58 protein-coding genes and 2 pseudogenes (1 of these 60 only partly in view) are annotated in these 55,107 nt (G+C 69.4%); 24 read left to right on the top strand and 36 right to left on the bottom strand.

Translation table 11 applies throughout. From position 1 onward, the window contains the following. Both HC028_RS19690 and HC028_RS19685 read right to left on the bottom strand, forming a co-directional pair. A protein-coding gene (locus tag HC028_RS19690; protein ID WP_168078851.1) for an ABC transporter permease crosses the window boundary here: on the bottom strand, positions 1–254 show its beginning. 814 nt of this gene lie to the left of the window's left edge; the window shows 254 of its 1,068 coding nt (coding positions 1–254); it begins with the start codon at positions 252–254; the stop codon falls past the left edge of the window. After that, positions 251–1,153 (bottom strand): ABC transporter ATP-binding protein, encoded by a 903-nt coding sequence (locus HC028_RS19685; protein WP_168078850.1) that lies wholly within the window; start codon positions 1,151–1,153, stop codon positions 251–253. Before HC028_RS19685 ends, HC028_RS19690 begins: the two co-directional genes overlap by 4 nt. A 125-nt stretch (positions 1,154–1,278) precedes the next feature. Here HC028_RS19685 and glpK point away from each other — a divergent pair, with 125 nt between their 5' ends. Further along, positions 1,279–2,772, top strand: a complete 1,494-nt coding sequence (gene glpK, locus HC028_RS19680; protein ID WP_168078849.1) for a glycerol kinase GlpK — start codon at positions 1,279–1,281, stop codon at positions 2,770–2,772. Between the two features lie 86 nt (positions 2,773–2,858). Here glpK and HC028_RS19675 read toward each other — a convergent pair whose 3' ends face one another. The 5 genes from HC028_RS19675 to HC028_RS19655 form a co-directional block, all read right to left on the bottom strand. After that, complete coding sequence (locus HC028_RS19675; RefSeq protein ID WP_168078848.1) at positions 2,859–4,223, bottom strand: S1C family serine protease; 1,365 nt, start codon at positions 4,221–4,223, stop codon at positions 2,859–2,861. Next, positions 4,220–5,872, bottom strand: a complete 1,653-nt coding sequence (locus HC028_RS19670; RefSeq protein WP_168078847.1) for a sensor histidine kinase — start codon at positions 5,870–5,872, stop codon at positions 4,220–4,222. The genes HC028_RS19675 and HC028_RS19670 overlap by 4 nt, the downstream gene beginning before the upstream one ends. Beyond that, positions 5,872–6,612 (bottom strand): response regulator transcription factor, encoded by a 741-nt coding sequence (locus tag HC028_RS19665; RefSeq protein ID WP_168078846.1) that lies wholly within the window; start codon positions 6,610–6,612, stop codon positions 5,872–5,874. The genes HC028_RS19670 and HC028_RS19665 overlap by 1 nt, the downstream gene beginning before the upstream one ends. Before the next feature lie 96 nt (positions 6,613–6,708). Beyond that, positions 6,709–7,596: a lysophospholipid acyltransferase family protein gene (locus HC028_RS19660; protein WP_168078845.1), complete on the bottom strand. Its 888-nt coding sequence runs from the start codon at positions 7,594–7,596 to the stop codon at positions 6,709–6,711. A 2-nt stretch (positions 7,597–7,598) separates the two neighbouring features. Then, positions 7,599–8,324, bottom strand: coding sequence for a GNAT family N-acetyltransferase (locus tag HC028_RS19655; protein ID WP_168078844.1), 726 nt, complete (start codon positions 8,322–8,324; stop codon positions 7,599–7,601). Between the two features lie 139 nt (positions 8,325–8,463). Between HC028_RS19655 and HC028_RS19650 the strand changes: the two genes are divergently transcribed. From HC028_RS19650 to HC028_RS19635, 4 genes are all read left to right on the top strand, one after another. After that, entirely contained in the window at positions 8,464–9,165 is a 702-nt protein-coding gene (locus HC028_RS19650; RefSeq protein WP_168078843.1) for a hypothetical protein, read from the top strand. A gap of 291 nt (positions 9,166–9,456) precedes the next feature. After that, complete coding sequence (locus HC028_RS19645; RefSeq protein ID WP_168078842.1) at positions 9,457–13,140, top strand: multifunctional oxoglutarate decarboxylase/oxoglutarate dehydrogenase thiamine pyrophosphate-binding subunit/dihydrolipoyllysine-residue succinyltransferase subunit; 3,684 nt, start codon at positions 9,457–9,459, stop codon at positions 13,138–13,140. A gap of 77 nt (positions 13,141–13,217) precedes the next feature. Then, positions 13,218–13,397: a DUF6104 family protein gene (locus HC028_RS19640; RefSeq protein ID WP_168078841.1), complete on the top strand. Its 180-nt coding sequence runs from the start codon at positions 13,218–13,220 to the stop codon at positions 13,395–13,397. A 101-nt stretch (positions 13,398–13,498) separates the two neighbouring features. Further along, positions 13,499–14,491: an alpha/beta hydrolase family protein gene (locus HC028_RS19635; RefSeq protein ID WP_168078840.1), complete on the top strand. Its 993-nt coding sequence runs from the start codon at positions 13,499–13,501 to the stop codon at positions 14,489–14,491. A gap of 61 nt (positions 14,492–14,552) precedes the next feature. Here HC028_RS19635 and HC028_RS19630 read toward each other — a convergent pair whose 3' ends face one another. From HC028_RS19630 to HC028_RS19620, 3 genes are all read right to left on the bottom strand, one after another. Next, positions 14,553–15,494, bottom strand: a complete 942-nt coding sequence (locus tag HC028_RS19630) for a zinc-binding dehydrogenase (protein ID WP_168078839.1) — start codon at positions 15,492–15,494, stop codon at positions 14,553–14,555. A 142-nt stretch (positions 15,495–15,636) separates the two neighbouring features. Next, positions 15,637–16,806 carry an NAD(P)-dependent malic enzyme gene (locus HC028_RS19625; RefSeq protein WP_239075558.1) on the bottom strand — a complete coding sequence of 390 codons (1,170 nt, stop codon included), beginning with the start codon at positions 16,804–16,806 and terminating at the stop codon, positions 15,637–15,639. 290 nt (positions 16,807–17,096) lie between these two features. Then, positions 17,097–17,414: a S26 family signal peptidase gene (locus tag HC028_RS19620; RefSeq protein WP_168078837.1), complete on the bottom strand. Its 318-nt coding sequence runs from the start codon at positions 17,412–17,414 to the stop codon at positions 17,097–17,099. A gap of 74 nt (positions 17,415–17,488) precedes the next feature. On the opposite strand from HC028_RS19620, the gene sodN reads away from it, so the two are divergent. The 3 genes from sodN to HC028_RS19605 all read left to right on the top strand — a co-directional run bounded on the left by sodN (position 17,489) and on the right by HC028_RS19605 (position 18,977). Further along, positions 17,489–17,893, top strand: coding sequence for a superoxide dismutase, Ni (sodN, locus tag HC028_RS19615; RefSeq protein WP_168078836.1), 405 nt, complete (start codon positions 17,489–17,491; stop codon positions 17,891–17,893). A 140-nt stretch (positions 17,894–18,033) separates the two neighbouring features. After that, the gene (locus HC028_RS19610) at positions 18,034–18,564 is read left to right on the top strand and encodes a GNAT family N-acetyltransferase (protein ID WP_168078835.1); all 531 of its coding nucleotides are present in this window, start codon (positions 18,034–18,036) and stop codon (positions 18,562–18,564) included. Then, positions 18,561–18,977, top strand: coding sequence for an ATP-binding protein (locus HC028_RS19605; RefSeq protein WP_168078834.1), 417 nt, complete (start codon positions 18,561–18,563; stop codon positions 18,975–18,977). Before HC028_RS19610 ends, HC028_RS19605 begins: the two co-directional genes overlap by 4 nt. Before the next feature lie 58 nt (positions 18,978–19,035). Here HC028_RS19605 and HC028_RS19600 read toward each other — a convergent pair whose 3' ends face one another. Continuing rightward, positions 19,036–19,476, bottom strand: a complete 441-nt coding sequence (locus HC028_RS19600) for a hypothetical protein (protein ID WP_373313958.1) — start codon at positions 19,474–19,476, stop codon at positions 19,036–19,038. A 63-nt stretch (positions 19,477–19,539) separates the two neighbouring features. Here HC028_RS19600 and HC028_RS19595 point away from each other — a divergent pair, with 63 nt between their 5' ends. Both HC028_RS19595 and HC028_RS19590 read left to right on the top strand, forming a co-directional pair. Then, a complete protein-coding gene (locus tag HC028_RS19595) occupies positions 19,540–20,466 on the top strand; it encodes a diacylglycerol/lipid kinase family protein (protein ID WP_168078833.1) in 927 nt (308 codons plus the stop codon). Positions 20,467–20,828: 362 nt separating this feature from the next. Further along, positions 20,829–21,086, top strand: coding sequence for a WhiB family transcriptional regulator (locus HC028_RS19590; protein WP_168078832.1), 258 nt, complete (start codon positions 20,829–20,831; stop codon positions 21,084–21,086). A gap of 85 nt (positions 21,087–21,171) precedes the next feature. Here HC028_RS19590 and HC028_RS19585 read toward each other — a convergent pair whose 3' ends face one another. From HC028_RS19585 to HC028_RS19520, 14 genes and pseudogenes are all read right to left on the bottom strand, one after another. Continuing rightward, complete coding sequence (locus tag HC028_RS19585) at positions 21,172–21,465, bottom strand: TFIIB-type zinc ribbon-containing protein (RefSeq protein WP_168078831.1); 294 nt, start codon at positions 21,463–21,465, stop codon at positions 21,172–21,174. 82 nt (positions 21,466–21,547) lie between these two features. Beyond that, positions 21,548–23,596: pseudogene (locus HC028_RS19580) on the bottom strand (amylo-alpha-1,6-glucosidase); the annotation flags it as partial. After that, the gene (locus HC028_RS19575; RefSeq protein WP_168078829.1) at positions 23,593–23,976 is read right to left on the bottom strand and encodes an SCP2 sterol-binding domain-containing protein; all 384 of its coding nucleotides are present in this window, start codon (positions 23,974–23,976) and stop codon (positions 23,593–23,595) included. The gene HC028_RS19575 and the pseudogene HC028_RS19580, both read right to left, overlap by 4 nt. A gap of 288 nt (positions 23,977–24,264) precedes the next feature. Next, entirely contained in the window at positions 24,265–25,020 is a 756-nt protein-coding gene (locus HC028_RS19570) for a sirohydrochlorin chelatase (RefSeq protein WP_168078828.1), read from the bottom strand. After that, entirely contained in the window at positions 25,002–25,703 is a 702-nt protein-coding gene (locus tag HC028_RS19565; protein ID WP_168078827.1) for a phosphoadenylyl-sulfate reductase, read from the bottom strand. The genes HC028_RS19570 and HC028_RS19565 overlap by 19 nt, the downstream gene beginning before the upstream one ends. 157 nt (positions 25,704–25,860) lie before the next feature. Then, complete coding sequence (locus HC028_RS19560; protein WP_168078826.1) at positions 25,861–27,561, bottom strand: nitrite/sulfite reductase; 1,701 nt, start codon at positions 27,559–27,561, stop codon at positions 25,861–25,863. 371 nt (positions 27,562–27,932) lie between these two features. Further along, positions 27,933–29,411, bottom strand: coding sequence for a sensor histidine kinase (locus tag HC028_RS19555; protein WP_168078825.1), 1,479 nt, complete (start codon positions 29,409–29,411; stop codon positions 27,933–27,935). Between the two features lie 94 nt (positions 29,412–29,505). Further along, positions 29,506–30,537, bottom strand: coding sequence for an SIS domain-containing protein (locus HC028_RS19550; RefSeq protein WP_168078912.1), 1,032 nt, complete (start codon positions 30,535–30,537; stop codon positions 29,506–29,508). Positions 30,538–30,755: 218 nt separating this feature from the next. Next, entirely contained in the window at positions 30,756–30,971 is a 216-nt protein-coding gene (locus HC028_RS19545; RefSeq protein ID WP_168078824.1) for a biotin/lipoyl-binding carrier protein, read from the bottom strand. Positions 30,972–31,372: 401 nt separating this feature from the next. After that, positions 31,373–31,657 (bottom strand): mycothiol system anti-sigma-R factor, encoded by a 285-nt coding sequence (gene rsrA / locus HC028_RS19540; RefSeq protein WP_168078823.1) that lies wholly within the window; start codon positions 31,655–31,657, stop codon positions 31,373–31,375. After that, positions 31,654–32,490, bottom strand: coding sequence for a sigma-70 family RNA polymerase sigma factor (locus HC028_RS19535; RefSeq protein ID WP_168078822.1), 837 nt, complete (start codon positions 32,488–32,490; stop codon positions 31,654–31,656). The genes rsrA and HC028_RS19535 overlap by 4 nt, the downstream gene beginning before the upstream one ends. 129 nt (positions 32,491–32,619) lie before the next feature. Continuing rightward, positions 32,620–33,234, bottom strand: a complete 615-nt coding sequence (locus HC028_RS19530) for an alpha/beta hydrolase family protein (protein WP_168078821.1) — start codon at positions 33,232–33,234, stop codon at positions 32,620–32,622. A gap of 24 nt (positions 33,235–33,258) precedes the next feature. Beyond that, on the bottom strand, positions 33,259–33,657 hold the full coding sequence (locus HC028_RS19525; RefSeq protein WP_168078820.1) for a WhiB family transcriptional regulator: 399 nt from the start codon (positions 33,655–33,657) through the stop codon (positions 33,259–33,261). Positions 33,658–33,812: 155 nt separating this feature from the next. Then, entirely contained in the window at positions 33,813–34,535 is a 723-nt protein-coding gene (locus HC028_RS19520; RefSeq protein ID WP_168078819.1) for an SOS response-associated peptidase, read from the bottom strand. A gap of 123 nt (positions 34,536–34,658) precedes the next feature. Between HC028_RS19520 and aroA the strand changes: the two genes are divergently transcribed. The 4 genes from aroA to HC028_RS19500 all read left to right on the top strand — a co-directional run bounded on the left by aroA (position 34,659) and on the right by HC028_RS19500 (position 38,850). After that, on the top strand, positions 34,659–35,960 hold the full coding sequence (aroA, locus tag HC028_RS19515) for a 3-phosphoshikimate 1-carboxyvinyltransferase (protein WP_168078818.1): 1,302 nt from the start codon (positions 34,659–34,661) through the stop codon (positions 35,958–35,960). A gap of 71 nt (positions 35,961–36,031) precedes the next feature. After that, positions 36,032–36,967 (top strand): ribosome small subunit-dependent GTPase A, encoded by a 936-nt coding sequence (rsgA, locus tag HC028_RS19510; RefSeq protein ID WP_203981409.1) that lies wholly within the window; start codon positions 36,032–36,034, stop codon positions 36,965–36,967. A 147-nt stretch (positions 36,968–37,114) separates the two neighbouring features. Next, on the top strand, positions 37,115–37,930 hold the full coding sequence (gene hisN, locus HC028_RS19505) for a histidinol-phosphatase (protein ID WP_168078817.1): 816 nt from the start codon (positions 37,115–37,117) through the stop codon (positions 37,928–37,930). A gap of 68 nt (positions 37,931–37,998) precedes the next feature. Further along, positions 37,999–38,850, top strand: a complete 852-nt coding sequence (locus HC028_RS19500; RefSeq protein ID WP_203981408.1) for a hypothetical protein — start codon at positions 37,999–38,001, stop codon at positions 38,848–38,850. Between the two features lie 3 nt (positions 38,851–38,853). On the opposite strand, the gene HC028_RS19495 is transcribed toward HC028_RS19500, so the two are convergent. Both HC028_RS19495 and HC028_RS19490 read right to left on the bottom strand, forming a co-directional pair. Further along, positions 38,854–39,963 carry an FUSC family protein gene (locus tag HC028_RS19495; protein WP_168078815.1) on the bottom strand — a complete coding sequence of 370 codons (1,110 nt, stop codon included), beginning with the start codon at positions 39,961–39,963 and terminating at the stop codon, positions 38,854–38,856. Between the two features lie 89 nt (positions 39,964–40,052). Continuing rightward, positions 40,053–40,286, bottom strand: a complete 234-nt coding sequence (locus tag HC028_RS19490; RefSeq protein WP_168078814.1) for a hypothetical protein — start codon at positions 40,284–40,286, stop codon at positions 40,053–40,055. Positions 40,287–40,375: 89 nt separating this feature from the next. On the opposite strand from HC028_RS19490, the gene HC028_RS19485 reads away from it, so the two are divergent. Together HC028_RS19485 and HC028_RS19480 are read left to right on the top strand one after the other, a co-directional pair. After that, positions 40,376–41,953 carry a phospholipase D-like domain-containing protein gene (locus HC028_RS19485; protein WP_205861540.1) on the top strand — a complete coding sequence of 526 codons (1,578 nt, stop codon included), beginning with the start codon at positions 40,376–40,378 and terminating at the stop codon, positions 41,951–41,953. After that, positions 41,953–42,639, top strand: coding sequence for a phosphatase PAP2 family protein (locus HC028_RS19480; protein WP_168078813.1), 687 nt, complete (start codon positions 41,953–41,955; stop codon positions 42,637–42,639). Before HC028_RS19485 ends, HC028_RS19480 begins: the two co-directional genes overlap by 1 nt. Before the next feature lie 6 nt (positions 42,640–42,645). On the opposite strand, the gene HC028_RS19475 is transcribed toward HC028_RS19480, so the two are convergent. Both HC028_RS19475 and HC028_RS19470 read right to left on the bottom strand, forming a co-directional pair. Beyond that, positions 42,646–42,891: a hypothetical protein gene (locus HC028_RS19475; RefSeq protein ID WP_168078812.1), complete on the bottom strand. Its 246-nt coding sequence runs from the start codon at positions 42,889–42,891 to the stop codon at positions 42,646–42,648. A gap of 135 nt (positions 42,892–43,026) precedes the next feature. Then, complete coding sequence (locus HC028_RS19470) at positions 43,027–43,191, bottom strand: hypothetical protein (RefSeq protein WP_168078811.1); 165 nt, start codon at positions 43,189–43,191, stop codon at positions 43,027–43,029. A gap of 11 nt (positions 43,192–43,202) precedes the next feature. Here HC028_RS19470 and HC028_RS19465 point away from each other — a divergent pair, with 11 nt between their 5' ends. Both HC028_RS19465 and HC028_RS19460 read left to right on the top strand, forming a co-directional pair. After that, positions 43,203–43,529 (top strand): hypothetical protein, encoded by a 327-nt coding sequence (locus tag HC028_RS19465; RefSeq protein WP_168078810.1) that lies wholly within the window; start codon positions 43,203–43,205, stop codon positions 43,527–43,529. A 17-nt stretch (positions 43,530–43,546) separates the two neighbouring features. Continuing rightward, complete coding sequence (locus HC028_RS19460; protein ID WP_168078809.1) at positions 43,547–43,924, top strand: Rieske (2Fe-2S) protein; 378 nt, start codon at positions 43,547–43,549, stop codon at positions 43,922–43,924. 102 nt (positions 43,925–44,026) lie between these two features. On the opposite strand, the gene HC028_RS19455 is transcribed toward HC028_RS19460, so the two are convergent. After that, positions 44,027–44,311, bottom strand: a complete 285-nt coding sequence (locus HC028_RS19455) for a hypothetical protein (protein WP_168078808.1) — start codon at positions 44,309–44,311, stop codon at positions 44,027–44,029. 141 nt (positions 44,312–44,452) lie between these two features. Between HC028_RS19455 and HC028_RS27780 the strand changes: the two genes are divergently transcribed. The 3 genes and pseudogenes from HC028_RS27780 to HC028_RS28765 form a co-directional block, all read left to right on the top strand. Beyond that, entirely contained in the window at positions 44,453–44,869 is a 417-nt protein-coding gene (locus HC028_RS27780) for a protein-tyrosine phosphatase family protein (RefSeq protein WP_239075748.1), read from the top strand. 386 nt (positions 44,870–45,255) lie between these two features. Further along, positions 45,256–45,972 carry a TetR/AcrR family transcriptional regulator gene (locus tag HC028_RS19445; protein ID WP_168078806.1) on the top strand — a complete coding sequence of 239 codons (717 nt, stop codon included), beginning with the start codon at positions 45,256–45,258 and terminating at the stop codon, positions 45,970–45,972. Positions 45,973–46,144: 172 nt separating this feature from the next. Beyond that, positions 46,145–46,372 (top strand): annotated as a pseudogene (locus HC028_RS28765) (hypothetical protein); the annotation flags it as partial. Here HC028_RS28765 and HC028_RS19435 read toward each other — a convergent pair. From HC028_RS19435 to HC028_RS19410, 6 genes are all read right to left on the bottom strand, one after another. After that, positions 46,323–47,207, bottom strand: coding sequence for a polysaccharide deacetylase family protein (locus tag HC028_RS19435; RefSeq protein ID WP_168078805.1), 885 nt, complete (start codon positions 47,205–47,207; stop codon positions 46,323–46,325). The pseudogene HC028_RS28765 and the gene HC028_RS19435 overlap by 50 nt on opposite strands. Before the next feature lie 76 nt (positions 47,208–47,283). Continuing rightward, positions 47,284–48,276, bottom strand: a complete 993-nt coding sequence (locus HC028_RS19430) for an asparaginase (protein ID WP_168078804.1) — start codon at positions 48,274–48,276, stop codon at positions 47,284–47,286. Between the two features lie 139 nt (positions 48,277–48,415). Further along, positions 48,416–50,464 (bottom strand): PAS domain-containing sensor histidine kinase, encoded by a 2,049-nt coding sequence (locus tag HC028_RS19425; RefSeq protein ID WP_168078803.1) that lies wholly within the window; start codon positions 50,462–50,464, stop codon positions 48,416–48,418. 618 nt (positions 50,465–51,082) lie between these two features. Beyond that, positions 51,083–51,508, bottom strand: coding sequence for an ATP-binding protein (locus tag HC028_RS19420; RefSeq protein WP_168078802.1), 426 nt, complete (start codon positions 51,506–51,508; stop codon positions 51,083–51,085). A gap of 136 nt (positions 51,509–51,644) precedes the next feature. Continuing rightward, positions 51,645–52,742: a PP2C family protein-serine/threonine phosphatase gene (locus HC028_RS19415; RefSeq protein WP_239075749.1), complete on the bottom strand. Its 1,098-nt coding sequence runs from the start codon at positions 52,740–52,742 to the stop codon at positions 51,645–51,647. A gap of 237 nt (positions 52,743–52,979) precedes the next feature. After that, positions 52,980–53,309, bottom strand: a complete 330-nt coding sequence (locus HC028_RS19410; protein WP_168078800.1) for an STAS domain-containing protein — start codon at positions 53,307–53,309, stop codon at positions 52,980–52,982. 196 nt (positions 53,310–53,505) lie between these two features. Between HC028_RS19410 and HC028_RS28845 the strand changes: the two genes are divergently transcribed. The 3 genes from HC028_RS28845 to HC028_RS28760 form a co-directional block, all read left to right on the top strand. Beyond that, positions 53,506–54,198, top strand: a complete 693-nt coding sequence (locus HC028_RS28845; protein WP_203981646.1) for a hypothetical protein — start codon at positions 53,506–53,508, stop codon at positions 54,196–54,198. A 208-nt stretch (positions 54,199–54,406) separates the two neighbouring features. Further along, positions 54,407–54,817 (top strand): SRPBCC family protein, encoded by a 411-nt coding sequence (locus HC028_RS19400; RefSeq protein WP_168078799.1) that lies wholly within the window; start codon positions 54,407–54,409, stop codon positions 54,815–54,817. A 185-nt stretch (positions 54,818–55,002) separates the two neighbouring features. Next, the coding region (locus HC028_RS28760) for a helix-turn-helix domain-containing protein (protein ID WP_168078798.1) at positions 55,003–55,107 on the top strand (105 nt) is incomplete at its 3' end.

The raw sequence follows: 55,107 nt of genomic DNA, 5'->3' as shown, positions 1-55,107 counted from the left end.
ATCTGCCGGTCGGTCATCTTCGTGACCTCGAGGACCTTGTCCAGGTCGGCCTTTGCCTCGGCCGGCACCTGGTCGATGACGGCGACCGGGCCGACCTCGATCACCTTCGACCGGGACACGCCCTGGTTCTTCATCAGGCCGCCGAAGACGATCAGGAACATCAGCGGGAACAGGATCGTGAAGAACAGGGCGGCGCGGTCCCGGACGAACCCGAGGAGCATCGCCCGGGACAGACTGATGAAGCCACTGCTCATGCGCGGTACTCCCGGCCGGTGAGATTGAGGAAGACATCTTCGAGCGTGGCGCCGCGCACCGATAGCCCGCGCAGCGCGTTGCGCTCCGCGAGCGAGGCGAGCACCGGCGCCGGGGTACGGGTGACGAGGGTCAGCGAGACGCCGTCGTCGTCGACCTCGGCGCCCTGGAACAGCCGGCGCGCCTCGTCGACCGCGATCGCGCCCGTCTCGATGGTGATGCGGGTGGCCGAGTCGAGCCCGCGGACGAGCTCAGCCGGTGGCCCGGACTGCAGGATCCGTCCGTGATCCATGATCGCCACCCGGTCGCAGAGGATCTCCGCCTCGTCCATGTAGTGGGTGGTGAGAACGATCGTCCGGCCCTGCGTGTTGATCGCCCGCAGCAGATCCCACAGGTTACGGCGGGCCTGCGGGTCGAGCGCGGCCGTGGGCTCGTCGAGGAAGACCAGCTCGGGGTCGTGTACGAGCGCGCAGGCGATGGAGAGCCGCTGCATCTGGCCGCCCGACAGCTTCTCGGCCCGAACCTCAGCCTTGTCGGCGAGCCCGACCAGCTCGAGCATGTCGTCGGCCTTCTTCGACCCGACCCCGTACAGCGAGGCGAACGTGCGGATCTGCTCGCGCGCGGTCAACCGCTCGAAGAACGACGACGCCTGCTGCTGAACCCCGATACGGGGCAGCAGTGCCGCGTTGCGCGGCCATGGCGCCTGGCCGAGCAGCCGCACCTCGCCGGCGTCCGCCTTACGCAATCCCTCCACGATCTCCAGGGTCGTCGTCTTACCCGCCCCGTTCGGGCCGAGAATGCCGAAGAACTCTCCGGCCTCCACCTCGAACGAGACGCCGTCGACGGCCTTGACCTCTCCGTACGCTTTGTGTAGCCCTTGGACCACGATGGTCGATGCCATGGCTGGCAGGCTAGCGGGCCCGATCACCTGACCGTCGCACAACAAGCCGTACGTTCGTACTGCGTTACCGACTGTTCAGCTGGGGGCCCGCCATCGCCCTTGCGGGCACGCGCCACACTTGCGGGGTGAATTCTCGGTACATCGCCGCGATCGACCAGGGCACGACCTCCACCCGGTGCATCATCTTCGACTCCGACGCCGAGATCGTGTCGGTTGACCAGCGCGAGCACCGCCAGCTCTACCCGAAGCCGGGCTGGGTCGAGCACGACGCGGCGGAGATCTGGCACAACACCGAGGCCGTGGTGCGCGGCGCGCTCGACCACGCCGGCCTGAGCCGCGCCGACCTCGCGGCCGTCGGGATCACCAACCAGCGCGAGACGACGCTGCTGTGGGACGCGACAACCGGCGAACCGCTGCACAACGCGATCGTGTGGCAGGACACCCGCACCGACCGATTGATCGCCAAGCTGGGACAGGGCGACGTCGACCGGTTCCGTGAGAAGTCCGGCCTGCCGCTGGCCACGTACTTCTCGGCGCCCAAGATTCGCTGGCTGCTCGACACCGTGCCGGGCCTGCGCGAGCGCGCCGAACGCGGCGAGGTGCGGTTCGGCACGATGGACACCTGGCTGATCACCAAGCTCACCGGCCGGCACGCCACCGACGTGACCAACGCCAGCCGGACGATGCTGATGAACTTGTCCACACTGGACTGGGACGCCGAACTCCTGGAGGCGTTCGGCGTTCCGCGCGCGATCCTGCCCGAGATCCTGCCTTCGTCCTATGTGTACGGCGAAGCGGGCGGCTTCCTGAGCGGCGTACCCGTTGCCGGGGCGCTCGGCGACCAGCAGGCGGCGCTGTTCGGGCAGACCTGCTTCGCCACCGGTGAGGCCAAGTGCACGTACGGCACCGGATCCTTCCTGTTGCTGCACACCGGGGATCGCCCCGTGCTGAGCGAACGGGGGCTCGTCACCACCGTGGCGTACCAGATCGGCGACGCCGCGCCCGCGTACGCCCTGGAAGGATCGATCGCGGTGACCGGCGCCCTGGTGCAGTGGCTGCGCGACAACCTCGGCCTCATCTCGACCGCCGCCGAGATCAACGACCTCGCGGCCACCGTCGAGGACAACGGCGGCTGCTACATCGTGCCGGCGTTCTCCGGTCTGTTCGCTCCGCACTGGCGCTCGGACGCGCGCGGGGTGATCGCCGGCCTGACCGGGTACGTGACCAAGGGCCACCTGGCACGGGCGACGCTGGAGGCCACGGCCTGGCAGGTCAAGGAGGTCGTCGACGCGATGGCCGCGGAGTCCGGGGTCGAACTGACCGCGCTGAAGGTCGACGGCGGGATGACCGCGAGCGACTTGCTCATGCAGTTCCAGGCCGATGTGCTCGACGTACCCGTCGTCCGGCCCACCATCGCGGAGACCACGTGCCTCGGCGCGGCGTACGCGGCCGGCCTGGCCGTCGGCTACTGGCCCGACCTGGAGACCCTGCGCGCCAAGTGGCGGGCCGATCGCCGGTGGGAGCCGGCGATGGACGCTCGTGAGCGCGACCGGGGGTACCGGTTCTGGCGCAAGGCGGTCGACCGCACGATGGGCTGGACCGAAGACCTGTCGGCGTAACCGCGCACGTCCGATCGCGACGCAAGAGCGGCACAGCCCGGGCAGAGGATGCGCCGCTCCTGGTGGAGGGAAGTTCTTCGCGGGCGTCAGTTGCCGCCGATCGTCACCTGGATCTGCTGCTCGCTGCCGTTGCGGACGATGGTGAACGGGAGCCGGTCACCGACCTTGGCCGACTTGACAGCACTCGACAGCGCCTTGGCGTCGGGAATGCTCCTGTCCCCGATCTTCGTCACCAGATCACCCTTGCGCAGCCCGGCCTTGTCGGCCGGCCCGCCCGCGGTCACGTCCGCGATCAGGGCACCGCTCTCGCCCGACTGGATCTGTACGCCGATGAACGGATGGGCGACCGGCTTGCCGCTGAGCAACTGCTGAGCGGTGGACTTCACCTGGTTGCTCGGGATCGCGAAGCCCACCCCGATGTTGCCCGCACCCTGGCCGGACGTCGCGATGGCGGTGTTGATGCCGATGACCTCACCGGCGAGGTTGACCAGCGCGCCGCCCGAGTTACCGGGGTTGATCGCCGCATCGGTCTGCAGCGCGTCGCCGATCGAGTTCCCCCGGCCGTTACGGCTGTTGGCGCCCTCGTCGATGGTCCGGTGCAGCGCGCTGATGATGCCGGCAGTCACCGAGCCCTGGAGGCCGAGCGGGCTGCCGATCGCGAGCACGGTGTCGCCGACCTGCATCGCGTCGCTGTCGCCCAACGTCGCGAACGGCAGCCCGGACACGCCCGTCGCCTTGATCACCGCGAGGTCGCCCCCCGGATCGGTGCCGACAACCGTGGCCTTCGCGGTCTTGCCGTTGCTGAACGTCACGTCAAGCGGGGTCTGACCGACGCCCTCGACCACGTGGTTGTTCGTCACGATGTTGCCATCAGCGGAGATCACAACCCCGGACCCCTCACCGGTGGGGGTCGAGATGTCGACGACAACCGGCTGTACCTTCGCGGCGACGGCGGCGACCGACGTCCGGTCCACCGTCGGCGCGGCCGTGAGGGTCTTCGTCACGGTCGGCCCGGCGCCGAAGTACCGCCCGATGAAGCCACCCGTCAGACCCGAAACCAGAGCGAGCACGAGCGCGGCGACGGCGAGGATGACACCCCGCACGGCACGGTTGCCGGCGCCCGGCGCGGGAGCGGCCGGCTGCCAGGTCGGCGCTCCAGGGTAGGGCGTGCCCGGCTGTCCGGGACCGCCGGCGGCCGGCGGCTGGTATTGCCAGGCGGCAGTCTGGGGGTAGCCCGAGTGCGGCTGGTATCCCGGGTAGGAGCCGCCCTGATAGGACGCGGCCGGGAACGCGGTGGTCGGCGCCTCAGCAGCCGGGCTCCCCGCGGAGCCGGTCGGCTCGGGCTGTCCGACCAGCGTCGATTCCTGGCGCCCCTCCTGCTCCTGCGGCGCCTGCCCGGCCGGCCGGTCGCCGGAAGCCCCCGATGCCCACATGCTGTCGTGCTCGCTCATGCCTCAACAATGCCGGTAGATGCTTCACTTGAACTGTGATCCGGCTGAGAGATTTCTGGGAGTGCCGCACCGCGCGGACGCCCCTCGAACTCCCGCAGGAGGGGCAAACGTACCCGAAAGGTCGCGCCGTTGCCCACCACGCTGTCCACCTCGACACTCCCGTCGTGCGCCGCCACCAGGGCAGCGACGATCGCCAGGCCCAGCCCGGCCCCGCTGTGCCGACCGGCTTGAACCCCGCCAGCACCGCTGGCCGCCTGCCGGGTACGGGCCTTGTCGACCCGATAGAAACGTTGGAATACGCGATCGGCCTGCTCCGGAGCGATACCTGGACCATTGTCGATGACCTCCAGCACCGCGGTGGCGTCATCGACGGAGAGCCGTAGGGTGATCGGGCTGGCCGGCGGCGTGTGGGTGAGCGCGTTGGTCACGAGGTTGCCCAGGACCTGCCGGAGGCGCGGCTCGTCACCGAGCACCACGATCGGCTGGTCGCCGATTGGCGCGTCGAGCGTGATCGGCCGGTTCGGCGCGATGGCGTACGCGGCCTCGGCCGCGTCGCTCACCAGTACCCGCAGCTCGACCGGCGCGAGGATGAGCGGCCGCTCCTGATCCAGCCGCGCCAGCAGCAACAGGTCCTCGACCAGCAGGCCCATCCGGGCGGCCTCGTCCTCGATCCGGCGCAGCACATCGCCCGTCTGGTCCGGCGCGACCGCGCCCTGCCGGTACAGCTCGGCGAAGCCACGGATCGTCGTCAACGGGGTGCGCAGCTCGTGCGAGGCGTCCGCCACGAACTGCCGCATCCGCTCCTCCGACCGGCGGGCGCGGGCCTCGGAGAGCTGGGCCGCCGCGGCGGCATCCCGGGCGGCCGCCTCAGCGGTACGTGCGGCCTGCTCGGACGCGGCCCGGGCCGAGAACGCCCCCTCGATCTGCGCGAGCATGGTGTTGAGTACCCGCGACAGCCGGCCCACCTCGGTGGCCGGGTCGGACTCCGGCACGCGCCGGCCGAGCTGGCCGGCCGCGATCGCGGCGGCGGTCCGCTCGATCGCCACGAGCGGGCGCAGGCTGGCCCGGACGAGCGCGACACCGAGCGCGGCGAGCACCACGAGCACGACGCTGCCGACCACGACGTCGATCACGATGAGCCGGGCCATCGCCTCGTCGACGTCGGTCATGAGCTGACCGATGACGAGCACCTGCCCGTTCGGCCGCAGGGAGAAGAGGACCCGCCAGCGTTTGGCACCGGAGACCGCCTCGGCGGTGTACGGCGCCCCGGTCCGATTCTTGATCTCGTCCAGGGTCGCCGGGAGCTGCGGGAGGTCTCCTGGCTTGAGGGAGGACCGGTCATACACGACTCTGGGCAGGACGCCGGGAACAGCCGCGGCGACGAAGTAGTCGGTGGGCAGGATCGGATCACGGTTGGTGTACAGCAACTGCCCGACGTCGATCCGCTCCGCGGCATCCGTGAGCTGGCTGTCGATCCGGTCGACGAGGTAGCTGCGCAGGGCCAGCGCGCTTGCCGCGCCGGTGATCACGAGCGCCGCGGTGACCAGCGCCAGCACGGCGGTGACGAGCTTGACGCGCAGCGGCGTACGGGCCAGTAGACCCCGCCCCGGCCAGGTGCGGGCCGGCGGGGGCTGGCCGCCGGCCGCCATCAGGTGGGAAGGCGCAGCACGTACCCGACGCCGCGCAGCGTGTGGATCAGCCTGGGTTCGGCGATGTCGACCTTGCGTCGAAGGTAGGAGATGTACGACTCGACGATGCTGTCGTCACCGCGGAAGTCGTAGTTCCAGACGTGGTCGAGGATCTGCGCCTTGGACAGCACCCGGCCCGCGTTGAGCATGAGGTACCGCAGGAGCTTGAACTCCGTCGGCGACAGCGAGACGGTCGCGCCCGCCCGGCGCACCTCGTGCGTCTCCTCATCCAGTTCCAGGTCGGCGAAGACCATCTTGCTGGATTCCCGGTCGCCGCCGGTACGCCGCAGCACGGCCCTGATGCGCGCGGTCAACTCCTCGAGGCTGAACGGCTTGGTGACGTAGTCGTCGCCGCCGAGCGTCAGACCGCGGATCTTGTCCTCGGTGGCGTCCCGGGCGGTCAGAAAGACGACCGGGGTACGGCTTCCGCCGGCGCGCAGCTTGCGCACCACGTCGAACCCGTCCAGGTCGGGCAGCATCACGTCGAGGACGATCAGGTCGGGCCGCTGTTCGCCGGCCGCGGTCACCGCCTCCTCGCCGCTGCTGGCGGAGATGACCGCGAAACCGGCGAAGCGCAGGCTGGCCGAGAGTAGCTCCAGGATGTTTGGATCATCCTCGACCACGAGCAGTCTCGCCTCAGCCTGCGCTCCGCCCGACAGCGATGCACCCCCGGATTGTGCAGCGCCGCCGCGTACCCCCATGGCCATATCCTGGTTCCTCTCACTGAGGCAGGGCTGAACTTTGCCTGGGAGTTTCCTGAGAAGCCCCCGCGCAATTCTGCCAGCCCGCGCCGCAGGTCAGGCAGCTGTCAGCAGCTCAGGCGTATCCCGGTCGTCGATGGAGGCCGGTGCGACAGGTCCGTCAACCGTCCACGATCGTGACACAGCGGGGCCCTGCACGACGGACTGGGCGGCTCGGGCCAGGGTCCGCCGGGAGGCGCCGGGACAGGGGTGCAGCGCCGGGTGTGCCTGGGCGGTGACGTGCAGGTCGCGAGCTGAGAGCACCCGCCGCAGCGACGCCAGCAACGTGTCGTCGCCGATGAACGCCGCAACGGTGGTCTGCGCGCCCCCGGCCAGCCGGAAGCGCAGCGTGACCGGCGCCACGGGCACACCCGCGTCGATGGCCGCCTGGAACATGGCCGGACGGAAGCGCCCGCCGGTACGGCCGCACCAGGTCGTACCCTCCGGGAACACCGCGACCACGCCACCGGCGCGCAGCGCGGCGGTCACGTCGGCGACGATGCCGGGCAGCGCACGCGGGCGGAATCGATCGACGAAGACCGTTCCCGCCGCCGCGGCGAGCGCCCCGACGACCGGCCACGACCGGACCTCACGCTTGGCGAGTAGGCGGGCCGGGGCGTACGCGAGCAGCACCACCACGTCCAGCCACGAGACGTGGTTGGCGACGATCAGCGCGCCCTGCCGGGGTAGCCGGCCGCGCAGCGCGTGCCGTACACCGATCGCCGCGAGCAGTGCCCGGGCGAAAAACCGCAGCAGCCGGCCCCGGCCCGCCGGAGTGAGCAGCAGGATCGCCGGCAGGGTCGCGGCCGCCAGCGCGACCACCGCGAGCGCTGACGCTCCGCGTACGGCGACCCGGATCGGGCTCACCCGGGCGACCGAGCCCGACGCCGGGAGGCAGCAGGTGTCGCAGGTGGAACGGGGCAACCACAGCGAGTCGGTGACCATCGCTATTCCCCGAGGAAGTGGCGCATGTACCGCGGGTCGACCCGGTCCAGCGAGAGCAGGACGAGCAGGTCGGCGACGCCGAAGTCCGGATCGTGGGCGGGCTCGCCGCACACCCACGCGCCGAGTCGCAGGTACCCCTTGAGCAGGGGCGGCAGGGTGACCTTTCGCTCGGGCGCGGGCCCGATCGGCCACGGGCGGTGCGGCGTGACCCGCAGCGCCTGCGGGGCCAGGTACCGGTCCTTCACCTGGTGCCACACGCCGGTGGCGTCGGCCTCCGGTACCGAAGCGCAGCCGGCCAGCCACTGCCGGCCGGACAGGTGCATGTACCGGGCGATCCCGGCCCACATCAGATTGATCACCGCGCCGGTGCGGTGATCCGGATGCACGCAGGATCGTCCGGTCTCCACCAGCGCGTCCCGCAGCGGGGCGAGCCCGCCGAGATTGAACTCGCCGTCGGAGTACAGCCGGTCGGTGCGCCCGGGCGGGAGCATCCGGTAGGTGCCGACGACCTCCCCCGAGGTGTCCTCGGTGATGATCAGGTGGTCGCAGTGGGCGTCGAACTCGTCGACGTCGAGGCCGGCGACTATCGAGTGCAGGGTGGCACCCAACTCCTGCGCGAACACGCGATGGCGCAGCCGCTGCGCCGCCTGCACCTGCTCGCCCTCGGTCGCTAGCTGGACGCTGTAGCGTGCCGTCGCTTCTGCCGCGGTGACCGCGAGAATCGTCATGCCGACAGAGAAAGTGCCCTGGTCGGCAGACACGTGTCAGCGGTGCGTTGCGCAGTTGGCGGTTTCGTTAAGAGTGGTAGTTGTCCACCTGTGAGATCGTGTGCCTGGCGATCTCCAACCTGATCCGGAAGGTGAACCGATGATCATCCCGGCGACGTTCAACGGGCCTCCGGACTCCGCCAACGGCGGCTACACCGCGGGCCTCCTCGCCCGGTACGTGGCGTCTCCGAGCGGCGCGATGGTGACGCTGCGCCAGCCCCCGCCGCTGGCGACCCCGCTGGATGTTCACGCCGACGGTGCCACGATCGAGGTGTACGACGGCGACCGGCTGATCGCCTCGGCCGCGCCCGCGCCTGAGCCGCTGCCGCCGCCGGTCCCGGCCGTGTCCTGGACGGAGACGATGGCGGTCTCCCAGACGTACCTCGGGTTCACCGGGCACCCGTTCCCGACCTGCTTCGTCTGCGGCCCCGAGCGTCCGCCCGGTGACGGCCTGCGGCTGTTTCCCGGGCTGCTGCCGGACGGCCGGACGGCCTCGCCCTGGATCGTGCCGGAAGGCGTGGAGCCGGCGCTGATGTGGGCCGCGCTGGACTGTCCCGGCGGTTGGGCCGTGCCGGCGATGGGGCTGGCCGGTCCGGCCGGCGCTGCCGGCGTCAACCGGCCGTACGTGCTCGGCCGGATGGCGGCGCGGGTCGACGCGCTCCCCGCCACCGGCGACGGGTGCGTGGTCATGGGCGCGTGCGTGGGGCAGGAGGGGCGCAAGGCACACGTCGTCTCGACGGTGTACGGCCCCGACGGTGCGGCCCTCGCCGTGGCCCGGGCGACCTGGATCGCGCTTACCTGAGCCGGGGCGGGCCGGCGAACTGCCCCACGTTCGGCAGCCCCACCGCGTAGCGCGTCATTGCGACCACCTAGCGGGCCGATGTCCCAGATTGTGGGCGTTGAGCGGTAGAGCCTATTGTCAGGTGATTCGCCCCGTAACCGAAGTTGTGTCCTGAACTTCGGATTCTCCACGATCGACTGTGAGGCGCAACACGGCAGGACGTCAATACCCTCGACAGGCGTTGCGCAGCGTAGCCTTGAAGCCGTCTTCTGACTCAGGTAACGCGCGCACGTGGAAGAGGCGATTACGGACGTGTCAACCCAAGCGACCAACTCGCAGGACAACCCACTAGCGGGTTTTGGCCCCAACGAGTGGATCGTCGAGGACATGTACCAGCGGTACCTGTCTGACCCGGCGAGCGTTGACCCCGCATGGCACGACTTCTTCTCCGACTACCGGCCCGGTGCCGACGGGACGGCCACGGAGAAGTCCGCGACGCCTGCTGGCGGTGTGAGCACCGCCACCGCAGCCCCGGCCCCGACAGCGCCCGCCGCGCCCGTGCGTCCGCAGCAGGCGGCAGCGCCCGCCGCCCCGGCCCGGCCCGCTGCCGCCGAGGCCAAGCCGAAGGCCGCACCGAGCGCTCCCGGCGGCGCCAAGACGACCCCGCTGCGCGGGGTCGCCGCCCGCATCGTCGCCAACATGGACGCCTCGCTGGAGATTCCGACCGCGACCAGCGTCCGGGCCGTCCCGGCCAAGCTGCTGGCCGACAACCGGATCGTCATCAACAACCACCTCACCCGCGGTCGCGGCGGCAAGGCCAGCTTCACCCACATCATCGGGTACGCGATGGTCAAGGCTCTCGCCGACTTCCCGGAGATGAACAACTCGTTCGCCGAAGTGGACGGCAAGCCCGTCCTCGTGCAGCCCGAGCACGTCAACCTCGGGATCGCGATCGACCTGGCCAAGCCGGACGGCTCCCGGTCGCTGGTGGTGCCGAGCATCAAGGCCACCGAGACGATGGACTTCCGGCAGTTCTGGCAGGCGTACGAGGACCTGATCCGGCGCGCCCGCCGCAACGAGCTGACCATGGACGACTACGCCGGCACCACGATCTCGCTGACCAACCCCGGCGGCATCGGTACGGTCCACTCGATCCCGCGCCTGATGACCGGCCAGGGCACGATCCTCGGCGTCGGCGCGATGGAGTACCCGGCCCCGTACGCCGGGATGTCCGACGAGCACCTCACCGGGCTCGCCGTCAGCAAGATCATCACGTTGACGTCCACGTACGACCACCGCATCATCCAGGGCGCGCAGTCCGGCGAGTTCCTCAAGCGCATACACGAGCTGCTGCTGGGTGAGCACGGCTTCTACGACGAGATCTTCACCTCGCTGCGCCTGCCGTACGAGCCGGTCCGGTGGGTGCGCGACGTCGACACCACCGCCGAGGGGCAGGTCGACAAGACCGCCCGGGTGATTGAACTGATCCACGCGTACCGGGTGCGCGGCCACCTCATGGCCGACACCGACCCGCTCGAGTTCCACATCCGCAGGCACCCCGACCTCGACGTGCTCCAGCACGGCCTGACGCTGTGGGACCTCGACCGCACGTTCAACGTCGGCGGGTTCGCCGGCAAGCGGAAGATGAAGCTGCGCGACGTCCTCGGCGTGCTACGCGACTCGTACTGCCGGCGCGTCGGCGTCGAGTACATGCACATCCAGGACCCGGAGGAGCGCCTCTGGATCCAGGAGCGGGTCGAGCACCGGCACGAGAAGCCGACCACCGAGCAGCAGAAGCACATCCTCAACCGGCTCAACGCCGCCGAGGCGTTCGAGACGTTCCTGCAGACCAAGTACGTCGGCCAGAAGCGGTTCTCGCTGGAGGGCGGCGAGTCGCTGATCCCGCTGCTCGACGAGATCCTGCAGGACTGCGCCCGGGCCAACCTCGACGAGGTCGTCATCGGCATGGCCCACCGCGGCCGGCTCAACGTGCTGGCCAACATCGTCGGCAAGCCGTACGAGAAGATCTTCTCCGAGTTCGAGGGGCACATCGACCCGAAGTCGTCGCACGGCTCCGGTGACGTCAAGTACCACCTGGGCCAGGTCGGCAAGTTCAACACCCCGGACGGCGAGTACGCCACCACGGTGTCGGTCGTGGCCAACCCGTCGCACCTGGAGGCGGTCAACCCCGTCCTCGAGGGCATCGTGCGGGCCAAGCAGGACCGGATCGACCTCAAGCTCGAGGGGTACACCGTGCTGCCGCTGCTGGTGCACGGCGACGCCGCGTTCGCCGGCCAGGGCGTGGTGGCCGAGACCCTCAACCTGTCGCAACTGCGGGGCTACCGCACCGGCGGCACGATCCACGTGGTCGTCAACAACCAGGTGGGCTTCACCACCGCACCGGAGTACTCCCGCTCGTCGATGTACTCCACCGACGTCGCGCGGATGATCCAGGCCCCGATCTTCCACGTCAACGGCGACGACCCGGAGGCGGTCGTCCGGGTGGCGCGGCTGGCCTTCGAGTACCGGCAGGCGTTCAACAAGGACGTCGTGATCGACATGGTCTGCTACCGCCGGCGCGGTCACAACGAGGGCGACGACCCATCGATGACCAACCCGCTGATGTACCAGATCATCGACACCAAGCGCTCGGTACGGAAGATCTACACCGAAGAGCTGATCGGCCGCGGCGACATCACCGTCGACGACGCCGAGGAGCTGCTCCGCGACTACCAGCAGCAGCTGGAGACGGTGTTCAAGGCGACCCGCGACGCGTCGTCCGGCCCGTCGACCAGGATCAGCCGGCTGCGCACCCCGGAGCCGGAGCCGGCGGTCGACACGGCGATCGACGTCGAACTGCTCAAGCGCATCGGCGAGGCGCACGTCAACCTGCCGGACGACGTCACCCCGCACAAGCGGGTCGCACAGCTGCTGGAGCGGCGGGCCAAGATGGCCGTCGAGGGCGCCATCGACTGGGGCTTCAGCGAGATCGTCGCCTTCGGATCGCTGCTCGCCCAGGGCGTACTCGTGCGACTGTCCGGCCAGGACTCCAAGCGCGGCACCTTCGTCCAGCGGCACTCGGCGGTCGTCGACGCGGTCAGCGGCCGCGACTACTTCCCCATCCAGCGGCTGGCCTCCGACGGCGGCCGCCTGTTCGTCTACGACTCGCTGCTGAGCGAGTTCGCGGCGATGGGCTTCGAGTACGGGTACTCGGTCGAGAACCTGGACGCGCTGGTGATGTGGGAGGCGCAGTTCGGCGACTTCGCCAACGGCGCGCAGTCCATCGTGGACGAGTTCATCTCCTCCGGTGAAGTGAAGTGGGGCCAGCGCAACGCGGTGACCCTGCTGCTGCCGCACTCGCACGAGGGCCAGGGCCCGGACCACACGTCGGGCCGCCTGGAGCGGTACCTGCAGCTGTGCGCCGAGGACAACATGCGGATCGCGGTGCCGACCACGCCGGCCAACCACTTCCACCTGCTGCGCCGCCAGGCGCTGTCGCCGAAGAAGAAGCCGCTGGTCGTATACACGCCGAAGTCGCTGCTGCGGCACCGGCTCTGCGTGTCCTCGGTGGAGGACTTCACCACGGGCACGTTCCAGCCGGTGATCGGCGACGCCGGCATCACCGACAACGGCTCGGTGAAGCGGCTCATTCTCTGCTCCGGCAAGGTGTACTACGACCTCGTGCAGGCCCGCGCCGACCGGGGTATCACGGACACCGCCATCGTCCGGATCGAGCAGCTGTACCCGCTGCCGGTCGAGGAGGTACGCGCGGCGATCGCCCAGTACCCGAACGCGGACGATGTCTCCTGGGTCCAGGAGGAGCCGGCCAACCAGGGTGCCTGGTCGTTCATTGCGCTCAACCTGCTGGAGCACCTGGAGGGCGTCCGGCTGCGGCGCATCTCGCGCCCCGCGGCGGCCGCTCCGGCGGTCGGTTCGACCAAGATGCACGACGCCGAGCAGGCGGCGCTGATCGAGGCGGCGCTGCCGCAGCGGTAGCAAGTTCTCACGGATCTTGGACACTTGGACCGGCCGTGGCCGGTCCAAGTGTCCAAGATCGCGTAAGGGGAGGATTCATGTACTTCACCGACCGGGGAATCGAAGAGCTGTCCGAGCGCCGCGGTGACGAAACGATCACCATGGACTGGCTCGCCGAGCGCCTGCGCGACTTCGTCGACCTCAACCCCGAGTTCGAAACTCCCGTCGAGCGGCTGGCGACCTGGCTGGCCCGCCTCGAGGACGACGAGGACGAGTAGGTGGCCGAGGCCGTCGGCACCGGGCCGGGGTGAGCTCACCGCGGCCGGCTGCCCCGCCGCGCCGTTCGCCCGTACTCGCCTCGTGTGCCTACAGTCGAGCGATGCACCGCCGACTGCTGCGTGGCCTGCTCGCGCTGGTTCTCGCCGGGCTCCTCACGAGCTGTGTAGCGACGCCGCGCGCTTCCCCGGCCGCCAGCACTGCGCCGAGCCCTTCGCACTCCACGGCGGCCGCGGCCCCGCAGGCCGTCGCCCCGCAGCAACGAGCACCACTGCCGAGCCGCCTCGCCCCCAGCCGGCCCCTGGCGGTCGGCGTCCGGGAGCTCAACCTGGCGCGCGGCGCCGACCGCCCGCTCCCGACAACCGTCTGGTACCCGGCTAAGGGCGCGGCGGGTGGTGACGTGACCTCGGACGCCGCCGCGGCGGCCGGCCGGTTCCCGCTGATCGTCCTGAGCCATGGCCTCAACGGCCGGCCGGAGGCGCTGGCACCGGTGGCCATCCGCTGGGCCGCGGCGGGCTTCGTCGTGGCCGCTCCGGCGTACCCGCACACCAAGTACGGCGCACCCCGGTTCGACATCGCCGACGTGGTGAACCAGCCGGCCGATGCCTCGTACGTCATCAGCGAACTGTTGGCGCTCGACGGCCACGACGGTGACCGGCTGGCGGGCCACATCGACACCGCGGCCGTAGCCGCGACCGGGCACTCGGCCGGCGGCATCACCACCACCGCCATGCTGTCCGCGCAGCGCGACCCCCGGCTCCGGGCTGCCGTCGTGATCGCCGGAGCCCTACTAGGCGGGGCGTACAACGGCCCGGTGACGCCCGTCCTGTTCGTACACGGCGACGCCGACCCGACCGTCTCCTACCAGGGCGGGCAATCCGCGTACCAGGCGGTGCCCTGGCCGAAGGCGTTTCTGACGCTGGTCGGTGCCGGCCACGGCAGCTACCTGACCGCGAACAGCGCCGGCTTCGACCAGACGATCAACACCACGACGGACTTCCTGCGCTGGTCGCTCTACGGCGACAGCGCGGCGTTCGGCCGGCTGAACGGTGACGCCACGTCGGCCGGTGCCGCGCGGTGGGAGTCGAGCCTGTGAGCCGGCGCTCGCCTGAGCAGGCGGAGCGCCCTGACGAAACGAGTGCCCCGCCGGACATCCATCACGTCAAATGGTCGACGACCACCTTGCCGAAGACGTCTCCCGACGAGAGCCGCTCGAAAGCCCCGCGTACGTCGCTGAATCCGTGGACCGAGTCGATGATCGGGCGTACGCCCCGGTCGGCGCAGAGTCGCAGTAGCTGCGCGAGCTCTTCGGCGGTGCCCATCATGGAGCCGAGAATCTCCACCTCGCCCGCGAAGACCCGACGCAGGTTGACCTCCGGCAGGTGGCCGGAGGTGGCACCGGAGACGACGATGCGGCCACCCCGCTTCGCGCACTTGAGCGAGTGGTCGAACGTGGCCTTGCCGACGGTCTCGATCACGACATCGACCCGCTCCGGCAACCGGGCGCCGCTCTCCAGCGCGGTCGCGCCCAGCGCCGCAACCCGGTCGCGCTTGTCCGCGTCGCGACTCGTGGCGTAGACCCGAGCGCCCAGCGCCACGCCGAGCACCACGGCCGCCGTCGCGACCCCACCGCCGGCGCCCTGGACCAGGACGCTGCCGTTCTCCGGCAGCCGGCCCTTGGTGGTCAACATCCGGTACGCGGTGAGCCACGCCGTCGGCAGGCAGACCGCCTCGGCGAAGGAGAGTTCGGCCGGCTTGGGGACGAGGTTGCCGGCCGGGACCGCAACCCGCTCGGCGATGGTGCCCGGGTAGAGCTCCGACAGGATGGTCTGCTTGCCGTCCGCCTCGTGGATGACCGGGTAGACGACCACCTCGTTGCCGTCCGGGTCGACCCCTGCGGCGTCGCAGCCGAGGATCATCGGAAGCTGGTCTTCGCGCAGCCCCACGCCGCGGAGGGACCAGAGGTCGTGATGGTTGAGAGCGCTGGCCCGGACGTCGACGGTCACCCAGCCCTCCTGCGCCGGCTCGGGCTGTTCCCCCACAGTCAACGCGGCTAGCGGGTCCTCGGGATTGAAAGCGGAAGCGTAGGCGGCTCGCATGTCCGCACGCTAGCAGACCATTTATCGGTACAAGTTGTGGTCTTGGCCGCACCGGGACCGGCCGGGGCCCGCACGGCGACGGCCGGTCTGGCCCGGCAGCGCGAAGCTGGCGGGCCAGACCGGCCATGTCCCGATGCGTGGATCAGGAGCGGATCACGCCGTCGCGAACCGCGGCCTCCGCCACGGCCGCGGCCACCGCGGGAGCGACCCGCGGGTCGAGCGGGCTCGGGACGATCGCGTCCCGGCGCAGCTCGTTGGCGACGACCGACGCGATCGCGTCCGCCGCGGCGATTTTCATGCCGTCGGTGATCCGGGTCGCCCCGGCGTCGAGCGCGCCGCGGAACACGCCGGGGAACGCCAGGACATTGTTGATCTGGTTGGGGAAGTCGCTGCGCCCCGTCGCGACCACCGCCGCGTACCTGGACGCGATGACGGGGTGCACCTCCGGCGTGGGGTTGGCCAGCGCGAAGATCGCGCCGCCCGGCGCCATGCCGGCGACCGCCTCCTCGTCGACGGTGCCACCGGAGACCCCGACGTACACGTCCGCCCCGCGCAGCGCCTCGGCGATCCCGCCGGACAGGCTGTCGGCGTTGGTGAGCTCGGCCAGCTCGCGCTTGATCGGCGTCAGGTCGGTACGGCCGCCGTGGATCGCACCGCGGGAGTCGGTCACGATGATCACACCGGGCTCCACACCGCCCGCGACGAGCATCTTCGTCACCGCGACGCCGGCCGCCCCGGCACCTCCGATGACCACCCGCAGCCGGTCCAGCTTGCGATCGAGCAGGGCAGCCGCGTTCCGCAGCGCGGCGAGCACGACGATCGCCGTACCGTGCTGGTCGTCGTGGAACACGGGGATGTCCAGCGCCTCGTCGAGGCGCTGTTCGATCTCGAAACAGCGCGGCGCGGCGATGTCCTCCAGGTTGATGCCGCCGAAGGAGGGCGCGAGCGCCTTGACCGTCGCGATGATCTCCTCGGTGTCCTGGGTGTCCAGACAGATGGGGACCGCGTCGACGTTGGCGAACTGCTTGAACAGCGCGCCCTTGCCCTCCATGACGGGCAACGCCGCGCGCGGCCCGATGTTGCCGAGCCCGAGCACCGCCGAGCCGTCGGTGACGACGGCCACGGTGTGTTTGACCCAGGTGTACTCGTGAACCAGCGCTTCGTCGGCTGCGATCGCCTCACACACCTGCGCCACCCCAGGGGTGTACGCGAGGGAAAGGTCCTCCCGGGTCGACAGGGGGACGGCAGAGTTGACCACGAGCTTCCCGCCGCGGTGCAGGGTAAAGACAGGGTCGTGCTGATCGAAGGACACGGAGCCTCCTTGCCACATTGAAGAACGTTGCGCGCCGTGTCGGCTTTTGGGTCTCTACGACGACGGCGCGCTGCTGCGCGGGGGTCTCCCTGGTCTAGCTAAAGCATAGTGGCCAGCGCGCGGACTCCCGCGTTAGTCATCTCACGGGCGACACGCATCCTCGGCCGCCAGCGGAGGCGCCCGAACCGCCGCTGCCCACCATCAGCGATCCAAAACCCTCTCGAAGGTGGTCTCGAACCGCTCGCGGAGGTCAGCGGCGCCGGACCAGCGTCAGCGGCGCCGGATCAGCGTCAGCGGCGCCGGATCAGCGACAGCCGCGGCCACCAGCGCAGGACGACCCTCCCGTCGATGTCGGCGATGCCGTACGCCCGCGAGTCGTCGGCCACGAACTCGTTGTCACCGACCAGCCACCACCCGTCGCCTTCCGCGCGGGCCACCCGCTTCACCACCAGCAACGACGGGCGCGACCGGAATCGCGCCACCACGACATCCCCCGGCCGTACCCGCGTGGTCCGGCGCACCAGCAGGGCGTCGCCGTCGCGCAAGGTCGGCGCCATCGAGGGCCCACGCACGAGGACCCGGTACCAGGGCAGTCGCAAACGAGGCATCTCCTGTCGCTGTCAGGGGTGGGCAGAGGTAGGGTCGCTTTTAAAGGATCATCGCAAACACCCTGGAGGGTTCGATGCGTCTGCCGCGTCTACTCGCTCCCCGCACCATCGTTTCCGCCCACTGTGACCTGCCCTGCGGCGTCTACGACCCCGCGCAGGCCCGGATCGAGGCTGAATCAGTCAAGGCGATCAGCGAGAAGTACCAGGCCAACCCGGACCCGGAGTTCCGCACCCGGGCCATCTTGATCAAGGAACAGCGGGCCGAACTGGTCAAGCACCACCTCTGGGTGCTGTGGACGGACTACTTCAAGCCGCAGCACTTCGAGAAGTACCCGCAGCTGCACCAGCTGTTCAACGAGGCGACCAAGCTCGCCGGCGCCAGCGGCGCCAAGGGCTCCGTCGACCCGGCCGTGGCCGACAAGCTTCTCGCGAAGATCGAGGAGATCTCCAAGATCTTCTGGGAGACGAAGCAGGCCTGAGACCGCGATGGTTGGTGGCCCCCGAGCCCGGGTACGGGCTAAGGGGGCCACCCGCTAATCTGGCCCGGCCAGGCCCGATTGCGGACGGGTCCGGACGCCAGTGGTGCAGGCTGAGGCGGTCGACATCCGCGGGAGGTGTGATGAGCGTCGAGATCCGGCCGATCGACCGGACGGACGTGCCCGCGATTGTCGGGATGGTGCATGAACTGGCCGAGTACGAGAAGGCCGCCGATGAGTGCCACCTCACCGAGGCACAGCTCGAAGCCGCTCTCTTCGCCGAACAGCCGGCCCTGTTCGGGCACGTCGCCCTGATCGACGGCGAGCCGGCCGGCATGGCGCTCTGGTTTCTGAACTTCTCCACCTGGCGCGGGGTACACGGGGTGTACCTCGAAGATCTGTACGTGCGGCCGTCCGCCCGGGGCGCCGGCGTCGGTCGGGCCCTGCTCGCGACGCTCGCGGCCGTCTGCGCGGAGCGCGGATACGAGCGCCTCGACTGGTGGGTGCTGCACTGGAATCCGGCACGCGAGTTCTACCACTCCATCGAGGCGGTGGCGATGGACGAATGGGTGCCCTACCGGTTGACCGGTCCGGCTCTGCAGGCTCTGGCCGCTCTCGCACCCGCCACGAGGGCCAAGAACCCGGAGTCGTCGTTACGGGGGGATGCAGGGTGACCCAACTCGTACCGGAGCAGTCCACAACGGACCAGGCCGCCGACGTCGTACTACTCGCCGTGCCCGCGTCAGGCGCGTGGCTCGGCGTCCTGCGGACCGCGACCGCGAGCCTCGCCTCGCGGCTGTCGTTCACCCTGGACGAGATCGAGGATCTACGGATCGCGGTCGACGAGGCGTGCGCCATTCTGCTGGCGCTGGCTTCACTCGACGCGGTCCTGTCATGCCGGTTCACGGTCACCGAAAACGCTCTGACCGTCGACGCCACAGTGCCGACCGACAATCCGGCGACGGTACGGCTGCCCTCCGGCGAGTCGTTCGCCTGGCAGGTGCTCAGCGCTCTCGCCGACGACGTGGCCGCCCGGGTCGAGAACGATCAGGTCTGCATCCGCCTGACCAAGCGCCGCCCCACCTGAGGCGAGTAGCGGCGGCCAGCACCGGACGCCGGGCGCGATCACCGGACGCCGGGCGCGATCACCGGACGCCGAGCGCCTCGCGGGTGGCGGGAGCAACGAGCAGCCCCGCGCCGACCAGGCCCAGCGCGAGCACGGGCACGCCCAGCCACGCCAGCCCGCCTGAGATCATGAACCAGCCGATCGGCAGCAGCATGAGCTCCATCACGACGGCAGGTCCCCTCGCCCACGCCCTCCGGCGGCTCAGCGCCCAGCCGAGCGCGGCGAGCACCACGGCGACCAGGACGGTGAAGCCGGTGACGATCAACGCGTCCCGCAGCACCACCACACGTGCCGTGATGTCCTTGTACACGAGAAACGCCACAATCAAGGCGACCACCACCGCCTGGGCGAGCAGCAGCCCTACCGCCGCACGGAGCGCTGCCGGCGGCCGGTTTCCCGGTGGCGGAGACTCCGGTGCGGGGGTTTGGCGGCGCTGCGATCCAGAGCCCTCGTCCGTCACGCCGATCACTGTAACCGCCGGCTATCAGGCTTGCAGTGGCAGCCTGCGGGTACAGTGCCGGCCATGCGTGCGCTTCTCGTGGTTAATCCGAAGGCGACCACCACGAGCGAGCGCAGCCGCGACGTCCTCGTCCGCGCACTGCGCAGCGAGGTGGACCTGACCGTGGCGTACACCCGCCGTCGCGGGCACGCGACGGCGCTGGCGCGGGACGCGGCGGCCGACGGTGTCGACCTGGTGGTGACCCTGGGCGGCGACGGCACCGTGAACGAGGCGGTCAACGGCTTGATGGCGGGCGGCGACAAGGCCGACAACCGGCCTGGCCTCGCCGTGGTGCCCGGAGGCTCGACCAACGTCTTCGCGCGGGCGGTGGGCATGCCCCGGGACTGGGCCGACGGCGCCAGTATGATCTTGGAAGCGTTGCAGGAAGAGCGCTTTCGCGTGATCGGCCTGGGTCGCGCCGACGACCGGTACTTCACGTTCTGCGCCGGACTAGGACTTGACGCGGAAGTGGTTGCGCGGGTCGAGAAGGCACGCCACCGGGGCCGCACCTCGACTCCGGCGCTGTACCTGCGCTCCGCGCTGGCCCAGTACTTCCTCGAGAGCAAGCGCCGGCAGCCGCCGATAACCCTGGAACGCCCCGGCGAGCGGCCTGAGACCAACCTCGCGACGGTCATCGTCCAGAACACCGCCCCCTGGACCTACCTCGGCGACCGGCCCGTGAACCCCTGCCCGGACGCCTCCTTCGAAACCGGCCTCGACGTGATGGCGCTGCGGGAACTCCATGTGCCGAGCACCGCACGTACGGCGCAGCAAATCTTGGCCCGCCAGCCGCACCCCCACGGAAAGCGCATTCTCGGCCTGCATGATCTGGAGACTTTCACGCTTCGGGCCGACCACCCGATCGCCTTTCAGCTTGACGGCGACTACCTCGGCGAGCGGGAAAAAATCGAATTTCATTCGATTGCCGACGCGTTACGCATCGTCTGCTGAGCCGTTGGACTAATTGCTGCAGCACTCGATTAGCGAGCACCAACGGTAGGTCAGTTGCGAAGACGGTGGCAGCCAGTCACCTTCGGCACTATGTTAGTAACGGACAGTTGTAAGCATCGGGCCATGGGGGCCTGCAAAACCGGACATACTCTGCGTGACCTCACTCACGCACTGCGAGTTTTTCGGAAGATCCCCCTTGACATCGCGTTAGTTCGTGAAAGTATTCACAAGCGAAGCGACTTGCCTGCTCACGCGCTGCCGCCCGACCCGGTTCACCCGCACGGACGGTTTCGCGAGACGCATATAGGAAAGATTTAACGCACTCACTGCTACCGATCCGCAAACCAAGGAGTGTTGCCGCCATGTCGGACTGGCGCCACCGTGCTGCCTGCCGCGATGAGGACCCGGAACTGTTCTTCCCGATCGGGACGTCTGGTCCGGCCCTGCTGCAAATCGAGCAGGCGAAGGGGGTCTGCCGGCGCTGCTCCGTGACCGACGAGTGCCTCCAGTGGGCTCTCGACTCCGGTCAGGACGCCGGCGTCTGGGGCGGGATGAGCGAAGAGGAGCGGCGCGCTCTCAAGCGACGCGGCGGCCTGCGGGTTCGCGCTCACTCCGCCTGATCTGGACCGTTCAGTGCCCCGGAGGCCATTGGCCTCCGGGGCACTGCCGTTCGTGGCTACCTGCACGTCCTGCCGATCCTCGCGCTCAGTCGAACAGTTCCTCGAGGAACCCACGGCGCTTCTTGTGCCCGTGGTGTCCGTGACCGGACTGCTGCCCATAGACGGGGTACTCGTCGGAGTCGTAGTCGCGGTGCCGCTGCGGGCCGGGCGGGTGATGCGCGGGCCCGCTCCCGTGCCATGACTTCTCCGCGTCGACCAGCCGCTCCAGCTCACCCCGGTCGAGGAAGATCCCCCGACACTCGGTGCACTGGTCGACCATTACGCCACTGCGCTCGTACTGCCGCATCTGACCCCTGCATTTGGGGCATGTCATCTGCATCCCGTCACGGTAAGACACCGACTCCACCGATCAATTCGACCTTCGCCTTGTGCCGGGCCCGGTCGCCCAACTGGGGCCGCAGGTGCCGGCGCTTGTCGATCTCCACCCGCCCGCGCCCGAACGCGTCGACACAGCCCCAGCGCCCCGGGATGTTGACCAGCTCGATGCGCCCGATGCCCGTCGGCAGCGCCGGATCGACCACCACGTGCTCGCCGCACGGCTCCAGCCCGAGCATCGTGCGCAGCAGCAACAGTGGCGCGCCGGTGGACCACGCCTGCGGGGAACAGGCGCTGGGGTACTCAACGGGGTACTTGGTCAGCGCCCGGTCATAGCCGGCGAAGGCCTCCGGCAACCGCCCCTCGAAGAACTCGGCCGCGTCCAGGATGCCCGCCGCGATCCGCGCCGCCTGCTCCTTGAAGCCGTAGAAGCGCAGGCCCCAGGCGATGAACGAGTTGTCGAACGGCCACACCGTCCCGACGTGGTACCCGATCGGGTTGTACCGGCCCTCCCCCTCGGCCAGGGTCCGCACGCCCCAGCCGGAGAAGAGCTCGGGGCTGAACAGATGCTCCACGACCGCCGCTGCCTTGTCGTCGTCGACGATTCTGCTCCACAGCAGGTGGCCGATGTTGGAAGAGAGCGCGTCCACCTGGCTGCCGTCGGCGTCGAGGGCCAGCGCATAGTACTGCCGGTCGGGGATCCAGAAGTCGATGTTGAAGCGGCGCTTGCAGTCGGCAGCCTCGCGTTCCAGGCGGTCGGCGTACTCCGGGTCGTTCCAGACATCTCGCGCCAGCCGGGCGCCGCGGCGCTTCGCGTCGTACGCGTAGCCCTGCAGTTCACAGGTGGCACGGGGGAAGCCCGGCAGCCGGCCGTCGTGGTAGGAGATCGCGTCCGGAGAGTCCTTCCAGCACTGGTTCACGAGCCCGGTCGCCGGCTGGCCCGGCTGATAGGCGATGTACCCCTTCCCCATGAGGTCGGCGTACTCGTCGATCCAGCTCAGCGCGGCGCGCGCCTCCAACTCGAACTGGCGCGCCAGGTCGCTGTCACCGGTCCACCGCTCGTACTCGTCGAGGAGCACGACGTACAGCGGAGTGGCGTCGGCGGTTCCGTAGTACGGCGAGTGCGGCCGCTCCTCGAACGCGGTGAGCTCCCCGTACCGCATCTCGTGCAGGATCCGCCCCGGGTCTTCGTCGCGAAAGCGGTCCGTGCACCTGCCCTGCCAGTCGCCCAGTACGCGGATGGTAGTCGCCGCGAGGCCCGGCACGAAGGGCAGCGCCTGCAGGCTGGTGAAGATGCTGTCGCGGCCGAACATGGTCATGTACCAGGGCAGTCCGGCGGCCGGCAGGTTGTGACCTTCGGCGATGACCGGAGAGAACCGCAGTGCGGCGAGATCGACGAGGCTGCGCTTGTAGGTGGTCTTCAGCGACTCCCAGTCGCACTCCAGCCACGGCGCCCGCGCCAGCCACCGTTCCAGGTCGGCCCGCTTAGGTTGCACGCAGCTTTCGCCCATGTACGGCGGGAGTATCGACTTCCTGGACGGGGCGGACATCGCCGGGACGACATCCAGATCGGTCGTCCACTCGCCGTGCGCCGGGACCCGGACGTCGAAGCTGAGCCCGTGCTCGTCGATGCGGGCCGGCGCGGTCGCCGAGATCCGGGTCTCCCGGCGGAAGCTGTCCCGCTCGTACCCGAGCAGCAGGCGACTGCCCTCGATGCGGGTGTAGTACTTGCCCTTCTTCTCCAAGTTGTCCTTGACCTCGAAGAGGTCGGCGAAGTCGGAGCCCGCCTCGACCCGGATCGTGAACTCCACCGGCTTGTCGTCATGATTTAAGACCTTGAGCTGTTCGTGCATGCCTCCGGACACCGTGCGCTGGCGGATCACCGACTGCTTGGCGTCGATGTACACCGTCCCGGTGTGCGGAACGAGGAAGAACCGGGTCTGGAAGTACTCCAGGTCGTCGGTGGACAGGGCGTTGAGCCGCTGGCCGTCCAGGGTCAACGCCCAACTGGACAGGAAGCGGGTGTCGTAGCAGAACAGCCCGGTCGGGTCGGCGCGCGACGCATCGATGTCGCCGCACGGGTCGCTGACCACGAACGTGTTGCCGTCCAGGGTCTCGACGCGCCCCTCGCTCATGCGTGGCTCTCCCGCGCAGGCCGCAGGGCGGTGAACGGGCGGCGCTGCGGTGAGCACGGCCCGGGAAGCAGTCGCTGCACGACGACCCAAGCCTCGCGGTCGCCGTCGACCCACAGGTCACCGCGCAGCATGGCCGCCACCGCGTTCACCTGCCCGGCGACGATGCCGTCGAACAGTTCCCGGTCGGCGCAGATGCCGCAGCGGGCCTCGCCGTTCTGACGGGAGACCCGGATGTCGCCGTGCTCGATGTCGACGAGCCAGTGCAGGAGGTTCCGGCCGTCGGTGATGCTGAAGTGCACGTTCGCGGTGACTCGCACCAGCCGCGGATCATGCCCACGTCGGCTCAGCGCCGAGAAGAACTCCTCGGTCAGACTAGCCATGCCCAACGGCCCCCTCGCCGCGTACCCAAGCAGCGTGCGGTATGGGCATAACGACCTATCGCAAAGGATCCGGACGGCCCTACCGATGGTCAACAGCCTCGCCGGAGATACCGGGCGACGACATCACCCGAAACGGGTGAAAGGAAAAGCTGGATCTGCGGGATGACGTGATCGAAGGCGCTGACGGCGCTCCTGCGCCGCCGAGGAACCCGTCGGTAGCCCCACGATGGAAATGGCGCGGCGAAGCCACCAGCGCCTCGCTGAAGCGCCCGAACGCGTGGGCTGGCGCTAGGCGGCGGTGGCCGGCGCGCTGGCCGGGGCGGCCACCCGGTCGAGGACGAGCCGGACCAGGTCGGGCACTGCGCCGAGCGGCTGGGCGGCTGTCACGGCGCCCGCCGTACGCGCGGACTCCACCGCGGCGTCGTAGAGGCGCCCCGGCGCCAGGAAGTACGCCGCGACCGCGACCGAGCGCGCTCCGCGTGCGCGCAGCGCGTACACCGCCTCCCCCGCCGTCGGCGCGCTCGCCGAGGCGTACGCGGGCAGGCAGGGCACGCCGAGCCGGTGCCCGAGAGTACGTGCGGCCAGTTCGATGGTGGCCAGTGCGGCGCGGTCGCGGGTGCCCGCCGCGGCGAGGACCACGGCATCGAAGGAGGCACCCGTTTCGACGAGTCGCCGGTGCAGGCCGGCCAGCAGCGGCGCGGGTACCCGGCCGTCGACCGGGCCGAGCACGTCGGTGAGGCGGACGGCCAGGTCCACGCCTTCCGCGCGGGCCTTGGCGAGCACGGCGGGGATGTCGACCCGGCCGTGGTAGGCCGACGTCAACAACAGCGGCACGACCGTGGCCGACGTGAAGCCGGCGTCCCGGAAGGTGGCGAGCACCTCGTCGGGGCGCGGCCCCGCGTGGTCGAGGAACGACGCCTCGACGCACCCCCCCGGCCGGGCGGCCGCGACCGCCCGGGCGAGAGCCCGGGTGGTCGCGGCCGCCCGGGGGTAGCTCGACCCGTGCGCGACCAGGAGGATGGGACTCAAACGTGCAGCCCGCATTCGCTCTTGTCGAACATCGGCCAGCGACCGGCGCGGGGGTCGGTACCGGGCGGGGTGCGCTTGGTGCACGGCCAGCAGCCGACGGAGGCGTATCCCTGGCGGATCAGCGTGTTGACCGGCACGTTGTGCCGGGAGATGTACGCGTCGACGTCGGCCTGGGTCCACGCCGCCAGCGGGGAGACCTTGACCTTGCCCCGGTTGGTGTCGAAGCCGACGACCGGAGTGTTGGCCCGGGTCGGGGACTCGTCACGGCGAAGCCCCGCCGCCCACGCGTCGTAGTTGGCCAGACCGCGCTCCAGCGGCTCGACCTTGCGCAGGTCGCAGCACTCGTCGGGGCGGCGGGCGTACAGCCGGGCGCCGTACTTCTCGTCCTGCTCCGCGACGGTGAGCTGGGGCCGGATCGACCGGACCGTGACCGGAAGGGTGCGCTGGACGATGTCGCGTACCCGCAGGGTCTCGGCGAAGTGCAGGCCGGTGTCGAGGAACACGACGTCCACGCCGGGCGCCACCTTCGACACCACGTGAGCGAGCACCGCGTCCGCGAACGAACTGGTCACGCAGAACCGCTCGCCGAACGTCTCGACGGCCCAGGCGACGATCTCCTCCGCCGGCTTGCCTTCCAGCTCGCTACCGGCGACGGTGGCCAGTTCGCGAAGCTCTTCCTTGGTCCGGATGCTCGTCACCGTGAAACCTCCAGTGCCTTACCGACCAAACCGACAAACTTCACCGTGAACACGCGGGCACAGGAGTGACATTCCCAGGCCCCGTGGCCGCCCTCTTCCGACGGCCGGAGATCTTCCTCACCGCAGTACGGGCAGTACAGCGGCGCTTGTCGCTCACTCACTTCAAGTCACCTTCGTCGGCGCGGAGGACCCACTGCGCGAACGTCTCGCCCTCGGTACGGGTGGCGAGGTAGCGACGGGCCAGCCGCTCCACGTACTCGGGAAGCTCCTCCGCCGTGGTCTTGAGGCCGCGGACCTTGCGGCCGAAGCCTGCGGTCTGCCCGGCGGCCATGCCCAGGCCGCCGCCGAGGTGCACCTGGAAGCCCTCGACCTGCGTGCCGTCCGGACCCGGCACGATCATGCCCTTGAGACCGATGTCGGCGACCTGGGTGCGCGCGCAGGCGTTCGGGCAGCCGTTGAGGTGGATGGAAATGTCGGCGTCGAACTCGGCGAGCCGCTTCTCCAACTCCTCGACGAGCGACGCCGCGCGGGCCTTGGTCTCGACGATCGCGAGCTTGCAGAACTCGATGCCGGTGCAGGCCATCGTGCCGCGCCGCCACGCCGACGGGGTGGCTTCCAGACCGATCTCGCGCAGCGCCGCCACGAGCGAGTTGACCTGGTCCTGTTCAAGATCAAGAACCAGGAGCTTCTGGTACGGGGTGAGCCGCACCCGGCCACTGCCGTGCGCCTCGACGATGTCGGCGACCTTGGCCAGGATCGAGCCGGAGACCCGACCCGCCACCGGGGCGACGCCGACGTAGTACTTGCCGTCCCACTGCTTGTGGATGCCCACGTGGTCGACCGGGCGCTCCGGCAGCTCCGGCGCCGGGCCGTCGATCAGCTTGCGGTCGAGGTACTCGGTCTCCAGGATCTCCCGGAACTTCTCCGGGCCCCAGTCGGCCATCAGGAACTTCAACCGGGCCCGGTTGCGCAGCCGGCGGTACCCGTAGTCACGGAAGATCTTGATCACGCCGTGCCAGACCTCGGCGATCTCGTGCATCGGCACCCATACGCCGAGCCGCTTGGCCAGCATCGGGTTGGTCGACAGACCGCCGCCGACCCACAGGTCGAAGCCGGGGCCATGCTCGGGGTGGATCACGCCGAGGAACGCGATGTCGTTGGCCTCGTACGGCGTGTCGGGCAGCCACGAGATCGTGGTCTTGAACTTGCGGGGCAGGTTCGACAGCTCGGGGTCGCCGATGAACTTGCCGTGGATCTCCCGGATCGCCTCGGTGGCGTCGAGGACCTCGGCCTCGGCCACGCCGGCGACCGGGCTGCCGAGGATCACGCGGGGCGTGTCACCGCACGCCTCGGTCGTGTCCAGCCCGACGCCCTCGATCTCCTTCCAGATGGCCGGCATGTCCTCGATCCGGATCCAGTGCAGCTGGATGTTCTGCCGGTCGGTGATGTCGGCCGTGTCGCGCCCGTACCGGGTCGAGACGTTGGCGATGGCGCGCAGCTGGGCCAGGTCGAGCTGGCCGCCGTCGACGCGTACGCGCAGCATGAAGTACTCGTCCTCGAGCTCGTGCGGCTCGAGGACGGCGGTGCGGCCGCCGTCGATGCCGGGGGCGCGCTGGGTGTACAGGCCCCACCAGCGCATGCGGCCCCGGAGGTCGGTCGGGTCGATGCTGGCGAACCCGCCCTTGGCGTAGATCGACTCGATCCGCTGCCGGACGTTGAGCCCGTCATCGTCCTTCTTGAAGCGCTCGTTGGGGTTGAGCGGTTCACGGTGCCCCAGAGCCCACTGACCCTCGCCGCGGCGGGGACCCTTGGCGGGCGCGCCGGAGCGGGAACTGGCGGGGACGGCGGTAGCCGTCATGCGAGCGTCCTCCTGTGGTGATGGGAGCGCGCGCACCGGTGACCGCGAAAAGTCGCGGTTGACGACGATGTCAAAAAGAGTCCGGCGCGGTGGCGCACCCGTAAATGGAAATGCGGGCGGCGTCAGGCAGCCGGACAGATGGCGCTGCGCACACGACCGAAGTCGACGTGTCGGCGGCTCGTGAGCCGCAGGGAAGCAGCGGGCATACAAACGATCGTGCCACGAACCGCCGTCAGACGCCATGGTTGCGTGAGGCCCGTCTCACCTCGTATCCACGCTGAGCAGCGGATACTTCCGTTAACCCACCAGTTTCGTAGGGAAGCGACAGCACGGTGGCTCAGGCGCAAAATGGGGCCCGCCGAGCACCTGTCTCAACGCTTGGACAACGGCACGACCATCACCGCTTCGGTACCGCCCTCCGCCCGCCGCCGCAGCTCGAGCGAGCCGCGCAGCTCGCCGGTGGCGAGGGTACGCACGATCTGCAGCCCGAGCCGCTCGCTCGCCTCCAGGTCGAAGTCGTCCGGAAGGCCCCGGCCCGTGTCGGTGACGGTCACGTGCAACTGCCGGCGGAACCGGTGCGCGCCGATCACCACCTCGCCCTCGTCACCCGGGCCGTACGCGTGCTCGACGGCGTTCTGCAGCAGTTCGTTGAGCACCATCACCAGCGGGGTGGCCACCTCCGCGGGCAGTACGCCGAACGTGCCCGAGCGCCGGACCACCACCCGCGACTCCGGCGCCGCGACCTCCCTCGCGGCCGAGCCCACGCGGTCGACGATGCCGTCGAACTCCACCGCCTCATCCGAGGACATCGACAGCGTCTCGTGCACGATCGCGATCGACGCCACCCGGCGCACGGACTCCTCCAGGGCGGCGCGCGCCTCCGGCAGACCGACCCGCCGCGCCTGCAGCCGCAGCAGCGCCGCGACGGTCTGCAGGTTGTTCTTGACCCGGTGGTGGATCTCCCGGATCGTCGCGTCCTTCGTGATCAGCTGGCGGTCCCGCCGGCGCACCTCGGTCACGTCGCGCACCAGCACCAGCGCACCGATGGGCGTACCGGCCGGCATCAGCGGCAGCGCGCGCATCAGGACCGTCGCCCCGCGCGCCTCGATCTCCCGGCGCGGCGGGGCCTCGCCCCGGAGCGCGGCCTGCACGACCTCCGACGTCTCACCGCCCTCCAGCGGGTCGTCGGCCAGCCGCCCCGAGATCGCCGCCAGGTCCTCCCCCACCAGGTGGGTGGACAGGCCGAGGCGACGGTACGCCGACTGCGCGTTGGGGCTCGCGTACGTGACCTTGCCGCCGCCGTCGATCCGGATCAGGCCGTCGCCGACCCGCGGCGCGCTGGTGGTCTCACCCGGGTGCCGGGGCCCCGGGAAGCTGCCGTCGGCGATCATCTGGGCCAGGTCGTCGGCGGTCGTGAGGTAGTTCAGTTCCAGGTGGCTGGGGGTACGCGCGGTAGCCAGGTTGGTGTCGCGGCCGATGACGGCGATCACGCGGTCGCTGCCGGCGCGCCGGACCGGGATCGCCTCGTGCCGGGCCGGGGTGTCGCCGTACCAGACGGGGTCGCCCTCCCGCCAGATCCGGCCCTGGCTGAGCGCGACCGCCAGGTGCGCCACCTCGGAGCCGCTGAACACCCGGCCCACCTGGTCGTCCTGGTACGCCGTCGGCGCGGTGGTCGGGCGTACCTGGGCCACGCAGAGGAACTGGCCGTCGGCCAGCGCCACCCACATGACGAGGTCAGCGAACGACAGGTCGGACACCAGTTGCCAGTCGCCGGCCAGTCGATGCAGGTGCTCGATGTCGGCGGGTTCGAGGTGGGTGTGCTCCTCGACGAGGTCACGCAGCGTGGACACGACTCACAGCCTGCCACAACACCCCTTCATGATCCTGAAGAGTCGGTGGGGCAATAGCGCCCCAAACTCTTCAGGATCATGGGAAGGGGGACCCTCAGAGGGTGGTCGTGACCTTCTTCAGGCCGCGCGGGGCGTCCGGGTTCTCGCCGCGGTGCAGCGCCAGCTCCATCGCGAGTCGCTGGAGCGGCAGGATGTCCAGCAGCGGCGCGTACCGCTCGTCGACGTCCGGCGTCGGGATGCGCAGCGCGGCGCCGTCCACGTCCGACGGGCCGATCGCCACCACGTCGGCCCGGCGCTCGTCCAGCCGGGCCAGCACCTCCCGCATGGCTGCGCCACCCGGTCCCGAGCCGACCACGGCGAGCACCGGCACGTCCGGGTCGGCCATGGCGAGCGGGCCGTGCAGCAGGTCGGCGCCGGAGAACGCCAGCGCCGGCAGGTAGGACGTCTCCATCAGCTTGAGCGCGGTCTCCCGGGCGGTGGGGTACGCGTACCCCCGACCCGTGGTCACCGTCCGCGCCGCGAACCGGTAGCGCGGGGCGAGCTGGCCGGCGGTCGGGTCGTCGAGCAGGCCCTGCGCGAGCCCCGGCAGCTCAGCCAGGGCGGCCCGCTCCTCGGCGGGCAGGGCGCCGTCGCCCGCGCGCACGCCCTCGATCAGCATGAGCAGGGCGAGCAGCTCGGCGGAGTAGGTCTTGGTCGCGGCGACCGCGCGCTCGTGCCCGGCCACGACGTCGATGGACAGCTCGGCAGCCTGGGCCAGCGGCGACTCGGGGTTGTTGGTCACGGCGAGGGTGTGGGCACCCTGCTCGCGGGCGACCCGGACGACCTCGCACAGGTCGGGCGACCCGCCACTCTGGGAGACCCCCACGACCAGCGCACCGCGCAGGTCGGGCCGGGCGCCGTAGACGGTGTAGGCCGACGGCGAGGCCAGCCCGGCCGGGATGCCTAGCCGGATCTCGGTCAGGTACGTCCCGTACAGCGCGGCGTGGTCAGAGGTGCCCCGTGCGGTGAAGACCACGTGGCGCGGAGCCCACTGCGCGATCCGCGCGGCGACCTCCGCGATCGCCGGCGCCTGCGCGTCGAGCAACCGTGCGTACACCTCGGGCTGCTCGGCGATGTCCGCCGCCATCCCGCTTCCTAGTTGGCTCGTCACGACGGCCCCTCCCAATGCTTCCTGCGCATTAACTGCCAGGATCGTCGCATAAACGAGCACGAACGCACAACGAACGAGCAGTTTCGCGCATCACATCGGGGGCTGCGGGCTGCGCTCCCCCTCGTGATCACGGAAACGTTTCCGTGCTGGGACGCGGAAACGTTTCCGTGATCACAAGAGAGGCCAGGCCACCGTCACTCGATCACCGCGATGAGGTCGCCCTCCTGAACCACGTCACCCTCGCCCACCGCCAACTCCTTGAGGACCCCCGTGCTCTCGGCGACGACCGGAATCTCCATCTTCATCGACTCAAGAATCACGAGGGTGTCACCCTCTTCGACGGTCTCGCCGGTGGCCTTGACCACCTTCCACACGTTCGCCACCATCTCGGCGCGAATCTCGTCGGCCATCCTCGGCCCCCTTCCGTTCTGCCCTCACTGCTTCCGGTATCCAACCACCTGTGTGTGACCGCCCGCCGGTTGCCGCACCCGGCTCCCGCGCAGATCACGACCTGACGCGCACGACCGCTCGCGGACCGGCCGAGCTCAGGCCGTCACACCGACGGCACACGCATTGAGTAACGTCTACCCCGGTCACTGGCCGTTCGGATGAAGACGACGACACTTCCGGGTAGGCACCAGCATGAAAGAACCGCAGCAGCCGGAGACGGTTGTCAACGGAAAAGGACTCGGCGGACAACAGCCCCCGCCTCGGCGAGCGCGGAACCGGCCGGGACGCACCCGTCATCCCCCGGGCCACACGCGGGTAGCCAAAAGCTGAGGGCCCGCGCAGTGCGCGGGCCCTCAGCGTGCTATTCAGCTAAAAACTCTCGGGTGTCAGCCTCGAACACCAACTCGGAAAGCTTGGCGCGCAGGCGCTGCTTCAGCTCCGGCGGAGCCGTCTCGGCACCGCAGGAGCGGGCCACCAGCACCTTCACCTCCTGCTCGATGCCGTACTCGCGAAGGCACGGCGAGCATTCGTCGAGGTGCCCGCGGATCAGCATCCGGCGGTCTTCGGAGCACTCCAGGTCGAGGTACAGGTAGACCTCGGCCAACACCTCACGGCAGTCGGTCTCGTGGTGGTCGCCGCAACTCACTTTGACGCCTCCTGCCCAGCCCGCTGACTCTCGGATCCGACCTTGCTGAAGCCCCGATCGGCAGCGTAGTGCTCCAGCATCCCGCGCAGGTTGCGCCGGCCCCGATGCAGTCGCGACATCACCGTGCCGATCGGCGTACCCATGATCTCGGCGATCTCCTTGTAGGAGAAGCCCTCGACATCAGCGAGGTAGACCGCCAGCCGGAACTCCTCCGGCAGCGACTGCAGCGCTTGCTTGATGTCCGAGTCGGGCAGCCGGTCGAGCGCTTCGGTCTCGGCCGACCGGAGGCCTCTCGACGTGTGCGACTCCGCCTCGTGGAGCTGCCAGTCGTGGATCTCCTCGGTCGGCGCCTGGATCGGCTGCCGCTGCCGCTTGCGGTACGAGTTGATGTACGTGTTGGTGAGGATCCGGTAGAGCCAGGCCTTGAGGTTGGTGCCCGGCTGGAACTGGTGGAACGCCGCGTAGGCCTTCAGGAAGGTCTCCTGGAGCAGGTCCTCGGCGTCGGCGGGGTTGCGCGTCATCCGCAACGCGGCCGCGTAGAGCTGGTCGAGGAACGGCATCGCTTCGCGCACGAAACGATCGCGCCGCTGGTCGGGCTTCTCGTCGACTGACACGCGCCCCTCTTCCTTTGACCGTCCCGCAGAGAATACGCCGCGAGGACCATCGCCATTCCGAGGCCACCCGGTGTTCACCCGCTCCACGGAGATCGCGGGCCAGGCCGGCGCCGAGCCGGCGGACGCTCGCTCGACCGCGGCCGGCCACTCCGGACCGGCTAGGACACGGCGCCAACGTTGCGCTTCGTTGCTGTTGGACTCCCGGGTTTTGATACCCACCTGGAATCCCCCCTTCCCAGTAGCCGTAACGCGCAAGGCGCGCACGGCTCTCAAAGGGGTTGCAACGGCGGTCGCGAGCGGATCATTCCGAGGTCTGGGCCACAGTTTGCGGCCCGCCGTCACCGCCCATTACGGCCTGGCAGCGGCCCAGCCGTTCTGCACGAGCCAACCCACCGCGACCGCGGCCACGGCGGCCGGATCACGGCGCAGGTCGTGGGTCTCGCCCGCGCGTACGCGCACGTCGACCAGGCCGGACGCGGTCGGCACGCCGAACGGGTCCCGGTCACCGTTCACGACCAAGGTCGGCAGCTGGGCCGGCAGCTCCCCGGCCCGACTGCGGTCAGGCTTGCCCGGCGGGTGCAGGGGGAACGCCAGCGCGAGCACACCGGCCGCCCCGAGCTCCGCGGCGGTACGGCAGGCGACACGGGCGCCGCTGGAACGGCCACCGACGATCAGCGGAACCCGTACGGGTACGAGGGCGCGCGCTGCGGCGACGACGGCCACGAACGCCCGGTCCAGCTGACTGGCGGGCGCCGGCGCGCGGCGCCCAGCCACCCGGTACGGCTGAGTGACGCGGGCCACCGTCACGCGAGAGGCGACCGCCGCGTCGCGTACGGCCAGCAGGTCGACGGCGTCCACCCCGCCTCCGGCGCCGTGGCCGAGCACGAGCAGGCTCAGCGGGTCGGTGGCGGGCTGGTCGATGTCGAGCCTGGCCGGCCCGTACGCGGTCGCGACCTCGATCATGGGTCAAATGATCGCAGCCGACGGTTACCGGCTGGCCGCGCCCACCTCTTCGAGCACGCGCAGGACGTTCAACTCGCTCAGCCGCTCGGAGTCATAGGACCCGCTCTGGACGTCGGAGCGCCAGACGACCAGCATCGCCCGCCGCTCGCGGGGCGTGGTGCCGCCCCAGACCCCGTGGCAGTCCCCGACGTCGAGCGCCCAGGCCAGGCAGGAGCCCTGGACATCGCAGGTACGACACAGCGCGATCGCGGTGTCGGTCGGCTCGCTCGGCGCAGGAAAGAACGTCTCCGGATCCACACTCTGGCACAGGCCCCTTGCCCGCCACGCCGGATCGAGGTCGCGTTCGCTGATCGCGCGAAGTAGTCGTGGATCGCGCCTGGCTGCAGCAACCTCGTGTGGACGTGGCGATCGCGCCCGGGTCATGCACCCACCTCCCCCGTGGGTTACGACATTTCGATGGGCACGAACTGGCCAAAGAACAGCAGGCCCACCGGCGCAGTGTTTTATCGCAGATATAGGTCCTTCGACAAGACTCTTAAGAGAGATTGCAGAAAAGGCGCATCCCAAGCCCCGTCATATCAGTCGAAAAGCGTCAGGTCCTGTGGCCCCTCGGCGGGGGCGCCCAGCGGGGCGGCCGCCACCCGCTCCACCAGTCGCGGACCATCGTTGCGGACGTCGCCGACGGCCGCCCCGACCGGCCGAATCTCGATCGAGTCGAGGTACTCGGCGGGCGGCGGCCCCAGCAGCGCGGACGCGGCTGCGGCGTCGCCGTCGAGCCACTGCCGCCAGCGCTCCGCCGGCAGCGCGACCGGCATCCGGTCGTGCACGAGCGACAGCTCACCCACGGCGGCCGTGGTCAGGATCGTGCACGTCATGAGCTTCTCGCCCCACACCGACCAGAGGCCGGCGAAGGCCAGCACGCCGGAGTCACGGCGGGTCATGAAGTAGGGCTGGCGCTCCTTGGGCGAGCGGCGGACCCACTCGTACCACCCGTCGGCGGGCACCAGGCAGCGCCGGGCGGCGAACGACGGCGCGTACGCCCTGGTCGTCGCCACCGTCTCGGCGCGGGCGTTGATCATGCGGGCCGCGCCGCTCGCGTCCTTCGCCCACGACGGCACAAGCCCCCAGCGGGCCATGGACAGCACCGGCGACTCGACCCGCCGGGTCCGACGCACGATCGGCACGGCGTCGGTCGGCGCCACGTTGTAGTCCGCGGCCAGGCCGTCGCCGGTCTCGTCGGAAGCCTCGAACATTGCGCTGAGATCAGTCGCGCTACGGGTGGTGGCGTACCGGCCGCACATGGCGACCACGCTACCGAGGACGCCGCCGCCGCGTTGCCCCTTTCGCCGATCCCGGTGTCCCACCCAACAGGAGCGCCCCGGTACGCCGTCGCAGCAGCCAGACCGGTTGGGCAGACTAGACGGGTGGCAGACAGCAAACCCGCACGACCGTGGACGGCACCGACCGCCGACAGCCCCGTGGCGGCGACCGTACGGTTGCCCGGCTCCAAGTCGATGACCGCGCGGGCGCTCGTACTCGCGGCGGTGTCCACCGGCGCGAGCACCCTGCGCGCCCCGCTGCGCGCCCGCGACACCATGCTCATGGCCGCCGGCCTCCAGGCCCTGGGCACAGGCGTGAGTACGGGCGACGACGACCTGTGGGTGGTCCGCCCGCAGCCGATGCACGGCCCGGCGAAGGTTGACGTCGGCCTGGCCGGCACCGTCATGCGCTTCCTGCCACCGGTGGCGGCGCTCGCCGACGGGGCGGTGACGTTCGACGGCGACCCGCGCGCCCGGCAGCGGCCGATGGCACCGCTGATCGAGGCGCTCGGCCAGCTCGGGGTGCGGATCGAGGCGGCGCCGGGTGGACACCTGCCGATGACCGTGCACGGCTCGGGCCGGGTCCGCGGCGGCGAGGTCACGATCGACGCGTCCAGCTCCAGCCAGCTCGTCAGCGGCCTGCTGCTCGCCGCCGCGGCCTTCGAGCAGGGTGTGGTCGTTCGTCACGTTGGTCCGCCGGTGCCCAGCGCACCGCATCTGGAGATGACCGTACAGATGCTGCGGGCGGTCGGCGCCGGCGTCGACGACAGCACGCCCGACGTATGGACGGTCCAGCCGGGACGCCTGTCCGGCCGCGGCTGGGACATCGAACCCGATCTGTCGGGCGCCGCGCCGTTCCTGGCCGCCGCGCTGGTCACCGGCGGCACGGTCAGCGTGCCCGGCTGGCCGAGCAGCACCACCCAGGCCGGCGACCGGCTGCGTGAGCTGCTGTCCGCGATGGGCGGCGATCCCATCCTGTCCACCGACGGTCTGACCATGCACGGCACCGGCGTGGTGCACGGCCTCGACGCGGACCTGTCCGAGGTCGGCGAGCTCACGCCCGTACTCGCGGGTCTCGCCGCGCTCGCCGACTCGCCGTCCCGGCTGCGCGGCATCGCGCACCTGCGCGGACACGAGACCGACCGGCTCGGGGCGCTGACCCGCGAGCTGAGCCGGCTCGGCGCGGAGGTGATCGAGCATCCGGACGGCCTGGAGATCCGGCCCCGGCCGCTGACCGGCGGGGTGTTCGAGACCTACGACGACCACCGGATGGCGCATGCCGCAGCCGTCATCGGGCTCGCCGTGCCCGGGGTCGAGCTCACCGATGTCGGGTGTACCTCGAAGACGATGCCAGAGTTCCCGGCACTATGGTCGGCAATGGTGGGCCAGCCGGAGGTTGAGCACTGAGTCGAAAGCGGGAGTACGACGAGGACGACGTACGGGTACGCCCGGGTCGGTCTACCCGGCCGCGTACCCGCATCCGCCCGCGCCACGAGGACGCTGTCGAGGGCTTCGTGGTCGCGGTCGACCGCGGCCGGTACACGTGCGTGGTGGGTGAGGGGCGGACCGTCGTCGCGATGCGCGCCCGTGAGCTCGGCCGCCGGGGCGTGGTCGTAGGCGACCGGGTGCAGATCGTCGGGGACGTGTCGGGGCGCGCCGACACCCTCGCGCGCATCGTGCGCATCGACGAGCGCACCTCCACGCTGATGCGCACCGCCGACGACGTCGAGAACGCGCTCGAGGGGCGCCAGGAGCGCGTGGTGGTGGCCAACGCCGAACAGTTGGTCATCGTCAGCGCGCTGTCCGACCCGCCACCGCGTACCGGCTTCATCGACCGGTGCCTGGTCGCCGCGTACGACGCCGATATCGAGCCACTGCTGTGCCTGACCAAGGCCGACCTGGCCGGCCCCGAAGAGGTGCTGGACTACTACGCCGAACTGGACCTGCCCTACGTCCTGTGCCGCCCCGAGCAGGAGCCGACCGAGCTGCTGGAGGCCCTGACCGACCGGGTCTCCGTGCTCGTCGGCCACTCCGGCGTCGGCAAGTCCACGCTGGTGAACCGCCTCGTCCCCGGTACCGACCGGGCCGTCGGGGTGGTCAGCGCCGTCGGCAAGGGCCGACACACCTCCACCAGCGCCGTCGCCCTCCCGCTGCCCGCGGGCGGCTGGATCATCGACACCCCCGGTATCCGGTCGTTCGGCCTGGCCCACGTCTCGCCGGACAGCCTGCTGCACGGCTTTTCCGACCTGGTCGAGGCGACCACCCGGTGCTCGCCCAACTGCGACCACACCGGCGCCGGCGGCGACTGCGGGTTGGACAAGCTGATCGCCGAGGGCGGGGCTGACCCGCGCCGCCTCGCGTCGTACCGTCGCCTCCTGGCATCCCGCAGCGGCGAGCCGGAGGATCAGCAGTGAACGTCGAAGCGGCGGCCCGTCGGACCTCCACGTAACCACCGGTCCGCCAGTAGACCGCGTTGTCGCGGGCGTATTCGCGTACCGAATATCGGGCCGATAGCCCGCCACAGCGCGCTGGTCAGGGGCTTTTCCGATAAGTTCACGACCATGGCCCGGTACACCGACGACCTCGCTCTCGCGCACATGCTCGCCGACACCGCAGACAAGATCTCGGTGGCTCGCTTCCGCGCGCTCGACCTGCACGTGAGCTCGAAACCAGACCTCACGCCGGTCTCCGACGCCGACATCGCCGTGGAGAAGGCGCTGCGCGCCACGCTGGCCCGCGCCCGCCCCCGCGACGCCGTGCTCGGCGAGGAGTACGGCGACTCGGCGCCAGCGGCCGGGGACGGGAAGCGGCGCTGGATCATCGACCCGATCGACGGCACCAAGAACTATGTCCGCGGGGTACCGGTCTGGGCCACGCTCATCGCGCTCATGGAGGGCGACACTCCTGTGGTCGGCCTGGTCTCCGCCCCGGCGCTGGGCCGGCGCTGGTGGGCCGCGTCGGGGCTCGGCGCGTACGCGGGCCGGCACCAGTCGGCCGCGACCCAGATCCACGTCTCCGGGGTGAGCCAGTTGGCCGACGCCTCGTTCTGCTACTCCTCGCTGACCGGCTGGGAGGAGATCGGCCGGCTCGACGCGATGCTCGACATCATGCGCCACACCTGGCGCAGCCGGGCGTACGGGGACTTCTACGGTTACATGCTGCTCGCCGAGGGTGCGCTCGACATCATGGTGGAGCCGGAGCTGTCGCTGTGGGACCTGGCGGCGCTCGTACCCATCGTGACGGAGGCCGGCGGCACCTTCACCGACCTGGCCGGGCGCCCCGGTCCGGCCGGTGGCAGCGCGATCGCGACCAATGGCAAGTTGCATGACGAGATTTACACCCGTCTGGGGGTTAGATCCAATAACCCGATGTCCTGACTCGGATGTAAACCCGCGGGGTCTATCCTTCCCCGGTGGTGTCTGCAGGTTGGATCTTTCTCGCGGCGATGATCGCCGCCTACGGCGTGGCCAACCTGCTGCAGTCCATCGCCGCCACCCGCACCGACCTGCAGCACGGTTTCAACCCCCGGCTGCTGCTGAGCCTGGGCAAGCGCAAGACCTACCTGGTGGGCCTGCTCTGCCAGTTCACCGGTTTCCTCCTGGCCTTCCTGGCCCGGCGGGAACTGCCACTGTTCCTCGTCCAGGCTGCGGTGGCCGCCGGGCTCGGTGTCACGGCGCTGCTCGGCGTGCTCGTACTGAAGTGGCGCCTGCCCAAGGCCGAGGTGGCGCTGCTCGGGGCGCTGTGCGGAGGCCTCGCCGGGCTGGTGATCGCCGCCCGCCCGCACCCGTCCCGGCAACTGGGCCTCGCCGGTGAGGTCGGGCTGGCCGTCACCCTGCTGCTGATCGGCGCCCTGGGCGTCTTCGCGGCCCGGCTGCACGGCGCGCGCGGCTCGGTCGCGCTCGGCGCGCTAGCCGGCGTGGCGTTCTCGGCGGCCGCCGTGGCATCCCGGCCCCTCGCCGGCGCGCACTCGTTCCACCAGTTCGTGGCCGACCCGCTGCTGTACCTGTTGATCGCGCACTCGATCGTGGGCCAACTGCTGCTCGGCATGGCCATGCAGCGCGGCTCCACGACCGCCGCGGTCGCCTCGATGGACGCCGCGGCCGCCGTGCCCGCGGCCGCCGTCGGCCTGCTGCTGCTCGGCGACGAGATCCACCCCGGCCGGGAGTGGCTCGCCGCGGCCGGCTTCCTCGTCACGCTCGGGGCGGTGATCGGACTGAGCTTCTACGCCGAGCCGCAGCACCACCACCAACAGGCCCGGTCACGGATGACGGTCTCGGCAGGCCCCCGCAAGGACTGAGCGTCAGCCCTTCCGTGCCGCGGACACCGCCCTGACGGTCTTCTCAGCCTCGACACGGTCCATGCCGGTGGCGCGTAACAGGTCGGTCGCGACGAACCGAATCTGCCCGATCGCCATCTGGCCGGAGAACCCGAGCGTCGCCTGCTGCGCCTCGGCGGCATGGCGGACCGCGGAACAAGCCAGCTCGCGGGTCTTCACCGGCTCCGCGCCGCGCTCCAACGCGCGCCCGAGCTTGTGGGTCGCCGCGCCGAGCGCCTCCACCGCGGCCAGCAGTTCGGTGGGCACCGGCTCCTCGTCGCGCAGCAGGGCGACCGCCCGGCGCGCCAGCACCCGCGCGTTGCGGGTCACCCGATCCAGCTCGGGGGCGCTTTCGGCGTACTGGGCCAGCCGGTGCCGGTACCGCCACCACAGCGGGGAGAGCCGGACGGCCTCGCGGCTGGCCGCCAGCGCGTCGCTGTACGCGGTCAGTTCGGCGTTGGTCGCCCGCAACCGCTCCAGTACCTCCTCTGCGGCCGCCAGATCGCGGGTGTCCAGCGCGGCCGCCACCCCCTCGAAACCGTCGGCGATGGCCCGTAACAGGGGCTCGGCTTCGCGGTGCACCACCGTCAGGGGGTTGGGTGGCAGCAGCAACGCCGTGACCAACAGCCCGATCGCGCCGCCGATCAGCGCGTCCACGAACCGCGGGTACGCCAGTCCGGTCGTGGGTGGCTGCACAGTCGCGACGAGCACCGCCGACGACGCCGACTGGATGATCAGGATGGGACTGCCCCGCACGAACAGCGCGATCGCCACGGCCAGGGCCACGACGGTGGCGATCTGCAGCGGGCCGGTGCCGATCAGGTAGATCAACACGTCGCCGACGAGAACACCGACGGCGACGCCGATGGTGAGCTCGACAACCCGTCTGATGCGGTGCCCGAGTGCGGCGCCCAGCGGGATCACGGCCGCGATCGGCGCGAAGAACGGCCGGTCGTGGCCGACCAGGTCATGAGCCACGAACCAGGCCAGACCCGCGGCGAGGCCGGCCTGGACCACGAGGATAGCGTTGTCACGTACCCGGTTGAGCCGGTCGCGGAGCGTGGCGGCGGTCGTCGACGAGGCGGGTAAAGCCATGCGCCCGAGAGTAAGGGTGAGCGGATCACTAGTCGTGAAGGCTCGCGCGAGGCGCGATGGCCGGAACGGATAGCGAGATCGTCAAGCCACTAGCGACGGCGGCGCGGGTCGTCGGATACCCGGACCCGGACCGGTTGGGGCTTGAGCTGGTCGCGCGGCGCCATCGCCATCCACACCTCGGTGAGCACGAGCGCGAGGCCGACGACCCCGGCGAGCACGTACACCAGCACCGTCAGGCTCCCTGCCGCGGCCGTGTCAGCAAGCAGCACAAACATCCAGAGCGCCATGGCCGGCCTGGTCGCACGGCTTCTGTGGCCCACCATCGTCATCACCTCCTCGCAGCGCAGTACCCGCGAACGGCCCCGAGCATGCATGCGATCACTCATCAGGGGGAACCCTTGGCACATCGCCGATGACGAATGACGCGGAGGTGGATGTGCAGCTGGGCGATTGGTTCCTGCTGGCGAAGGAGCGGGGCAACCCCACGACATCGCTCGACTCGCGCCACCCCGATGGCGCGGCCTGGACCACCGGTAACCTAGTCCGTCCGCTTGTGCACGGCGCGGCGTACTTCACCGAACTGCTCGCCGCGATCCGCCGGATGGAAGCCGGTGACCTGCTGATGTTCACCGACTGGCGGGGCGACCCGGACGAACGGCTGGACGGGCCGGGCACCGAGGTCGGCCGGGTGATCTGTGCGGCGGTGCGGCGCGGCGTCGTCGTCAAGGGCCTGATCTGGCGCTCGCACCTCGACAAGCTCCAGTTCAGCGCCGCGGAGAACCGCCACCTCGGGGAGGAGATCGAGGCGGCTGGCGGCGAGTGCCTGCTCGACATGCGGGTACGCACCGGCGGCTCGCACCACCAGAAGTTCGTGGTGCTGCGCCACCCGGGCCGGCCGGAGCTGGACGTCGCTTACGTCGGCGGCATCGACCTGTGCCACAGCCGGCGCGACGACGCCGACCACCGGGGTGATCCGCAGCCGGTGACGATGGCGGCCGACTACGGACCCCACCCGCCCTGGCACGACATCCAGGTGGAGCTCCGCGGACCGGCGGTCGCCGATGTCGAGACGGTGTTCCGGGAGCGCTGGGAGGACCCGGCGCCGCTCACCCGCAACCCCCTGCGTCGCCTGCGTGACCGGCTCACAGGTGAGGACACCACGCCCGGCCCGCTCCCCCGACGATTACCCGACCCGCCCACCTGTGGCGACCACGCCGTCCAGCTGCTGCGCACGTACCCGCGCCGCCGCAAGGGGTACGCCTTCGCACCGGAGGGCGAGCGGAGCATTGCCCACGGTTACCGCAAGGTGCTCGCGCGGGCCAGCCGGCTGGTGTACCTGGAGGACCAGTACCTGTGGTCGGAGGAGATCGTCGCCACGTTCGCCGAGGCGCTCGCGAACCGGCCGGAACTGCGGTTGATCGCGGTGGTGCCCAGCTTCAGCGATCAGGAGAGCCGGATCTCGAAGACCGCCGAGACGTACGGCCGCATCGAGGCGCTGCGCAGCCTGCGCAACGCCGGCGGCGACCGGGTGGCCGTGTACTGGCTGGAAAACCACGAGAGCACGCCGGTGTACGTGCACGCGAAAGCGATCGTCGTCGACGACGTGTGGGCCATGGTCGGCTCCGACAACGTCAACATGCGCTCGTGGACCTTTGACTCGGAACTGTCCTGCGCGGTCCTCGACGAGTCCGGGGCGTACGCCCGCGACCTGCGGCTGACGCTGGCGCGCGAGCACCTGGACCGGGGCGATGGCGACGACACTGACCTGCGCGACCCGGTCGCGTTCTTCGACGCGTTCACCACGAGCGCCAGCAAGCTCGACGACTGGCACGCCGAAGGGCGGATCGGCCCACGCCCGCCCGGCCGGCTGCGGACGTACCATCCAACGGTGTTGAAAAAGGCCACCCGGCTCTGGGTGGCACCGATGTACCGTCTCCTCGTCGACCCCGACGGCCGGCCGGCGGCGCTGCGCCGGGCCCGCGAGTTCTGATGGCGGAGCTGACCGAGAAGCCGGCCGCCCGCTTCACCGCGCGTACGCTCGCCGGACTGGTGGCGGTGGTCATAGCCGGCGCCTGCTTCGGGGTGCTGCTGGCGCTGGTCCGGTCGCGCTGGGGCCCGCTCGACCTGCTCGACCGCGGCATCGCCGCCTCGCTCAACCGGTTCGTCGCGGCGCGCCCTCCGCTGGCCGCTACGCTGCGCGCCATCACCGACCTGGGCAGCCCGCTGTTCCTGACGATCATGATCACGATCGCCGTGATCGGGTTCCTGGTACGGCGGCGAATGCCCGTGGCCATCTACCTGGCGACGACCACGCTCGGCTCCACCGTCCTCGGGCGGACCCTGAAGGTACTGGTCGGCCGGCTGCGCCCGGTCGTCGCGGAGCCCGTCGCAACCGCGACCGGCAAGAGTTTCCCGAGCGGGCACGCGCTCAGCGCCACCGTCTGCTACGGGGTGCTGCTGCTGGTGTTCCTGCCGCTGCTACCCCGCCGAGCCAGGCCTTTCACGGTCGCGTTCACCGTGGCGTTGGTGACAGCGATCGGGTTCACCCGGATCGCGCTCGGCGTGCACTACGTGTCGGACGTGTTCGCCGGCTGGTTTCTGGGCGCGGCATGGCTCGGGCTAACCGCGTACGCGTTCCGCCGCTGGCTCCGCGAGTCGGGCCGGCGGCAGCGGTAACACGCGTCAGCGAGGTCTGACCATCGCCCGTTCCGAGGCCGCCCGCAGGGCGTCGGCCAGCGCCGGCACCTCTTTGGCCCCGTAGATCAGCAGAAGCTGCCGATCCTCTCCGCTCTCGCGCTCGGTCGCCGTGGCCCGCTCCACCACAACGGTGGTGGTGACCACTCCTTGATCGGTCGACACGTCCATGTCGGCTACGCCGACATCCACCTGGCGAACGAAGAGTTCTTCAAGCTCATCCTCATTGGCCATCCCCGAACGCTATGTCGGCGGTCGACGCGCAACCTCCCCCGATCCGGGTGATGTGCCGGTCAGCGGGTGGGCGGCTCGTCAGCGGGTGGGCGGCTCGTCAGCGGGTGGGCGGCTCGTCAGCGGGTGGGCGGCTCGTCAGCGGGTGGGCGGCCGGAAGTGGAAGCCCGGCTGGGCCGGCGGGAACCGGTCGACGTCCCCCTCGACGTCCTCGCCGCGCCAGATGAAGGTGAAGGTCCAGTACACGTGACCGCACTGCCCCGCCGGCCGCCGAGCAAACGCCGCCGGCCGGCCGGCGCTCATTGATCTAGATCGTGCCCTGGTGGCTGCTACTGGGTGCGCTGATCGGTCTCAACGCCGACAACGTCACGTGGTACTGGTACGTCTTCGGCGCGGGCCGAAGCACCGGGGACGGCACGATCGCGGGGGTGTTCGCCTCCCTCGTGACGCCGCTGGTGATGCTGCGCAGCTGGCGGATCGCCTCCGAACGGTCCTGGGCCGAGTGGGCGCTGCGCTATCAGGCCCACCACGACGCCACGCGGCCAAACAGGCCCGGGCCGACGCGCCCGGGGTCCGAGTGGTCACGGCCTGAGCGTCCTACATGGAGCTTGGACTCCATTCCACGTATGCCTATCCGCTGACCGGGTAACAGGCGGCCATGCGTGACGATTCGATGAATCCGGTCAGCAGGCGCGGGATCCTGCTCGGGACCGCGGCGCTGGGCGGCTTGTCGCTCGCGGGCTGCGGCGGGCTCCTGGCGAAGACCACGGACATCCCCGTCGGCGGCGGCAAGGTGTACGCCGAGCGCGGAATCGTCGTGACGCAGCCGACCGCCAATGACTTCAAGGCGTTCAAGGCAAAATGTACGCACGCGGGCTGCGCCGTCTCCAAGGTTGAGAACGGTGTCATCGTCTGTCCCTGTCACGGCAGCACGTTCTCGGCCGTTGACGGGTCCGGGCGCAACGGGCCCGCCACGAAACCACTCTCGCCTTCGACCATCACCGTCGAAGGCGCCGATATCCGCGTGCTGGAGTGACGCCAACCCGTCGCAGCCCATCGAAGAACACGGCTTTGTCACACAACATGGCGCGCTCTTTTCAAGACTCTCGGCCGATTATCGGTCGTACGTACGGCGCGGTCAGAACGGCGGCGGACCGCTGCCGACCAACCGGACGGCGGTGTCCGACCCAGCGCCCTCCACGCCTTCCAGGAGAACCTCACCGGTCGATCCGATCGGCAACTCGAGCGGAAGCGCCGAACCGAGCGCACTGGAGAAGTCAGCACTCGGATCGTCCGGGCGGAACGTGCCGCTCCACGACTGCACCGGACTGGATTCGGTCCGCTTGGAACGGAGCGCCACGACTCCCTGCTCCCGAGTGCTATCTGGCAGGACGAGCGTCGCGAGCCCGGTGTAGGTACCCATAGCTTCAAACCGTAGTCGGGAGGCGCGTGGCGCTCTCCCACAGGCCAGAACGTCAAGCGATCGCGTGCTTCGCGACATGGACGCGAAGGGATCGAGCCCGACGGCTACGCTCCCGGTGTGGTCGCCACCTGGGAGCCAACGATGGCGGGCGTGCTACGACTGCCATCGGGTCGACTGATTCGCGGTCGCGGGCTGCGCCGCCCCCTTCCAGCAGGTCCACCACCCACCGTCGCGCTGTACCTGCTGGGCCACGAACCTCCCCCGGTCGCCTGGGAAAGCCGATGGCTTCGCTGGCCCGACTTCTGGCTACCGTCCGACCGCGCGGCAACTGCCGAGGCGCTGCGTGAGGCGTGGGCTCGCGCCGAGGTCGAGCGTGTGGAAGTCGCCTGCGCCGGCGGGTATGGCCGTACCGGCACGGCACTCGCCTGCCTAGCCGTGCTGGATGGGGTACCCAATCGCGAGGCAGTCGCCTACGTCCGGGAGCATTACGCCGCACGCGCCGTTGAGACGCTTTGGCAGCGCCGCTTCGTCTCCCGCTTCGGGTGGCCCGTCTGCTAGTCCTCGTCGTCTTCAGCGTCGGCGAAGAGCGCAGTTAGCCGCGGCAGCCTCGCCCGCATCTCCTCGTCGTCGTCGAAGTCGAAATCTTCGCCGGCCGGGTCATCGCCGTCGCCGTCTCCCTCTCTTTGGCTGGCAGCGCTACCCAGAACGCCTCGTCATCGCCGGTGACGCGTCCGTACGCCGAATACGCTGCCCCCAACATGTCCTCGCAATCGGCGCCGTCCTCCGCCAGGTCAGGCGTGACGACGCTCGCGAGAGAGTCACCACCACTACTCCTTAAGAGTGACGGTGAGATTACTCATTGCTACATTACTGCGACGTATCCACCGGTATATACCGCGTTACCCGTAACATCAGGCCGACCCTGGCCGCACCACGACGGCATCGTGGCCCACGACGCCGCCCCCGGTGCAGGGTTTTATCGGCCGCTTAGCAAGGCACCTAGGGAAATCATGACAGTCAGCGTCACCTTCAATCCTGTCCCAGCCCCAGCCAACCACGATGCGACCGCGTCCGATGCTCCGCTGGGGCTGCGCAAGCGCAAGAAGTTGGAGACCTTCCGCGCGCTGCAGTCCTCGGCACAGCGCCTGGTCTACGAGCGGGGCCTGGACAACGTCACGATCGACGAGATCGCCGAGGCCGCCAACGTCTCCAAGCGCACTTTCTTCAACTACTTCGACTCCAAGGAAGCCGCAATCGTCGAGGCCGAGCCGGGAAGAGTCGAGTGGTTCACGGCAGCACTGGCCGCTCGCCCGGCCGATGAAACGCTCGTGCAGGCACTGTGGGCCGTTGGCGCCGCCACACTCGTCCGAGACGGATGCAAACTGCAAGAAGTGGCCAAGTTGGTCAGCGCCAACCCGCAACTGGTCGCCCATCAGGTAGCCGCGTTCGTGCCATACCGGGAAGCCATCGTCGAGTGGGCCGCCGAGCGTACCGGCGTCGATCCGGCAATCGACTTCTATCCCGAACTGCTGGCCCGCGCCATGAACCTGATGCTGAACATGACGGTGTCCCGGTGGCGGCCCGAGAGCGGCGTCGAAGGGTTCGTCCAACTGGCAACTGAGATCTACGCGCAGCTTGCCGACGGCCTGGCCGCTCGCTGAACGAGCAGCGGCCGATGCCACAAATCAATGAGCAACGACACGAAACGCCCCCTCAGACAGCACTGAGGGGACGTTTGGTCGGCAGCGGGAAAGAGTTTCGACCGCTGGCTAAGCGGTGAAGCGCCTCCGCCGGCCCATGTGGAAAATCCGTGCTCCGGCTACCCGATGTCCAGCCGACCGGCTGACGCACTTCCTCACGAACACGTCGGTCTGCAGCCCGATCGAGTCCGCGTTCGCGATCCAGGAGTTGCACGACGGGCATCAGGTACGGGTTGGCGTGCTCAGCTTGACCACCCGGAAAGTGCCCACTCAGAGATCTCTGAGTGGGCACTTTCCGGCCGGACGCGCATTCAGCGTGCTGCGCGCGGACGGCGGCGGGCGAAGTCGTCGGCGATCTGGTCGAAGGTCATCCAGCGAACACCGTCATGACCGCTGATGTACTCAATCAGCCGCTCATGCATGAGAAGCACCTGAGGACGTCCCGACACGTCGGGGTGGATCGTCATCGTGAAGACCGCGTAGTCGTTCTCCCGATAGACCCAGTCAAACTGGTCGCGCCACATCTGCTCGATGTCACGCGGATTGACGAAGCCGTGGCTGTTCGGGCTGGCCTTGATGAACATCATCGGCGGGAGGTCGTCGAGGTACCAGTTGGCCGGGATCTCGATCAGATCGGTCTCCTCGCCCCGGACCAGCGGCTTCATCCACTCGTCCGCGCTCTTGCCGTAGTCAATCTTGGTCCAGTTGTCCCCGACTCGGACGTAGTACGGCTCGAAGTCGCGGTGCATGAGCGAGTGGTCGTACTTGATGCCGCGATCTAGTAGCAACTCATTGGTGATCGGGCTGAACTCCCACCACGGCGCGACGTACCCGGTCGGGGCCTGGCCGGCCCGCTCGGCGATCAGTTTGATGCAGCGGTCGAGGACAGCGATCTCCTGCTCGCGACTCATAGCGATCGGGTTCTCGTGGCTGTACCCGTGCACCCCGATCTCGTGCCCCGCAGCGACGCAGGCGTCGAACTGCTCCGGGAACGTCTCGATCGAATGTCCCGGCCAGAAGAAGGTCTGGGTGAGCTGGTAGCGGCGGAACAACTCCAGCAACCTGGGCACCCCGACCTCGCCGGCGAACATGCCGCGTGAGATGTCGTCCGGGGAGTTCTCTCCCCCGTAGGAGCCGAGCCAGCCTCCCACCGCGTCGATATCGACGCCGTACGACACCAGGATTTCCTTGGCCATCGGGTCATCCTCCTTAACTCGCCCGGCGCCGTCCCGGGTTGTACGTGCCCGGGACCGGCCGATCCCGGACAGATCCTCAGCTGCCGCCGATGGGGGGTGTGGTGGCGAGGTACTCCCGCACGATCCGGAGCGGGTCGTGCGGGTCGGCGACCAACGCGGTCGACAGCAGTAAGCGGGCCTGCCATGGGGTCAGGTCGGCGGCGAACAGCGCGCCGGCTCGGGCCAAGTCGGCGCCACCGCCACCGGTGTACAGCGGCACCACCGGCCCGCTCGGCACCCGGGAGCACACCAGTACCGGCACCCCGGCCGCACCGAGGTCGGCGACGGCCTCGACGATGGCGGGGTTGGCGTTGCCGGCGCCGAAGGCGGCCAGGACGACGCCTGCCGCGCCGGCGCTCACGGCCGCGCGTACCAGAGCATCGTCAGTGCCGACGTAGAGGCTGAGCACGTCGACCCGCGGCAGCGCGACGCCGTCCCGCACGCTCGCGAGCGGCCTGGCCCGGCGCGGCGCGGCGAGCGGCAGCACCTTTCCGGCGGCGACCCGCAGCACCGGGCCTCGCCCCAGGGCATCGAAGGCATGGGCACCCAACGTGTCGACCTTGCGCACGCCGCGCGCCGCGAACACGTGCCCGTCGAAGCACAACAGCGGCCCGAAGCCCCGGGCCAGCGGGCTGGCGGCCACCGCGAGGGCGTCGCGCAGGTTGGCCGGACCGTCCGGTGCGGGATCGTCGAACGGCCGCTGCGCGCCGGTGAAGACCACCGGCAGATCCCCGTCGAGCAGCAACGAGGCGAGGAAGACCGACTCCTCCATGGTGTCCGTGCCATGCGTGACCACCACACCGTCGACCTCGGCCAGCGCTTGATCGATGGTGCCGACGACGCCGACCGCGTCATCCAGGGACCAGGCGAAACTGCCGCGGGTGGCGACGTCCTTCGCGTTGACCGTCACGCCGTCCGGTATCGATACGCGCGCGAGCAGTTCGTGCGCCGGGGCGGCGGCCATCAGGCCCTGGGGAGTCGAACGGCTGGCGATGGTGCCGCCGGTCGCGATCAGTTGGAGGGTGACCACCAGGGAATTCCTCTCGCCGTGACGTGATTGACCGTAGGTACCTACGCAGGCGGGCGTCAACTGGTCTAAACGTGACGATCGGAACAGGCCGCGAAGGACGGCGTCTGGCGGCGATCCATCTGAAGGTCGCGAGCGCCCGTCACGCCGGGCTTGGCCGTTTGCCGTCGATCGGCAGCCGCAGGACGAACTCGGTGCCCTCCCCTGGTGCGGAGTGCACCTCGATCGTGCCGCCATGCTTGTCGACCACGGTCCGCGCCAGGGCCAGACCTTGGCCGGTTCCCTTGCCGACGTCCTTGGTGGTGAAGAACGGCTCGAAGATCGTCTGCTGGAGGTGCTCGGGGATGCCGCTACCGTTGTCCGCGATGCTGATCACCGCCATCGGGCCCTCCACCCGGGTGCTGATGCGGATCTCCCCCCGTTCCTCCTTGCCTTCCATCGCGTCCGCCGCGTTCACGAACAAATTCAGGAACACCTGGTTGAGGTCACCGCCATGACACAGCACCTGCGGCAACTCACCCAGTTCCAGCACCACGTCGGCAACGTATTTGAGCTCGTTACGAGCCACCGTGAGCGTGGTCGTCAACGCCTCGTTGAGATCGGCGTACGAGCGGTCCTTGGAGTCCTTGTAGCTGAACGACTTCATCGCCCGCACCAACGAGGCGACCCGCTCGATGCCTTCCAGGCTCTGCGTGAACGCCACCGGTACCTCTTCGGTCAGGTAGTCGATGTCCGCCTCGTGTTCGGCCTCTGTAGCCCGCTCGACGCGCTCCTCCCAGGCCATGTCACCGTTGGGTAGGTGCACACAGTTCCGGTAGACCAGCAGCAGGTTCAGCATCTGCTGGTACGCCTCGGCCAGGAACCGGGTGTTGTCCCCGACGAACTGGATCGGTGTGTTGATCTCGTGCGCGATCCCGGCCGACAACCGTCCCAACGACTCCAACTTCTGATCATGGCGGGCCTCGATCTCACGCCGCTGCCGCTCCCGCATTTCGGTGATATCGCGAAAGACGATCACCCTGCCCCCGACCTTGGATCCCATGTACAGCGGCGCTGACGAGTACGAAATCGGGAAGACCAATCCATCCTTGCGGGTAAAGACCTGATCGTCGCCGTGGACCGGCTGACCGTCGTTCTCGGCCCTCATGAGGGGACACCCGCTCGCCGGCGCCGGTCTGCCGGTGTCGGTGCCCTGGAGATGCGCGATCTCGTGCATCGGCCGGCCCAGCAGCTCCTCCTCCGACCATCCGAGCATCCGCTCGGTCGCCCGGTTCACCGAGGTCACCAACCCCTGACCGTCGACCGTGTACAGGCCCTCGGCCATGTTCGCCATCACGACCGACCGGAACGCCTCGGCGTCCTTGCGCTCCGTGATGTCGACCGCGACGACGCCGACACCGATGATCTCGTCGCCGGCCCGCACCGGAAAGTAGCTGGCCAGCCAGGAGCGCACGCGTTCCGGCCCGGCCGCGGTCGGCCCCGTCTTCTCCGTGTTGAGAACAGATTCTCCGGTGTCCAACACCCGTCGGTAGATGGTCTCCAGCCGGGGCCAGATCACCGGAACCACCTCGTCCATCCGGCGCCCGATCAACTCCGTCACCGGAAGGTCGACGGTTTCAGCCAGCGCGTCGTTCGCTCGGATCACGCGGTACTCGCGGTCGATGAAGCCGAAGCCGACCGGCGCGGCCGACTGGATCGACTCCAGCAGCGTCAGCGTCTCGGCGGTCTGCTGCTCGGCGCGGCGCAGACTCTCCTCCAGCTCCTTTTGCTGCTGGATGTCAGTGGCGGTGCCGATCCACTTCACGATCCGCCCGTCCGTGCCGCGTACCGGAAGACTACGAAAGTCATGCCAGCGGAACTCGCCATCGGCGCGGCGCAGGCGGTACTCGAGCTCGAAGGGATTCCCGGTTCGGATCGCCTCAGCCCAGGCGGCCTGGGCACGGTCGGCATCGTCCGGATGGACCAACGTGACCCACTGCCCGTTGAAGTTCGCCTCGACGGGCAGTCCGGTGTATGCGACTGCCTGGCGATTGACGTACCGCGTAGACCCTTCCGGCGCCGCCGTCCACACAAGGTGCGGGATCATGTCGGCGAGCAGGCGCAGACCGCCGCTGGTCAACAAGAAGTCGACATCGACGGTCGAGACATCATGTTGGTGCGGAAAGTCCACCGGCGCTTGTCGTCCAGACATGATGACCCCTGCTGATGGGCCGTGCGGTACACGGCGGAACCGGTGTTGGCCGCTCCGCTCACCTACGACAGTTCGTGAACTCGTGCATTGGCGTCACCACGGCTGGAGCCATGTGACCTGGTTCCTATGTGCGTGTGCTCGGCGTCGGCCTCGGCATCCTGATCGGCCTCGCGGCACCCGACCTAAGCCAAGCCATACGCTCAGTTCGAGAGATCACATCTAGACTTACTCGGCCATCTTCCCCAGTCCGCCCGCTTGGCAGCCGATCGCCGCCGACAGACTGGCGGTACGCCCCGCCGCCGACAGACTGGCGGTACGCCCCGCCGCCGCACCATCGCCGCGCCATTCATCGATGCCAAGATGACCGTCGCTGGCGGCCCCGTGGCGAGAAAGACGAAAAGCGCCCTCTCAGAGTGATCTCTGAGAGGGCGTTTTCCCTGGTAGCGGGGAGAGGACTTGGACCTCCGACCTCTGGGTTATGAGGAGGTCAAGGGCGTCTCTGGCGTTCCGCTTCGTCCTACTGGCCCTGCTCAGGTCGCCCTGCTCTGGTTTCCTGGGGCGATGGCGGGCGGGAGGGCTCCCGCTTCCCCGAGCCGAGGCCCCCGCCGGAGACATCTGTCACTGGCTCGGTTCGCCGTGCTGCATGGACATCTCCAGCCGAACCGTCGTCCCGCCGTCGCCACTGTGAACCTCGACGTGATCGGTCAACTCCGTGGCGAGCCACATGCCTCGACCGCCGTCGAGATCGTCGGGTGGCGGCAGGGTGATCGTCACGGAGCGCGGTATTCCTGGTCCCTGGTCGCTGACCTCGGCGATCAACCGACGTTCGTCGTCTTGAATGAGGGCGAGCTCACCGCTCCCCCCGGCGTGCCGGATGGTATTGGTGAGGGCTTCGTTGACCGCGAGCGCGAAATTCTCAGCGCGTTGGGTGTCCAGGCCGGCGCGGGCTGCCAGCTGTAACACATGTCTGCGTAGCTCGGTTACGTTACCGAGTGTGATGACTTCATCGATCAAGGTTCGTTGATCGTCATCCTCGCCACTCATCAGTGCGCTCCCCTCGACCACATCATCACCAGCTCATACCCGGAAAGATCAGGAGAGGAACCACTGTCAACGGAGCGGTGATCTGCTCGGCCCGCCCTGGCCGTGCCTCGCGGAGGAGGCTTGCAGTAGCTACCGACTACTGGTAGTCGGTATGGAGGGCGAGGATGGCGACGTCATCTTTCGTGGGTTGGTCGCCGATGAGGGCGGCCATGACGGTGGCGCACACCCGCTCAGCCGATCCGGGGGTTAGTGCGCCAACGAGAAGCTCGAGACCTTCGTCGATGGGTCGAGTGGGCCGTTCGATGAGCCCGTCGGTGTAGAAGAGCACGAGGCTGTCGTGGGTCAGCGGCACGTCTACGGTGCGGCGGCGGGTGTTGGGGTACGCGCCGAGGGGCAGGTCCACTGGTACGTCGAGCAGCCGGGTGGGTCGGCCGGGTTCGACAAGGACAGGCGGCAGATGCCCGGCGACGGACATGGTGGCCTGCTTACGGGTCGGGTCGAGCACGGCATAGGCGACGGTGGCCATGGCGTCGGGTTCGAAGAGCTGGATCTTGCGGTCGAGTCGGGCCAGGACATCGGCGGGGTCATTGGATTCCAACGCGTACGCGCGTAGTGCGCTGCGGATACGGCTCATGACGACGGCGGCTTGTAGACCATTGCCGGCCACATCTCCGATAACGGCTCCGACATGGCCAGAGGGCAGAGCGAACAGGTCGTACCAGTCGCCGCCGACTCCAACCTCAGCGCCGGGAACATACCGAGCGGCCACGTCGACACCGTCAATCGCGCCTAACCGGCCGGGCAGGAGGCTACGTTGCAGGGCCACCGTGGTGGCGCGGTCGATACTGGCCAACCGGGCCTGGGTGGCCAGGCTGACTCGGTCCGCGACGCGTTGCAGCAGGTCCACGTCGTCATCGGAGAACCAACGAGGGGTTAGCGTACCGACGTGCAGAACACCGATGACACGTCCGGCCGCGATCATCGGTACGCCGAGCATCGAAGCGATCCCCTTGTCGAGCAGGATGGGGTTGACCACATTGGTGGGGTCGACGTGTTCGATGCGTACAGGTTGTCCGCCGGCGGCTACTCGGCCAGCGAAACCGACGCCGACCGGTATCCGGACTCCTTGGCGGACTTCTTCTTCGAGGCCCCGAGCCGCGGTGGCAACGAGTTGCTGACCGGAGGGGTCCAGGAGAAGAACCGTGGCGGTGTCGACATTCAGGAGTTCCCGCACACGGTCCAGGAGTTCGACGAGCAGATTCTCGACGTCCAGGTGCGACAGGGCCGCGTCAGTCACCGCTTGTAAGCGGCGCAGTCTCTCACTGCTGCCTGAGGTGTCCGGCCCAGTCGTCACGCCCGAATCCTAGCCATGCCGGATTTGTCTAGCACCGGCCGCCGGACAGGACCCAGCGACGGCCACCCAACCAACGTTCCCGCTACGACCACCGCAACCAGACGGCGCCCAGCGACGTCAGCGGCCGCCGGTCCCCTGGTAGGCGAGATGCTCTCGCACGCCCGAAAGGTCCAGAATCCGGCGTGCTACGCCCCGAGGAGCATCGACCAGGTAGCTCTTGGCCCTTTCCTCGGCTGACCGACGCCCCTTCAACAGGACCCTGATGCCGGACGAGTCAAGGAAGGTCACCTCGGTCAGGTCAACGACAACGCCTGGAACATCATCTGCATCCAGGCCGGTAGCAATCTCCTGTTGCAGGACGTCCGCCGTAGCGAGGTCGACCTCACCGGTCACGATCAGGTACAGAATCCCTCCGTCGCGACGATCCGTCGAGACTGTCAGGGTCATTGTCACTCCTCAGCCGGATCTTGCGTGGTGCCAGGACGCACGCCCGATGCCTGGATTATGCAGGGAGGATCGGTAACCGATGAAGTCGCCTGTCATGAGAAGAGTCTCGCCGGCTCGTTCCGAGGAAGCGCCGGCAAGGTCACGATCGGGCTTCCCGAGCACACTAGGCGCCCAATGGAGCCCACAGGGTCCCGCCATGCGTCCATGGCACGTCGGGGTCGACACCGCCGGACAGCTGTTGGTCACCGCCGGGGACAACCCCGAGCGGCTGCGGTCGGAGGCCAAGTTCGCCCGGCTTTGCGGCGCCGCCTCGATAACCCCGGGTGGTCGGTCGATGAACCCGACGCGCACTCGCGTCATAGGCCCAAGTCGCGGGTTTGCCTGCGGGGCCCTTCTAGTGGTTGCCGGCCTCACCGCCATCAGCCCGCTGGTCGAGTGGTCGGCATTCGGGCTGTCTGCCACGTTGGCAATACCGGCGTTCACGCTGTCTGTCACGCTCGCGTTATGGATCTTCGATTTCGCCCCGCGTCTGGCGTGGAACGCCCATGGCCTAGCGGTCCGCTCGTTCTGGCGCGTCGCGCGCGTTCCTTGGGGCAAGGTCGGTGCTCTCACCATTGGTGAGTCCGGCGTCTCCGGTGATCGAATCACAGTGCACCTGGCGGAGAGGCGCTTCGAGGTGGGCCTTGACCGCTTCTGGTGGCTGACTCGGCTATCACCGCAGTACGCCAACCGCAACCGCCAGTACCTTGAAAATCTCCGCGAATGCCGGCAGCGGGTTCAGGACCTTAGCGAGGTGGGCGAGCCTCCGGTGCTTCGAAGTGTCGGCCCGTTGCTCGGCACATTCGCCTGCTGGGCGATCGGGCTGTTCATCGCCATCTACTTGTTCTGACCCACACGCGCCCCCCACGGGCAGCTCCACAGCCCACCTGGTCTTGACGAAAATAGGAGCGTCAAGATCACCGGTAGCGGTAGCTGGTAGCCCGTTGTCCGGTGCCGGGACCTGCGGGACAGACCGGTATCAGCACGGGAGTCCCCCTCCTCCAGATTGGCCGCAGGACACCGCCTGCCGATCGGAATGTCGGTGGCATGATGCTGGGATGGCTTCGGAATCCAAGCATCTCTCTGAGCGGATTGACCGGCCCGCGGCTGAGGTGTATGAGTACGTGTCAAACCCAGCCAACCTGCCTGAATGGGCTCCGGGATTCGGATCCTCCGTGGAGAACGTGGACGGAAAGTGGTTCGCTGAGACCACGATAGGACGCGTCGGCATCGCCTTCGTCCCACGCAACGGATACGGAGTCCTCGACCACGACGTGACGCTGCCCTCCGGCCAGACCATTTACAACCCCGTGCGCGTGATCCCGGACAGAAGCGGCTGCGAAGTCGTCTTCACGCTACGCAGGCTCCCTGACATGAGCGACGAGGACTTCACCCGGGACGCGGGGCTCGTGGCGACCGACCTCGCCAGGCTGAAGCACGTCCTTGAGTCGGCTGCGGGCAAGGAATAGGTCACCGCTCACTGGGCGAGCCTCGTCATCGGATCCCTTCCGTGGATACCCGGGCCTTCAGGCCGGGGAGGAAACGGAACGCCTGCGGAGCAGGGCAGGGAAAAACCGATCCGCCGCCAAGGCGGATAGGCGGCCACCCGCGTGTCACCGCAAGGTTCACTCGTTAGTGCGCTAGTTTGTGAGCCATGTCCAGGGCCGTGAAGCGGGCGTTCAAGTACCGCTTCTACCCGAGCCCCGAGCAGGCCGGCGAGCTTGCACGCACGTTCGGGTGTGTCCGGTTGGTCTACAAC

Source organism: Planosporangium flavigriseum, assembly GCF_011947225.1.
GTDB classification, from domain to species: domain Bacteria; phylum Actinomycetota; class Actinomycetes; order Mycobacteriales; family Micromonosporaceae; genus Planosporangium; species Planosporangium flavigriseum.
This window is presented reverse-complemented; position numbering and strand designations above follow the sequence as displayed.

Excerpts from the sequence above, each read along its gene's own strand:
- HC028_RS19685 (WP_168078850.1), bottom strand. The coding sequence starts at position 1,153 with ATGGCATCGACCATCGTGGTCCAAGGGCTACACAAAGCGTACGGAGAG.
- HC028_RS19675 (WP_168078848.1), bottom strand. The coding sequence starts at position 4,223 with ATGAGCGAGCACGACAGCATGTGGGCATCGGGGGCTTCCGGCGACCGG.
- HC028_RS19670 (WP_168078847.1), bottom strand. The coding sequence starts at position 5,872 with ATGGCGGCCGGCGGCCAGCCCCCGCCGGCCCGCACCTGGCCGGGGCGG.
- HC028_RS19665 (WP_168078846.1), bottom strand. The coding sequence starts at position 6,612 with ATGGGGGTACGCGGCGGCGCTGCACAATCCGGGGGTGCATCGCTGTCG.
- HC028_RS19660 (WP_168078845.1), bottom strand. The coding sequence starts at position 7,596 with ATGGTCACCGACTCGCTGTGGTTGCCCCGTTCCACCTGCGACACCTGC.
- HC028_RS19655 (WP_168078844.1), bottom strand. The coding sequence starts at position 8,324 with ATGACGATTCTCGCGGTCACCGCGGCAGAAGCGACGGCACGCTACAGC.
- HC028_RS19650 (WP_168078843.1), top strand. The coding sequence starts at position 8,464 with ATGATCATCCCGGCGACGTTCAACGGGCCTCCGGACTCCGCCAACGGC.
- HC028_RS19640 (WP_168078841.1), top strand. The coding sequence starts at position 13,218 with ATGTACTTCACCGACCGGGGAATCGAAGAGCTGTCCGAGCGCCGCGGT.
- HC028_RS19635 (WP_168078840.1), top strand. The coding sequence starts at position 13,499 with ATGCACCGCCGACTGCTGCGTGGCCTGCTCGCGCTGGTTCTCGCCGGG.
- HC028_RS19630 (WP_168078839.1), bottom strand. The coding sequence starts at position 15,494 with ATGCGAGCCGCCTACGCTTCCGCTTTCAATCCCGAGGACCCGCTAGCC.
- HC028_RS19620 (WP_168078837.1), bottom strand. The coding sequence starts at position 17,414 with ATGCCTCGTTTGCGACTGCCCTGGTACCGGGTCCTCGTGCGTGGGCCC.
- sodN (WP_168078836.1), top strand. The coding sequence starts at position 17,489 with ATGCGTCTGCCGCGTCTACTCGCTCCCCGCACCATCGTTTCCGCCCAC.
- HC028_RS19610 (WP_168078835.1), top strand. The coding sequence starts at position 18,034 with ATGAGCGTCGAGATCCGGCCGATCGACCGGACGGACGTGCCCGCGATT.
- HC028_RS19595 (WP_168078833.1), top strand. The coding sequence starts at position 19,540 with ATGCGTGCGCTTCTCGTGGTTAATCCGAAGGCGACCACCACGAGCGAG.
- HC028_RS19590 (WP_168078832.1), top strand. The coding sequence starts at position 20,829 with ATGTCGGACTGGCGCCACCGTGCTGCCTGCCGCGATGAGGACCCGGAA.
- HC028_RS19585 (WP_168078831.1), bottom strand. The coding sequence starts at position 21,465 with ATGCAGATGACATGCCCCAAATGCAGGGGTCAGATGCGGCAGTACGAG.
- HC028_RS19575 (WP_168078829.1), bottom strand. The coding sequence starts at position 23,976 with ATGGCTAGTCTGACCGAGGAGTTCTTCTCGGCGCTGAGCCGACGTGGG.
- HC028_RS19570 (WP_168078828.1), bottom strand. The coding sequence starts at position 25,020 with ATGCGGGCTGCACGTTTGAGTCCCATCCTCCTGGTCGCGCACGGGTCG.
- HC028_RS19560 (WP_168078826.1), bottom strand. The coding sequence starts at position 27,561 with ATGACGGCTACCGCCGTCCCCGCCAGTTCCCGCTCCGGCGCGCCCGCC.
- HC028_RS19550 (WP_168078912.1), bottom strand. The coding sequence starts at position 30,537 with ATGGCGGCGGACATCGCCGAGCAGCCCGAGGTGTACGCACGGTTGCTC.
- HC028_RS19545 (WP_168078824.1), bottom strand. The coding sequence starts at position 30,971 with ATGGCCGACGAGATTCGCGCCGAGATGGTGGCGAACGTGTGGAAGGTG.
- HC028_RS19530 (WP_168078821.1), bottom strand. The coding sequence starts at position 33,234 with ATGATCGAGGTCGCGACCGCGTACGGGCCGGCCAGGCTCGACATCGAC.
- HC028_RS19525 (WP_168078820.1), bottom strand. The coding sequence starts at position 33,657 with ATGACCCGGGCGCGATCGCCACGTCCACACGAGGTTGCTGCAGCCAGG.
- HC028_RS19520 (WP_168078819.1), bottom strand. The coding sequence starts at position 34,535 with ATGTGCGGCCGGTACGCCACCACCCGTAGCGCGACTGATCTCAGCGCA.
- hisN (WP_168078817.1), top strand. The coding sequence starts at position 37,115 with ATGGCCCGGTACACCGACGACCTCGCTCTCGCGCACATGCTCGCCGAC.
- HC028_RS19500 (WP_203981408.1), top strand. The coding sequence starts at position 37,999 with ATGATCGCCGCCTACGGCGTGGCCAACCTGCTGCAGTCCATCGCCGCC.
- HC028_RS19495 (WP_168078815.1), bottom strand. The coding sequence starts at position 39,963 with ATGGCTTTACCCGCCTCGTCGACGACCGCCGCCACGCTCCGCGACCGG.
- HC028_RS19490 (WP_168078814.1), bottom strand. The coding sequence starts at position 40,286 with ATGGTGGGCCACAGAAGCCGTGCGACCAGGCCGGCCATGGCGCTCTGG.
- HC028_RS19485 (WP_205861540.1), top strand. The coding sequence starts at position 40,376 with ATGACGAATGACGCGGAGGTGGATGTGCAGCTGGGCGATTGGTTCCTG.
- HC028_RS19480 (WP_168078813.1), top strand. The coding sequence starts at position 41,953 with ATGGCGGAGCTGACCGAGAAGCCGGCCGCCCGCTTCACCGCGCGTACG.
- HC028_RS19475 (WP_168078812.1), bottom strand. The coding sequence starts at position 42,891 with ATGGCCAATGAGGATGAGCTTGAAGAACTCTTCGTTCGCCAGGTGGAT.
- HC028_RS19470 (WP_168078811.1), bottom strand. The coding sequence starts at position 43,191 with ATGAGCGCCGGCCGGCCGGCGGCGTTTGCTCGGCGGCCGGCGGGGCAG.
- HC028_RS19460 (WP_168078809.1), top strand. The coding sequence starts at position 43,547 with ATGCGTGACGATTCGATGAATCCGGTCAGCAGGCGCGGGATCCTGCTC.
- HC028_RS19455 (WP_168078808.1), bottom strand. The coding sequence starts at position 44,311 with ATGGGTACCTACACCGGGCTCGCGACGCTCGTCCTGCCAGATAGCACT.
- HC028_RS27780 (WP_239075748.1), top strand. The coding sequence starts at position 44,453 with ATGGCGGGCGTGCTACGACTGCCATCGGGTCGACTGATTCGCGGTCGC.
- HC028_RS19435 (WP_168078805.1), bottom strand. The coding sequence starts at position 47,207 with ATGGCCAAGGAAATCCTGGTGTCGTACGGCGTCGATATCGACGCGGTG.
- HC028_RS19425 (WP_168078803.1), bottom strand. The coding sequence starts at position 50,464 with ATGTCTGGACGACAAGCGCCGGTGGACTTTCCGCACCAACATGATGTC.
- HC028_RS19420 (WP_168078802.1), bottom strand. The coding sequence starts at position 51,508 with ATGAGTGGCGAGGATGACGATCAACGAACCTTGATCGATGAAGTCATC.
- HC028_RS19410 (WP_168078800.1), bottom strand. The coding sequence starts at position 53,309 with ATGACCCTGACAGTCTCGACGGATCGTCGCGACGGAGGGATTCTGTAC.
- HC028_RS28845 (WP_203981646.1), top strand. The coding sequence starts at position 53,506 with ATGCGTCCATGGCACGTCGGGGTCGACACCGCCGGACAGCTGTTGGTC.
- HC028_RS19400 (WP_168078799.1), top strand. The coding sequence starts at position 54,407 with ATGGCTTCGGAATCCAAGCATCTCTCTGAGCGGATTGACCGGCCCGCG.